The sequence below is a fragment of the Candidatus Pelagibacter communis genome (assembly GCF_001180205.1).
In the GTDB taxonomy this organism is placed as follows: domain Bacteria; phylum Pseudomonadota; class Alphaproteobacteria; order Pelagibacterales; family Pelagibacteraceae; genus Pelagibacter; species Pelagibacter ubique_O.
Map to the genome: position 1 here is coordinate 1 of NZ_CVSU01000095.1, position 45667 is coordinate 45667.

The window sequence follows — 45667 nt, forward strand, 5'->3', positions numbered from 1 at the left end:
AATAAAATCTACAAAAAAATATGGAATAAGAAAAAACAATTTAGAAAATATTATTAAAGATTTAATTAACAAAAATACTCTACAAAAAGGTTCTGATAATTTATTTCGTATAGCGTTAAATAAAAAACTGATATCAGTCTCAATTAGAAAAAGACCAAAACCAAAAAGTAAATTTAATCTTTTATTGTTTAAATATAAACGAGTAGAACCAAATTATAAAAATCTCTATTATAAAAAAATATTATCAAAATTAAGTAAAGTTGACTCAACTAAATTTGATATTGCCCTAGTCGCTAATGATAAAATTTTAGAAACTGGTACTTCAAATTTAGTTTTTGTGAAAAATGGAAAGATTTTTTCACCTAAAAAAAATTGTTATTTTGGAAACACACTTAAATTTATAAGTAAGAAAATTAAAATTAATTTTAAAGATATTTCTATTAAATCAATTGATGATTATGATGAAATAATTCTTATTGGATCTGGTAAAGGAGTAACATCAGTTTCAAAAATAAATGACCTTAAATGGAAGAGAAGAAAGACTGGTTGCTACACTAAGTTAAATAAAATATATAATTCTCTTGTTTAAACATGAAAGATCCAAACAACCCTTGTATATTTTGCATAATCAGAAAAGAAGAGCTGCAGTTTGAAAATCAATTGGCTTACTCATCCATAGATAGCTATCCAGTCTCAGAATTTCATAGTCTTATTGTTCCTAAAAGACATGTAGAGACATACTTTGAGCTAACTAAAGAAGAAATTCAGGCATGTAACGAGTTAATTTTAAAAACTAAAAAAAAAATTTTAAAACAAGACTCTAGTGTTAAAGGTTTTAATATAGGCACAAATGTTGGAAAATCTGCAGGCCAATCAATTATGCATTGCCATATTCATTTAATTCCAAGAAGAGAAGGGGATGTCGAGAATCCTCAGGGTGGTGTTAGGTCAGTGATTCCCAACAAACAACACTACAAACGTAAACTCTGAGTTGTTATTAAAGACAAATTGACCAATACTTTTGGTTGAACTATATAAATTTCTAGAATAGAAAACCTTAAATTAATTCAATTTTATTTTACAAGGGTATTAAAAATGTTTGCAACAAATCCTTTTTCAATTCTAGCTGAAACAGTTCCATCTATAGTTATGCAAGGTTTTGTCGTGTTAATGGTTTTATTAATTGTTGCAGGCACTCTCTTGGACATAATTCATAAAAAAAATGTGAAATACTTTTTTGAAAACGCCAAGAAAGCAAAAAAAAATGCTACAAAAGAACTGTCGACTGGTGAAAGAATTGCAGTTGTTTCAAAAACAATTGCATACGACATCGGAACTACATCAGAATTAGGGGCGGGCAAAAGAAGAGTAGCACATGTTCTTGGTATGTACGGTACTATATTGTTTTGGGTTGGCTCTGTTGTGATGATATTTTGTTATTCATCAGCAAATGCAGAAACTCCGACTATTTGGCCAATGATTTGGCATATTGGAGCTTTGATGACGATTTTGGGCGGATCATGGTTTTGGTTCTTTTTAAGAGTTGATGTTTATTCTGAAGCGCAACCTTGGTACAGAATTATTAAAGCAGATTTATTTGTGTTAGCTCTTATTGCAACTTCCTTAACTGGATTTATTTGGTCATATCTTCAAGGTTTAAATTTAGATGGAAGATGGGATGCAAATTTATTTTTAGTATTATTTGTACTTTCAAACTTACTTTTATTTGGAGGAGTTTATTGGTCTAAGTTTGCACATATGTTTTATAAACCTGGAGCAGCAATACAAAAGAATTTAGCTGAAGCAGATGGATCTAGAGATAATTTACCACCACCTGCAGATGCACCTGAACAATTTGGTTTGGGTATTAAAAGAGAACAACCTAAACATTATTAATTATGATAAAATTTAAAAAGGAGAGAGAATAATATGTCAACATTTGTTTATATGACAAGATGTGATGGCTGTGGTCATTGCGTAGATATTTGTCCATCAGATATAATGCACATTGATGAAAACATTAGACGTGCAAAAAATATAGAACCTAACTTTTGTTGGGAATGTTATTCTTGTGTCAAAGCTTGTCCTAACCACGCTATTGATGTTAGAGGATATGCAGACTTTGCTCCAATGGGACATAGCGTTAGAGTAAGAAGGGAAGAAGAAAAAGGAACAATCTCTTGGAAAATTAAATTCAGAAATGGAACTGAAAAAAACTTTGTATCGCCAATTACAACTAAGCCTTGGGGGAAATTTATTCCAAAATTAGCTGATGGAGACAAACCTAATCAAGGAGAGATAAATTCACAAACATTATATACTGAACCAGAAGGTTTAAATATAGATGGAGAGCTACCAACTGTACCCAAAGAGTCGTTCAAAAAAGGAGTTTACTATTAATGGCTAGTCATAAAACACATTACGAAGATTGCGATATATTAGTTGTAGGTGGAGGTATGGCTGGAACTGGTGCTACCTTTGAAGCAAGACACTGGGGTAGAGATATGAAAATTGTTTGTGTTGAAAAAGCTAACATTGATAGAAGTGGAGCTGTTGCTCAAGGACTTTATGCGATTAACTGCTATATGGGAATGCAGTGGGGTGAAAACCAACCAGAAGATCATGTAAGATATGCAAGAAATGATTTAATGGGAATGGTAAGAGAAGATTTAGGTTATGACATGGCACGTCACGTAGACTCCACAGTTCATATGTTTGACGAATGGGGCCTTCCAATGATGAAGAATGAAGAAACTGGAAGATACCTTAGAGAAGGTAAATGGCAGATAATGATTCATGGTGAAAGTTATAAACCGATTGTTGCTGAAGCAGCAAAAAAATCTGCAGATAAAATTTATAATAGAATAATGATTACTCATCTTTTAATGGACGAAACTCAAGATAACAGAATTGGTGGAGCAGTTGGCTTTAATATGAGAACGGGTGATTTCCATGTGTTTAGAGCAAAAGCTGTAATTGTAGCTGCTGGTGGAGCTTCGCACATCTTTAAACCAAGAGCAGTTGGAGAAGGAATGGGTAGAACTTGGTATGCTCCATGGAGTAATGGATCTGCATATGCATTACCTATTGCAGCAGGTGCAAAGATGACTCAAATGGAAAACAGAATTGTATTATGTAGATTTAAAGATGGTTATGGTCCAGTTGGAGCGTACTTCCTTCATTTAAAAACCTATACTCAAAATGCTAATGGCGAAAACTATGAGAAAAAATGGTATGACCAAACTAAAGAGTTAGTTGGAGAATACATTGATCATCATCCAACACCAACATGTTTGCGAAACCATGCATTTATTCAAGAAGTAGCTGCAGGTGGTGGACCAATCCACATGGTAACTACTGAAGCTTTCCAAGATCCACATTTAGAAACAGTAGGTTGGGAAAATTTCTTAGGAATGACTGTTGGTCAAGCTGTAGTTTGGGCATCTCAAAACATTGATCCAAAATACACAAATCCTGAGTTAACTACATCTGAGCCGTATGTAATGGGATCTCATGCCACTTGTTCTGGCGCATGGGTGAGTGGCCCTGAGGATTTATCACCACCAGAATATTTCTGGGGTTATAACAGAATGCTAACTATTGACGGCTTATTTGGTGCTGGAGATACAGTTGGAGGAAGTGCCCATAAGTTTTCATCTGGATCTTTTACAGAGGGTAGATTAGCTGCAAAAGCTGCTGTTAAATATATTGAAGACAAAAAAGCTGAAGGGGTTAAAGTTTCAGATAAACAGTGTGAAGACTTTAAAACTGCAGTTTATAAACCACTAGAAAACTATACAGTTGCAAGAAATGAGATTACTGGTGGAACAGTTTCACCTAGTTATATATCCCCAATTCAAGGTCTTCAAAGATTACAGAAAATCATGGATGAATACGTAGGTGGTATTACTTCAAATTACATGACTAATGGTAATATGCTGAAAAGAGGACTAGAGTTGTTAGATTGGCTACAAGAGGACTTGGAGCATGTTGGAGCTGAAGATTATCACCAGCTTATGAGAGCTTGGGAGTTAAAACATAGAGCTTTGACTTCTCAGTGTGTAACGGAACATACTTTGTTTAGAGAAGAAACTAGATGGCCAGGCTACTATTATAGAGGCGATCATATGAAGCTTGACGATGAGAACTGGCATTGTCTAACAGTTTCTAGACGTGATCCTAAAACTGGTAAGTTTAGTATGGAAAAAGTTCCTGTGTACCATATAGTGGATGAGAACGAGAAGAAAAAAGCTTCGTAAAAAATAATTTAATTAAATAAAATGGATATTTTATCTAAATCAGATGATGAAATATATGAATTAGCCAAACCTATTTGGGATAATTTGGTTAAATCATCTAATCTTAAAGATTATGGTGGGTTTACTAGAGATTTCTCTACTCAAATGCTGTTTGGTGCTAACGAAGTAGAGCTTGGGAAACAGTGGGCAAATAACAAACTAATCACTAATCTTAAAGAGACTTTCGAACCCTTTGGTTGCCTTAGAAGAGGAGATCACATAACTGTTTTGATCAAACAGACAAATAAAGAGATCCCTGGAGAGTTCCTTGGAAGGTTGGTGTTAGGAGTTGAGGACAATATAATTAAAGTTTTTGGGGCTACTATCTACTAGGCAAAAAAAATTGCTTAATAATAAATAATTGTTTGACAAATTTCCTTGTGGGTGTATTGACGAAATTAATGTTACTTTCTAACGTAAAAATTATCAATAAACTCTCAAATTTAAAAACTACATTTATTAAGGCAGGCATTATAGTAAGCTTAACAGCTTACTGGGGCGTGATTTTAGTTGGAACTTTTATTACTTTTAACTAAGTTGTTTTTTAACAACTTTTAAATTTTTTATGGAAGTATTTTTACCGATAGCTCAAGTTTTTGTTAACCCTATCGAGATACTTTTATTAAGCGCAATTGTTGGAGTGCTTTCAGGGTTATTTGGTGTCGGAGGTGGATTTTTAATGACACCTTTTTTAATTTTTTTGGGAATACCTCCTGCATATGCAGTTGCAAATGAAGCAAATAATATTTTAGCTACATCAGTTTCTGGGTCTACGACGCATTATTTAAAAAATACTTTAGATTACAAAATGGGTTCAATGATTGTGATCGGAGGTGTAATTGGAACTTCTTTAGGAATTTACACTTTTACATATTTTAAGGGTATTGGAAAAATTGATACAGTTATCTCTCTGGCTTATATGTATATATTAGCAATAATCGGAACTTTAATGTTGGTTGAAAGTTTGGGTGAAATAGATAAAGCAAAAAGAAACGTTGTAGTTAAAAAAAAATTACATGTTCATTATTGGATACATGGTCTTCCATTAAGAATGAGATTTCCAAAGTCTAAATTATATGAGAGTATTTTTACTCCAATTATAATTGGTCTATTGGTAGGTTTTATTGCAGCTATTATGGGAATTGGAGGTGCGTTTATTTTAGTGCCAGCAATGATTTATATAATTAAAATGCCAACAAAATTAGTTCCTGGTACATCTTTATTTGTAACAATTTTTGTAAGTGTGGTTGTTACTTTTCTTCACTCATTTAATTATGGATCTATAGATTTATTACTAGTTCTTATGTTGGTTGTAGGATCAATCATAGGAGTACAGGTTGGACAAAAATTAGGAGAAAGAATTGATAGTTCTGGCTTAAGAGCTTTATTAGCAATTTTGTTACTGATAGTAGGTATTGCGATAGCATACGATACATTTTTCGCAGATCAGATTATTAATGGTAATACAAAAGCAACCAGTTCAGATTTAAACTTCTTTTCTCAATTTATAATTGAATTTTCTCAAGAGATGCCTTTCTTTTATGGACTATTCACTATTATGTTTGCGATTATTTTAGGTGTTGGAGCAGCTTTTATAAGACGTTTCGTTTCAAACTTAAGAAAAAAATTATTAATAAAATCTTAAATTAAAAAATTTTTTAAAGTTTCTATATATATTAAACTTATAATTCCAACAGTAACAGCTGCAATCAAGCCAACTACAAATGGTTTATATCCCATTGATTTTAGTTCACTTAAGTTTATTGAAATTCCTACAGCTGCCATTGCCATAGTTAAAAATACAGTTGTTAAAATTTTTAAATATTCAATAAATTGTGACCAAACATAAAAATTATCACCTTCAATTGAAAAGAATTGATCTCCCAAATTTCTCACAATTATCATACCAATGAAACCGATTACAAAATAAGGAAAAATACTTAAAATGGAGTATTTTTTTTCCTTAAATTCACCCCTATTATACAAGAAAGCAAATAATGGAATTAGTATGACTAGAAAAGTATTCCTAATTAATTTTGTTACTGTTGCTACGTCTAAAGTTTCAGGATTATTAAATTGTTGATCATAAATTAATCCTGCAGCAGCGACCTGAGAGGTTTCATGTATTGAAGTTCCCAAAAACAATCCAGCATCCAAAGCATTATTATCGAAATACCATTCTGCAAAATACGGGTAAATTAGCATGGCAATTACCCCAAATAATGTAATATTGGCTATTGCATAAGCAACTTCTGTTTTTTTTGCATTTATAACTGGCGCAGTTGCAACAATTGCAGTAGCACCACAAACACTAGTGCCGATAGCAATTAGATAAGACATTTTTGATGATATAGGGACTTTTTTTATGAGAAGTTTTACTAATATTAATACTCCCAAAATACAAAAAATCACAAGAGGTATCGCGACAGAGCCAAATTTTATAAAATCAGCAAAACTTAATCTAATACCTAAAAAAATTATTCCTAATTTTAAAATATATTGTTGCGTAAAATCCAAACCAATCATCATACCTGGTCTTGGAGTAAAAGCATTTCCCATTAAAATTCCAAGAAGTATTGCAATTAATACGGTTGAAATTGGACTTTTTTCAGTACCAAAAATCTCTATCGCTAAAACGTTATTAATACCCTGAGAAAATAAACAAAATATTAAAGCTAATGCAACACCTGGAAAAATTGATTTTAGATACTGAAACTTATCAACCACAGAATTTTTTTATGCACTTCTGTAGAGTTTAGTCATCACAAATTCTCTATGACCTAAAGCCTCTGCACAAGTCAATCTTCCGTTAGCTACCCTTAAAGTTGTTTTAATTAGTTCATCTCCAGCTTCAGACAAATTCATTTCTCTTGAAAGAATTTTTGAAACATCACAATCAATGTGTTCTCCCATACCTTTTACGGTTAAGGGATTAGCGGTTAATTTAACAACAGGTTCAATTGGATTTCCAACGATATTACCTTGTCCAGTTGGAAATAAATGAATATTAAAACCAGCAGCAGCTTGAAGTGTCACACATTCAGCAGCAGCAGATGATGTGTCCATAAAATATAAACCTTTTCCTTTAGTTGGTTCCTCAGCTGGTTCAAGAACATCAATAAATTTACAATTTCCAATTTTTTGAAAATTACCAAAAGCTTTTTCTTCAATTGTTGTAAGTCCTCCAGCTATATTTCCAGCTGTTGGTTGACTTTCAGAAAGATCATCTGTCGCTTCTTTTAAAATAAAATCATTATAAGAGCTCCAGGTTTTCATAAATTTTTCAGACGCTTCTTTTGTAGCTCCTCTAGTCGCACAAACTTGTTCTGCACCAGTTAATTCAGATGTTTCACCAAAACACAAGTGAACACCTAATGGCTCAAGTTTGTCCATTAAGTTTCCAACAGTTGGGTTTGCAGCCAGTCCTGAAGTAGTATCGGATTCCCCACATTTAACCGAAATCCATAAATCACTTAAAGGACACTCTTCTCTTTGTTTTTCTGAAGCCCACATCACAAATTCTTGTGCTTTTTTTGATGCTTTCATTGTCGTACCAATATCACCTGTACGCTCAATATGAAATCCTTCAACAGGTTTTCCAGTTTTAGCAATTCCATCTACAATTTTTTTTGTCCATTTTGGTTCAATACCAATGACAATTACTGCTGCAACGTTTGGATTACATCCAGTTCCTATCATTGTTCTAAAATGAAGCTCTAAATCTGCACCAAACTGAAGTCTTCCGTAAGAATGAGGAAGAGCGATTGTGCCTTTAATATTATTGGCAACTGCCTCTGCACATGCGTTTGAAATGTCATCAACTGGCAAAATAATTACATGATTTCTTGTTCCAGCTCTGCCGTTTTCTCTTTTATAACCTAAAAAGCTCTTTGGGATTTCCATACTATTACCACTTCTTTGTTTTTACGTTGTGAACATGTACATGCTCACCTTTTTTGATTGATTTAACAACTTTACCTATATCATGACCATACTTTAGAATAGTATCACCCTCTTTAAGGTCAACCATTGCAATTTTATGACCTAAAGGTATTTCATCTGCGGATTGAATATTTGTTGAACTGTCATCTTCCATTATCCAGCAAGCACAGTCCTGTTTAGGAGCGATTTTTTCAATAACAACTACTCCTACGTTGTCTTTTTTATCATGTATGATTATATCTGTTGCCATATCGTGTCGATTTGTTTGTTTGAAATTTGTAAAAACTTATATATTAATCGCACAAATTAACAAACGAATTTTATAAATAGTATAATTACACTTTAGAGAGGTTCTAGTTTTATGACAAAAATGACAACAGAAGAAGCTTTTGTAAAAGTTTTACAAATGCACGGTATTGAACATGCGTTTGGAATTATCGGTTCAGCCTTTATGCCAATTTCAGATATTTTTCCAGATGCAGGTATTACTTTCTGGGATGTCGCTCATGAAACAAATGGTGGTTTAATTGCTGATGGTTACACACGAGCTACTGGCAAAATGTCAATGGTTATTGCTCAGAACGGACCTGGAATTACTGGATTAGTTACACCAATCAAAACAGCTTATTGGAATCATACTCCTCTTTTATTAGTTACACCTCAAGCAGCGAACAAAACAATGGGGCAAGGTGGATTTCAAGAAGTAGAGCAAATGAATTTGTTTAAAGACATGGTTTGTTATCAAGAAGAAGTAAGAGACCCATCAAGAATGGCTGAAGTACTAAATAGAGTTATAGAAAAGGCTATAAGAGGATCAGCTCCAGCACAAATTAATGTTCCAAGAGATTATTGGTGTCAAGTAATTGATATCGATCTTCCTCCAATTGTAAGACTTGAAAGACAAGGAGGAGGAAATGATGCTGTAGCTAAAGCAGCTGACTTACTATCTAAAGCAAAGTTTCCAGTAATTTTATCAGGAGCAGGTGTTGTTATTGGAGGAGCTATAGAAGCTACAAAAAAACTTGCAGAAAAATTAGATTCACCTGTTTGTTCAGGTTATCAACATAATGATAGTTTCCCAGGGAGCCATCCTTTAGCAGTTGGTCCTTTAGGATATAATGGATCAAAAGCTGCAATGGAATTAATTTCAAAAGCTGATGTAGTGCTAGCTTTGGGAACTAGATTAAATCCATTTTCGACTTTGCCTGGTTATGGAATTGATTATTGGCCAAAAAATGCAAACATCATTCAAGTTGATATTAATCCTGACAGAATTGGTCTGACTAAAAAAGTTACTGTAGGAATAAGTGGTGATGCAAAATTAGTTGCTGAACAAATTTTTGAAAAATTATCTTCAAATGCTGGTGACACTGACAGACAAGCTAGAAAAGACTTAATTCATCAAACTAAGTCAGCTTGGTTACAAAAGCTTTCAAGTTTAGATCATGAAGATGATGATGAGGGAACAGTCTGGAACAAAGAAGCAAGAGAAAGAGATGCAGATAGAATGTCACCAAGACAAGCTTGGAGAGCAATTCAAGCAGGAATGCCTGACGATGTAATTATATCAAGTGATATCGGAAACAATTGTGCGATAGGTAATGCTTACCCTACATTCGAAAAGCCAAGAAAATATTTAGCACCAGGTTTATTTGGTCCTTGTGGTTATGGTTTTCCATCAATATTGGGAGCAAAAATTGGTTGTCCGGATACTCCTGTTATTGGATTTGCTGGTGATGGTGCTTTTGGAATAAGCATGAACGAAATGAGCTCATGTGCAAGGGAAGAGTGGCCTGCTATAACAATGGTTATTTTCAGAAATTATCAATGGGGTGCGGAAAAAAGAAATACGACACTTTGGTTTGATAATAACTTTGTTGGTACAGAATTAGATCCAGAATTAAGTTATGCTAAAGTTGCTGACGCATGTGGCTTAAAAGGTGTAACGGTTAGAACAATGGAAGAAACTACAAATGCAATCAAGCAATCTTGTGAGGATCAGAAGAAAGGAATTACAACATTTATTGAGGTAATTCTAAATCAAGAGCTTGGGGAACCATTTAGAAGAGATGCTATGAAAAAACCAGTAAGAGTAGCTGGTATTAAAAAAGAAGATATGAAGAAGCAGCCTTCTTTAAATTCTTAAAATCTTTTAAATCACAACCAATTATCGTAATCTTCTTTCATGGATGTATTGAACGATAATAGCTGTAGCTGGGTTAATGATTTAAGTCCAAGGAATAACATTGTAACACTTACATCTGATATAGATTCTGAATGGTTAATTGTAGGAGCGGGTTACACGGGATTATCTGCAGCAAGAAAATTAGGTCAACTTTACCCAAATCAAAAAATATTATTAGTTGATGCTCAGCTAGCAGGCGAGGGTGCTAGCTCGAGAAACTCAGGATACTTGGTGGATACAACACTTAATGATGGTTTTACCTCTAATAAAGAATTAGATAATTATAAAAAAAAAGCAGACATCTATAAATTGGGAATAGATGTTATTAAAAAATTTATTAAAGAATATCAGGTAGATTGTGATTGGAATGAATGTGGAAAATATTTTGCATCATCAAAACAAGAAGATAGAGAAATATTAGAAAATTTTTCAGGTACCTTATCAAAACTAGGTTTTGAACACAATTTGTTATCAAATAAAGAACTTAAAAAAAGATTAGGTACCAATTTTTACAATATTGCTCTTCATACAAAGGGGGGGATTTTATTACATCCGGGTAAATTGGTTAGAGCTATGATTGACACATTACCTCAAAATGTAAATCTTTATGAAAATTCTTCATTATTAAATTGGAAAAAGAAAAATAGTAAAGTCATTTGTAAATTTAAAAATGGTTCAATTAAAACTAAAAAAATTATTTTTGCTACAAATGGGTTTCTAAAGTCATTAGGAATAAAATCAAATTATAATTTTCCACTTACTTTAACAGCTAGCATGACTAGATCTTTAACTAAAGAAGAGTTTGAATCTATTGGTGAACCAAAAGAGTGGGGGGTATTACCTGTTAGACCAATGGGGGCCACTATCAGGATGACTAAAGATAGAAGAATTTTAATTAGAAATACTGCAGAAGTTTTTAATCCTTATCAAATGTCTAAATCTGAATTAACCAAAAGATCATTGAAACAAAAGATTGGAATTAAAAAAAGATTTCCAGAATTACCGGATGATATTATTCAATTTTCTTGGTCAGGCATTGTTTCAAGAACAAGAAATAGTTCTCAAATTTTTGAAAAAATAGATGAAAATGTATTTGTAGCAGGTTGTTATAATGGCTCTGGTATTGGAGTTGGTACATTATTTGGAGAACAAATAGCAATCAAGGCAAGTAATGAAAACTCGAAAGAGATAGAAACTATTGAAGCAAGAAATAAACCCACTTGGCTTCCTCCTGATCCAATTTTAAGTTTAGGAGTTAGTGCTAGGTTGATTTATGAACGTTTCAGAGCAAAATCTGAGATTTAGTTTATAACTGACATTGGGTCCAGTCGTGTTTGAAACCAGTTAACCCTAAAGTCTAAGTGAGGTCCAGTTGATCTTCCTGTTGATCCTACAGTTCCTATTATGTCTCCTTGATTTATCTGATCACCAACGGAGACTAATACATTTTCTAAATGAGAATATATTGTTGATATCCCATGACCATGATCCATTATAACTGTGCCACCAGTATAGTATAAATCATCTTCAGCCATAGTAACGACACCTGAGCCAGAAGATTTAATCATCGTTCCTTGTTTAGCAGCAATATCTATTCCATAGTGAGGCCATCTTGGTTTACCATTTAAAATTCTTTGGCTACCATAAACACCACTGATTATTCCTTCAACTGGCATGATAAATTTTTCTTTAAAAAATTGTAGGTCTGAATTAATTGCTCTTGCTTCTCCAATTGCATTATTTTCTTTTTTAATTCTTTTATAAACAGACTCAGGTGGAGTGACTTTACTTTCTGCCAAACCATCTATTCTTTGTATATTATATTTTCTCTTTAAAACTTTTTTTATAGTTATTGATTTTTTTCCATTAATAATTTTTGTAAATGTTAGGTTGTATTTTTGATCTCGATCTATACCAAAGACAAAAAAACCATCTTTTGAAACTTTTACCTCTTTTTTTCCAACCAAAATTTGAGCATTAGGGTTAGTTTTACCTAGTATAAAATGACCTTGTAGAAATTTACCTTGGAATTCAATAGCTTTTACTGGTGATATAAAAATTAAAAAAACAAAAAAAAGTCTATTAATTATTGAGCTGTCCATCCACCATCTATAATTATTGATGTTCCAGTTATCATTGAAGATGCTGAGGATGCCAAAAAGCATACTGTTGTAGCAACATCACTTTCAGTAGCTGCTTTACCCATAGGAATATTTCCAAGAGCTAATTTTTTAAATTTTTTGTTTTTAAAAAAGTTTTTAACCATAGGTGTTTCAACAAAAGTAGGTGCTACTGTATTAACTCGGATATTTTTTTTTGCTAATTCTATACCCATTCCCTTAGTTAGTCCTTCTATTCCAAATTTTGTCATATTGTATACGTTTCTACCGCTCATACCAACGTGACCTAGTTGAGAAGACATATTTATAATTGAGCCAGGTCTTTTTTTATTTTTTAGCATCTTTTTTACGACAAGTTGTGCAACGTTAAATGCTGCTTTTAAATTTAAATCTACAAGGTAATTCATACTTTTTTGTTTAATTTTTTCAAAGGGCTCTGGTATATTAGTCCCTGCATTGTTTACTAGCACATCAATAATTTTAATTTTTTCTAATTTTTGTTTTAAATCTTCATAATTCATTACATCGCACGAAACTTTAATAATTTTACCTTTAACTTTTTTGATATCCTTTTCTAATTTATTAAGATCTGAGGATGTTCTGCTTAAAGCTATAACAGTTGCACCTGCTTCAGCTAATGCAATTGAACACGCTCTTCCAAGTCCTTTTCCTGCACCAGTAACTAAAGCATATTTGTTTTTAAGATTTATTTTTTGAAGATACATTAAAAGAATAATATTTTAATATCTGTGTAAATCAACTCAACTGCTACAATTAAAATGGCTAATAATCCAAGCCAAGCTATCCATCTATATTTTTTAATCCATCCAGAAATTAAAGTTGCTGCTGTAGCCATTAAAACAATTGATAAAACTAATCCAAAAACAAGAAGTCCATAATGTTCACCAGCTGCACCTGCTACACCCAGGACATTATCTAAACTCATGGTAAAATCAGCTAATAGAACAGTCCAAATAGCCTTTAAAAAACTAGAGCTATCTACTTTAATGTCTTCTTCGGTCTCCGAGCCTTTTATTACATCCACATAAAGTTTGTAAACAATATAAAGGAGCAGCAATCCTCCTATTAACCTCAAACCTGTAATTTGTAAAAGATATGCGGTAAGCAATGTTAAAATAATTCTTAAAATAACTGCACCACCAATTCCCCAGAAAATAACTTTTTTTCTTTGTTCTGGTGGAAATTTAGATGCAACCATTCCAATTATAATTGCATTGTCTCCAGCTAAAACTAAATCAATAAGAATAATTTGAGTTAATATTGCTATTTGCTCCGGTGTAAAAAATTCTGCAAACATTATTGTTGTAGTATCATGTCTGCACCTTTTTCTGCAATCATTATTGTTGGGGCATTTGTATTACCTGAAGTGATGTTTGGCATTATTGATGCATCTATAACTCTTAAATTATTAATACCCCTAACCTTAAGTTTTTCATCTACTACAGACATTTCATCTTGACCCATTTTACAAGTTCCAACTGGGTGAAAAATAGTTTGAGCATAATTAGAGGCTTCTTTAACTAATTCCTCATCGTCATTTAAATGAATGCCAGGTCTGTATTCTTCTGGAGTGTATTTTTTGAAAGTTTTCGACTCCATTATAATTTTTCTAGTTAATTTAAGTCCTTTAGCTGCAATCATTCTATCGTGATCAGTTGATAGATAATTTTGTTTTATTTTTGCATAAGTTCTTGAGTCTTTATCAACAATGCTAACATGCCCTCTACTTGTTGGTCTGATATTTGAAACAGTAGGAGTGAATGCATGAAAATCGTGATTTTTTGTTGCTCCCAAAGTATCCATACTCATAGGTTGAACATGCCATTGTAAGTCTGGTAGTTCTAAAGATGGATCGCTTTTAGCAAACATACAAAGTTGACTAGCACCCATAGTCATTGGGCCGCTTCTTTTAAAAACGTATTCAAGGCCAATCATTAAATTTCCAAATAAACTATTTATTTTTTTATTTAAGGATTTTAATCCATTAATTTTATAAATTGGTCTAAGCATTAAATGATCATGTAAGTTCTCTCCAACCCCATTTAAATTTTGCACCATATTAATCCCAAGATTTTTTAATTTTTCAGGATTTCCTATACCAGAAACTTGTAAAATTTGAGGAGATCCAATAGCTCCTGATGAAATAATAATTTCTTTATTTGCTTGTACTTTTTTTAATTCGTTTCCTTCCCAATACTCAACTTCCTTGGCAGTTTTATTTTCAAAATTTATTTTTTTAACATGTGAATTAGTTAAAATTTTTAAATTTTGTCTGCTCTTGATTGGGTTTAGATATCCAACAGCTGTACTACATCTAAAGCCATCTTTTTCTGTTACTTGGAAATAACCACAGCCATGGTTATCACCAGTATTAAAATCTTTTGTTTTTGGAATACCAAATTCTTCGGCAGCATTTTGAAATTCATCTAAAAGAGGCAGATGTATTCTTTGATCTGAAACAGATAAAGGACCTCCAACCCCATGAAACTCATCTTTTCCTCTTTCTTGGTTTTCTGCTTTGATGAAATAAGGCAAAACATCGTCCCATCCCCAACCTGTATTACCTAATTGTCTCCAAATATCATAATCTCTATGTTGACCTCTTATGTAAAGTAGACCATTTATAGAAGAACTACCTCCTAAAGTTTTTCCTCTAGGATATCTGATGGAAATGTTGTTCATACTCTCATCAGGCTCCGTTTTGTAGCACCAGTCAGTCTTTGGATTATGCATTGTTTTGAAATAACCAACAGGAATATGTATCCAAGGATAATTATCCTTACCTCCAGCTTCAATTAATAGCACTTTGTTTGAAGGATTTTCAGACAACCTATTAGCAAGCACGCATCCTGCAGATCCAGCTCCAAGAATTATAAAATCAAAATTATCCATAAATTAGAACTCTTATAAATTAAATTTTTTTTATTTGTAATATTTCTGTACACAAAAAAATTAAAATAATCCAATATTAGCACTTGTTTTAGATTTCATTCTTTGACAAGCTTTAATTTTTAAAAATATAGAGAGGGAAAAACGATATGAAAAAAATCATTTCAATGTTATTTGCAGTTGCGATGGTATTTGGATTTATTTCAAATGCTAATGCTGCAAAAACACTAAAATGTCAGACAGTTCTTAACACTAAAGCTGACGAAGTTAAGATGTTAAAGGACTTTACTGATACAGTGACTGAATTAACTGGTGGATCTTTAAAATTCGAAATTTTACCTGCAGGAGCAGTTGTTGGAGTCAAAGAGACGCTTGATGCTGTTGACAAAGGTTTGATTGACTGTGGATTTGCATGGACTCACTATTGGTCAGGTGAACACCCTGCTGCAATGCTATTTGGTTCTCCAGTAGCTGGTGGTGGAATAGGTATAGATAATTTAGCGTTTTTATCTTGGTTCCAATATGGTGGTGGAAAAGCGCTTTATGATCAATTATGGAAAGAGATGAACAGAGACATTAAAGGATTTATGCTTCAACCTGTTGGACCAGAGGCTTTAGGTTGGTTTCCAAAACCAATTAAAGATATGGCTGACTTTAGAAAATATAAGTTCAGAACTCCTCCAGGAATTCCAGGACAAACTTATAAAGACATCGGTATAGCATCTGTTGCAATGGGAGGTGGAGATATTCTACCAGCTTTAGAAGCAGGAACTATTGATGCTGCTGAATGGTGTTGTCCAAAACCAGACTTAACATTTGGTTTCCAAAAAGTTTTAAAGCACTATTACTTACAAGGTTTACACCAAGTGGTGGTAAATGCTGACTTTTATATTACTGGAAAAACATATGATGCTATGACTGCACATGAGAAGAAGTCTCTTGAAGTTGCTGCGGATGCGTCTTTGATAAAATCTTTAAGTTATAGAATTTTATCAAATGGTGAAGCTTTACAAGAACTTACGACAAAACATGGAGTGATTTTAGAAGATACTCCATCTGACTACTTCACCGAGTATATGGCAGCTGCTAAAGCAACTTTGAACAAAAATGCTGAAAAAAATGCATTTTTCAAAGAAGTTTACGACTCTATGAAAGTATTTGCTGATAAAGCAGTTCCTTTCTGGAGTGGTGCTCAAATGTCAAATGCGAAGCTAGGAATGGCTCACGCAGCGACATTAAAGTAATCATTAAATAATTAGAATATTAGAGCGGACTAATAAGTCCGCTCTAATTTTTTTTAATAAAAATTTCTATGGCAGACGAACCAAGTAAATTAGATATTTCAGACGAAATGATTGCCGAAAGGCGAGGTAGTTCAGGAAAAATGCCAGAGGATATGCCAACTTGGATGGCAAAGTCCATAATAAACATAGATAAATTTAGTAAGTGGATTGGTAGTGTGGTTTGCTGGATATTAATGCCACTTATTTTTGCTATGACCTATGAGGTACTAGCAAGAAAATTATTTTTAGCACCAACAATATGGGCTTACGATATAAGCAGATTTTTATATGGAGCTCTTTTTATGCTGGGTGCAGGTTATGCACTTTCAAGAGGAGTTCATATAAGAGCAGATTTCTTATACAGAAATTTTAAAATCAAAAATCAAGGATTAATTGATTTTTGGCTGTATCTCTTGTTTTATTTCCCAGGTCTTATTGTCTTTTTATATATGACTTTTGGATTTGTTTTAGAGTCTATCCAAAGAGGTGAAAGAGGAATGGATACTACATGGATGCCATATATGTGGCCAATCAAAACATGTTTATTAATAGGAATTATATTTTTACTTATCCAAGGATTTTCAGAATTACTTAAAAGCTACTGGGCAGCTAAAAAGGGTGAATGGCCAGGAGAAGATAAATGATAGCAGAATTAATTGATCCAGCTATTTTAGGTTTTATTTTAGTTGGGGTGATGCTTTTTGCAATTTTTGTTGGATTTCCAATTTCTTTCACTTTGATTTTTTTAGGTTTTGTATTTGGTTATTTAGGATTTGGAAAATTAGTTTTTTATTTAATGACGCTCCAATTTTCGATGGTTATGACTGAACAAACTCTCGCAGCCGTTCCACTCTTTGTATTTATGGGAATTATGATGGAACAAGCAGGTTTAATGGAAAGGCTATTTTCAGCTTTCCAAATGATGTTAGCTAGAGTTAAGGGCTCATTATACTACGCAGTATTATTTGTTTCAGTAATTTTTGCGGCTGCAACTGGAATAGTTGGTGCCTCAGTTACTATCTTAGGAATTATGGCTGCAAAATCAATGAACAGATCAAATTACGATGTAAAACTTGCTGCAGGTACAATTACAGCTGGTGGAACTTTGGGAATTTTAATACCACCCAGTATCATGCTTGTGGTTATGGGGCCAATAATGGAAATTCCAGTTATAGATTTATTTGCTGCTGCAATTATTCCAGGAATTCTTCTTGCAAGTTTATATGCAGGCTACACCACAATCAGATGTATGATAAACCCAAAACTTGGGCCTGTGCTACCTGAGGAAATGCGTGCAGCTAGTATGAAAGAAGTTTGGATTGAGTTTTTTTTAGGTTTAGTTCCACCCGCAGCATTAGTTTTTGCAGCATTAGGAAGTATTTTATTTGGTTTTGCTACACCGACAGAGGCCGCTGGGTGTGGTGCAATGGGTGCATTGCTACTTTCATTAGCATATAAAAAATTAACATTATCAAAACTTCAAGAAGCTTTAGTTAAAACTTTAGAAATTACAGCTTTGATTATGGTTTTAGTTGCTGCCTCAAATTTTTTTGGAGCAGTATTTGCCAGATTGGGAACACCAACTTTATTAACAGAATTTTTATTAGGTTTAGAAATGAATAAATATCTGATCTTAGGAATGATTATGGTCATGATATTTTTACTGGGTTGGCCATTAGAATGGGTACCGATAGTTATGATTATTGTTCCAATAATTTTACCACTAGTAGAAGCGTTAGGATTTAATTTAACTTGGTTTGCAATACTAGTAGCTGTTAATCTCCAGACCGCCTGGCTATCTCCACCTGTTGCACTCTCAGCATATTTTTTAAAAGGTGTAGTTCCTGAATGGGATTTAAAAGATATTTATTACGGAATGATGCAATTTATGGTTCTACAAATAATAGGTTTGGTTTTAATTATTATATTTCCTAAAATTGCCTTATGGTTGCCAACTCTCTTATATGGACAGTAGAATTTATTAGTTTAAAATAAATTTAGTGAATCAGCCAAAAGTAAAATATTCTCTTTCAAATTGGGACCTGGTGACAGTTAACCCAAATTACAAAACTTGGAATTGGAAAGATCTTTTTTGTTTTTGGGGCGCTAATGTACAAAGTGTAATTGGTTTCTCATTAATCTCTTCGCTTTACTTAATGTATAGCTTAAATGTAATTGTAGTATTTTTTGGAATAATATTGGGATCTTTTTTTGTTTATTTATTTTCAAATGCAATTGGTAAGCCTTCTCAAAAATTTGGTTTACCTTTTGCAGTATTATTAAGATCTTCGTTAGGATTTAATGGTGCTAAATTATTTGGATTAATCAGAAGTTTGGTTGGGATTTTTTTATTTGGTATCCAAACTTATTTTTTATCTAAAATATTAGTTTACCTGATAAGAATAATAATTTTTTCAATTGATAATTCCTTATTGGAGCAAGAAATTTTTATTATGTTTTATTTTGGTTTAAATATTATTGATTGGTTTGCAATAGGTATAACAATAGTTCTACAGACTTTGTTTTTTACTGTTGGGATGCAGTATAATAAAAAAATAATAAATTTTTCAGCGATGACAGTCTATGCTGGTATGCTTATTTTTTTCTTTGTGGTTTTATTAAGTGATGTAAAAACAACAATCCAAGCTTTTTCAAATATTTTTAGTCTAAATAGTTTTTTAGACATTAATAATTTGGCCCCTTTACTAACAGTTGCTGGAACAATATTTGCTTATTTTTCAATTTTAATAATTAGTTTTGGTGATTTTTCTAGATATGTAAAAAATGAGCAAGAATTAAAAAAAGGAAATTTAAGTTTAATTTTGAATTTAATTATTTTTTCTATTTTATCTGTTTTTATTGTTACAGGTTCTGATGTTTTTCTTAATCAGAAATTTTCAGATATAGATAGAATTTTTACTAATCCTACAGATATAGTTGGGAAGTTTGACAATATACAAATAACAACAGTGGTTTTATTTTTTATTATAATCGCCTCAGCTTCAACAAATTTAATCGCTAATTTCATACCATCTCAATACTCTTTAATAAATTTTGCTCCTTCAAAATTAGGCTTAAAAAGCGCAAGTTATATAATTTTGTTTCTTGGTTTATTGATTGCAATATTTTGGATGGCTATATTGAGCCAAATAGGAATCTTATCATTTGTTGATACTTTTGGAGCTTTCTTTGGTCCTTTATTTGGAGTGATGGCAGCTGATTATTATTTAATTAAAAATCAAGAATTAAGTAATAAAGATTTATATTCTGTAGATAAAGAGAGTGCTTATTATTACTCAGGTGGTTGGCATATAAAAGGTGTTTATTCTTTAATTTTAGGATTTATTTTTTCAGCGTCTACAATTTGGAATACTAATTTAATGTTTTTACAATCTTATGCTTGGATAATAGGTGCATTTGTTGCTTGGATAACATACTACTTGTTAGCAAAAAAATAATTTTAATGCACATATTTGATTTTAAAAATAGAACAGCTGTAGTTACTGGTGGAGCTCAAGGGTTTGGTTTAGATGTTGCAAAAAGATTTTTAGAGTCTGGAGCTAAAGTATTTATATGGGATATCGATGAAAAGCTTCTTAAATCAGCAGTTGATGAAGTAAAACACCCTAACTTATTTTACAGCGTTGTTGATGTATCAAATTATCAAGATGTAGAGAAAAACGTTGCAGACATAATCTCAAAATCAAATATAGATATTCTAATCAATAATGCTGGAATAACAGGTCCTACAGGTCCTTTATGGGAGTATGATGTCGAAATGTGGAATAAAATAGTACAGATAAATTTAATGGGTACTTTTAACTGTTGTCGAGCAATTGTCCCAAATATGATTAAAAACAACTATGGAAGAATTGTTAATGTAGCTTCCGTTGCAGGCAAAGATGGTAATGCAAATGCAAGCGCGTATAGCTCAGGAAAAGCTGGTGCAATTGGGTTAACGAAAGCTTTGGGCAAAGAATTAGCTGATAAAGATATAGCTGTGAACGCTGTCACTCCAGCAGGTGCTAAAACTAGAATTTTAGATCAAATGAGTAAAGAGCACGTACAAAGAATGCTGTCAAAGGTGCCAAGAGGAAGATTTCTTGAAATACATGAGTTTACTTCATTAGTTTGCTGGCTTTCTTCACAAGAAAACACTTTTTCTACAGCTGCGGTATTTGATATCAGTGGTGGTAGATCCACATATTAGTCTCAAAAATTTGAAACTATTTTTAGATCTTTATTTTGATTTTTAATAGAATTTTTACCCATAACAGGCGCTGTGATCATTATTGACCAATAGATAAGAAGTATAAAAACAGAAATTATTTTCATATTATTCATTTAGCAATCAATCTTGTATTTAGAATGTTTAAATTGTGACTGAATATTGAATTTATAAATAATTTATCTATAAGAAGGCCATGTTTAAATTTTTTTATATTTTTATTACATCATTAATTTTTCTTAATTCTGCACTGGCTGAAAATGTGAATATTTTTAAATTTACAGAGCAAGAACTTTCAGAACTCGATGTTCGTAAGGTGAGAGGAGCAGATAACAAAACAGTTTATACTGTTGGATCAAACGAGAATGGCAATTTTTTAAAAGCAGTTGCTGATAACGCTGCTTCTGGTCTTGGAAAAGAGGTTAAAATCAATCTAAATAAAACACCTTTTATAAATATTACCTGGAAAATTGAGAAAGATTTGCAAGGTATTAATGAGAATTCAAAAAAAGGTCATGATTTTGCAGCTAGAGTCTTTGCTGTCAAAAAAACAGGAGCAACACCACTTTCAAATAGAGCAATTAATTACGTTTTTTCAAGCAATAGTGCAGTTGGCCAGAGTTGGCCAAGCCCTTATACAAAAAAATCAATAGATAATGTATTAGCAACTACAAAAGATAATCTGAATGTTTGGGTAACAGTGAAAGCCAATGTTAAAGAAGATTTTAAAAAATTTCATGATTTAGATGTAAATGAATTAGACGGCCTAGCTATAATGGCAGATACTGATAATTCAAAAATGAAATCAATTTCTTATTTTCAGAATATTTATTTTTCAGCAGATTAATTACCATTTTAAATACTTTTTTAATCCAATACTTAAAAATGATAATAAAATAGCTGCGATAACATCAGCAATTGGAATTGCATTTGGAAATCCAAAGTTCCATAAAACTACTCCAATTAACCAAATTATATAAATTTTCATCAAAGATATTATATCTTAGTTTCTATTAAATTTTTATTTATTTGATATTATCAACTTATGCATAAAAACTTTACTCATAATGTTAAAGTGTATTATGAGGACACAGACGCTGGTGGAGTAGTGTACTACGCTAATTATTTAAAATATTTAGAAAGAGCTAGAACTGAAGCGTTATCAACTATTGGATTAAGCAACACAAAAATAAAAAATAATTTTGGTGCTCTTATAATTGTTAAATCGTGCAATATTGAATATAAAAAATCTGCATATTTAGAAGATGATTTGCAAATTAAATCTTTTCTAGACTCTACTTCAAAAACTTCTTTTTTAATGAATCAATCAATATTTAAAGATGAGGAATTGATCGTAGAAGCTAAAATTCATCTAGTATTTATAAATGAAAAATTTAAGCCAGTTAAAATTCCAGAAAAAATCTTATCAGAATTTAAACCCTATACTTCTAGTTCATAGATATTTTTCTAGCTTTTTTAAATAAATCTACAATCATTCTTTCAGATACAAGCTTAGTATTTACATTTCTGGGGCTAGGGTGATAACAGGCAATTAATTTAATATTTCCTGGTAGTAAATAGGATTTTCCATGAATAAATTTTATCTTTTCATTAAAACTATATTTTTTTTTATAAAATTTAACACAATTATCAAATGCCACTTTTCCTAATGCAATAATAGTTTTTAATTTTTTTAAATTATAAATCTCACTGTCAAAGTATTTTGAACAATTATTAAGCTCTTCTATTTTAGGTTTGTCTCCTGGAGGAACACATTTTAAAATATTAGTTATATATGTTGATTTTAATTTAAGACCATCATTTAGATTTTCTGAATTTGGTTGGTTTGAAATTTTAGCTTTAAATAAACATTTAAATAAAAAATCTCCAGATTTATCCCCTGTGAACGCTCTTCCTGTTCGTGTACCCCCATGGGCTGCTGGGGCCAATCCAATTATTAAAATTTTTGCATCAATTGCGCCAAAACCTGTAACTGGTTTTCCCCAGTAAGTCTCATTTATATTTTGTTTTCTTTTTTCTGTTGAAATTTTTTTTATATAATTAACAAGCCTTGGACATTTTTTACATTTAAGAATTGTTTTATTTAAACTATCTATTTTAATATTCATAAATGAAAATTTTAAATTATTTAGTCATAATATTTATATGCATTAATACATCAGTTAAAGCAGATTCAAAAAATAATTTAATTGATGAATTGCAAAAGGGTGGAAAATTAATTTTCATAAGACATGCTTACGCGCCTGGTGGCGGTGATCCAGATAATTTTGATATTAACGATTGTACAACTCAAAGAAATTTAAGTGATAGTGGTAGAGATCAATCACAAAAAATTGGTAATTTTTTTAAGAAAAATAAAATTTCAATTGGAAAAGTTTATTCTAGTGAATGGTGTCGATGCAAAGAAACAGCATTTATCGCCTTTAAAGAATATGAAACTAAAAATTTTTTAAACTCATTTTTTAGCATAAAATTTGCCAATAATAGAAAAAAGCAAATTATTGATTTTGATAAATTTATTAGTACTTGGGATAAAGATCAAAATTTAGTTTTTGTTACACATTATGTAGTTATTTCTGAAATTTTAAATTATGCACCATCATCTGGAGAGATTGTTGTTTCGGATAAAAATTTAAAAGTTATTGATACTTTAGAAATTGAATATTAAAGTAAATTATCATGTCATCTAAAAGAGCAATGAGACAAGCACAAAAACAAGCGTACGCAAAGCATCGTTCAAATATTACAAACAGTAAATTTGAACTTAAAAAAAAACTCTACAAAAAAATAAAGAAGTGAAACAAAATAAAAATTAACTTTGTTGATCAAATTTTTCTATTTTTTTGCAGGTAGACATTTTAGATAAACTTTCAACATCATTTAAAACTGCCTTCATAAATATATCAGGTTTATTTTTTTCAAATAAAATTTGAGTATAAAATTGTGGATAACCATGTTTTAAAGTAAGTATTTTTCCATTTTCCTCATAAATATTTCTAACATATGTATTTGATTTTTTTACACTTAAGTCTGTTAATCTATATTTTTGATATGTTTTTTCATTGTAAACATAATTTCTTGTCATAATTAATTCATTTAGATTTAAAATATATTCATTTTTTAAAAAGCCGTCTTCTTTGTGATCGCACTTACTTAAAATAATAATTTCCGAGTGAGAATTAAAAGATATAAAAAAAAATGATAAATAAAATATTAAAAACTTAATTTCTCTCATTCTTGTCTACAAAAAATAAAGCTATAATAAATATTATAGTCCAAGCAAATACAGACAATGTTTTTAAAGGAGTAGTATCTGCCCCCCAAACATCAAAGAATAAAGCCCCAATAATTATCCCTATAGCATATATAATACTTACAATTTTAACTTTACTCATATTTTATATTATTCTTTAGTTAAGTTTTTCTTGAAAAGAGACATACCATTCTTGATTTTATAAGAGTAAGACTCTTTAAAACTTTCAAGCTGCCAACCAGTAAGCCTTTTTTCAATTTCGATTATATTTTCTTTTTTCCAATCATCAGTTGTTTCTTCAAGCTTCCAAAGTCTTTTTTCTTCATTACTTCTTCCGCAACCATAACAATATCCTGTTGATGGATCAGTTTTGCAAATGCTTATGCAAGGTGAAATAATCATTTTTTATAAATTAGTATAAATTTTATTAGATAAATAGATAATTTTTTAACAATTGTCATTGGACAAATAGTTTCAATAATATATAAAACCTCGTAATTTGTGGGGCGATGGCGGAATTGGTAGACGCGTTGGTCTTAGGAACCAATATGGCAACATGTGAAGGTTCGAGTCCTTTTCGCCCTACCATTAAAATATTATGAAAGTTACTGTAGAAAATAAAAAAGGTTTAAATAAAGATCTTAAAATTTTTATCGATAAAGAGACAATGAACTCTTATATGGATAAAAAATATGAAGAGATAAAAGGTAGTGTAAATCTTAAAGGATTTAGACCTGGAAAAGTTCCAAAAGAAATTTTAAAAAGACAATTTGGTAAAGCAGTTTTTGGAGAAGTTTTAGATAAAGTTTTAAAAGAAACATCTACAAAAGCACTTGAAGAAAAAAAAATTAAACCAGCTGGTCAACCAAAGCTCGATTTAAAAACTTATGGTGAAGATAAAGATCTCGAGTATGTTTTATCAGTCACGGAGTTACCAAAAGTAGAAATTAAATCTTTAGAAAATATTAAATTTGACGAATACAGTGTTAAAATCGACGATAGTGAAACAGATAAAAGAATTAAAGAAATTGCTAAAAACCAACCAAATTTTAAAGAAGTAAGCGCTGATACAAAAGCTAAAAAAGGTGATTTAGTTTCTTTAGATTACAAAGCAACTGTTGACGGTAAGGATTTTAAGGGAAGCGAGGGAAAGAATACTCAGCTAACTTTGGGTAAAGATTTATTCTTAAAAGGTTTCGACGATCAATTGATTGGAGTTAAGAAAGATGATGAAAAGATTGTAGAAGCAACTTTGCCAGAAAATTTCCCTGAAAAAGAATTAGTAAATAAAAAAGCTAAATTTAATTGTAAAATTTTAAGTGTTAAACAATCAGAAGAAGTAAAAATTGATGATAATTTTGCAAAAAATTTAGGAGCAAAAGATCTTAAAGATTTAAAAACATTAATTTCGAAACAAATTAACGATGAATATAAAAATTCTTTAGATCAATTATCTAAAAACCAAATTCTAAAAGAAATAGAAAAACTTAAAGTAGACGAAATTCCAGAAAATTTAGTCGAAGAAGAAGTAAAAATTCTTTCCCAAGGCATGCAAGAAGAAGAAGTAAAGAAGAATAAAAAAAATTTTGAAGAAAAAGCAAAAACAAGAATTAAAACTGGATTAATTTTAAATGAGTTTGGTGAAAAAAATCAAATCAAAGTTTCAGAACAAGAAATTCAGGCTGAAGTTCAAAAACAACTAAGAATGATGCCTGGACAAGAAAAAATGGTTATGGATTTTTACCAAAAAAACCCATCTGCATTAGCGAGTTTAAGAGGAACTGTATATGAAGAAAAAATTTTAAATTTAATTAAAGAAAAAGGTAAAGCAAATAAGAAAGAAATTTCAAAAGAGGAAGCTGAAAAGATTTTAAAAGAAGCTCATAAACACGACCATGATCACGACCATAGCCATGGTGAAGAAAAAAAAGAAACTAAGAAAAAATCACCCACAAAATCTGCTAAAGAAAAAAAACCTACAACTAAAAAGGTAAAATCAAAGCCAGCAGCTAAAAAAGCAAAAAAAGTTAGCAAAAAGTAATCTCAAGTTGTATAAGTAGAACGAATCAACTTATGACAACAAAATTATCAGAACATATGAGCAATCTTGTACCAATGGTCGTTGAACAATCTAGCAAAGGTGAAAGAGCTTACGATATTTATTCAAGATTATTAAAAGAGAGAATTATTTTTTTAACAGGTCAGGTTAATGACAACGTTGCATCACTAGTTACTGCTCAATTATTATTTTTAGAGGCTGAAGATCCAAAAAAAGAAATATATCTATACATCAATAGTCCTGGAGGTTTGGTTACAGCAGGACTAGGCATCTATGATACAATGCAATATGTGAAGCCAGACATTTCTACTTTATGTATTGGCCAAGCAGCTTCCATGGGCTCTTTTTTGCTTGCAGCTGGTACAAAAGGAAAAAGATTTTCATTACCAAATTCAAGAATAATGGTTCATCAACCATCTGCAGGTTTTCAGGGTCAGGCAACTGATATTGAAATTCATGCTAATGAAGTTTTGTCTTTAAAGAAAAGACTTAATGAAATTTATTCAAAGCATACTGGAAAAAGTGTTGAAGAAATAAAATCTGCTCTTGAAAGAGACAATTTTATGACCGCAGATGTCGCACAATCTTTTGGTCTTATTGATGAAGTAGTAGAAAAAAGATCTTAATACACAATATATGGAGTCATCACTAATCGAAACTTGATTAGTGTGAGTCTTCTATAATAAAGTAATTAAATTGATTCGTTATAAAAATTAAAATGACTACAAATAATAAAAATATTCTTTACTGTTCTTTTTGTGGAAAGAGTCAACACGAAGTAAGAAAGTTGATTGCTGGTCCAACAGTCTTCATTTGTGATGAATGCGTTGAGTTATGTATGGACATTATCAAAGAGGAGAGCAAAGATACTTTTGTAAAACATCAAGATGGTCTTCCATCTCCAAAGGAAATTTGTTCAGTGTTAGATGATTATGTAATTGGTCAAGCTCACGCGAAGAAAGTGTTGTCTGTTGCAGTGCACAATCATTACAAAAGATTAAATTATGAAAGTAAAACAAGCAAAAATGTTGAGCTATCAAAATCTAATATACTTTTAGTAGGTCCTACAGGTTGTGGAAAAACATTGCTTGCACAAACTTTGGCTAGAATTTTAGATGTTCCATTTACAATGGCTGATGCTACCACTCTAACAGAGGCAGGTTATGTTGGAGAGGATGTTGAAAATATTATTTTAAAATTGTTACAAGCATCCGACTATAATGTTGAAAAAGCTCAAAGAGGTATAGTTTATATCGATGAGGTTGATAAAATAAGTAGAAAATCAGAAAACCCATCAATCACAAGAGACGTTTCTGGAGAAGGAGTTCAGCAAGCTCTTCTTAAAATAATGGAAGGAACAGTTGCTAGTGTTCCACCCCAAGGTGGTAGAAAACATCCTCAGCAAGAATTTTTACAGGTAGATACCACAAATATTTTATTTATTTGCGGTGGTGCTTTTGCAGGTCTTGATAAAATAATTTCTCAAAGAGATAAAGGAACTTCAATAGGTTTTGGTGCAGATGTGAAAAATACACAAGACAAGAAAACTGGTGAATGGATGAAAGGCTTAGAGCCCGAAGATTTATTAAAATTTGGATTAATTCCAGAGTTTATTGGAAGACTTCCTATGATAGCAACACTTGAAGATTTAGATGAAAAATCTCTAATTAAAATATTACAAGAACCAAAAAATTCTTTAATAAAGCAATATCAAGAGTTGTTTAAATTGGATGGTGCTAAACTAACATTTAAAGAAAATGCTCTAAAAGAAATAGCGCAAAAAGCTATTAGCAAAAAAACGGGTGCAAGAGGCTTGAGATCAATCCTAGAAAATATTTTGTTGAAAACAATGTACGACCTTCCTAGTCAAGATAATATTGAAGAAGTTATTGTGGATGCTGGTGCAGCAAAAGGACAATCGCAACCAATCTTAGTTCATGCAAAAGGTGACAATAAATCCAAGTCAAATAAGACAACAGCGGCTTAATATCCTTAATAAGTAATAAATACCTATTGCATTATAAAATATTATATCCATATTAATCCCATGGACGTCAAAATTTCATTACCCTTATTACCACTAAGAGATATCGTGGTTTTTCCTAGCATGGTAATTCCTTTGTTTGTAGGAAGGGATAAATCTATTTCAGCTCTTAATGAGGTGATGAAAAAAGATAAAAAAATTATTCTTGTTACCCAAAAAAATTCAGAAATTGATGATCCTAAGAAAACCGACGTTTTTATGTACGGTTGTGAAGGTAGCATTTTACAATTATTAAAATTACCAGATGGTACAGTTAAAGTTTTAGTAGAAGGAACTAAAAGAGTTAAAATTTTAGATTTTAAAGATAATGAAAAATTTATAATTTGTGATTATGCTCATTATCAAGATATTTTACCTAAAGATGAGGATTTGTTTCCATTAGCAGCTACAGCTTTAAGAAGATTAGAAAAATTAACCTCAATAAATAAAAAAATTTCTAGTGAAACAATCAATACAATTAAGCAATTAAAAGACCCTTCTCAGATTGCTGACAATATTGCATCTCATATAACTGCTACGATTTCAGAAAAACAACAAATCTTTGAAACTGTTGATGTAAAGAAAAGATTAAATGCCATTATTAAAATAATGGAAAATGAGACGAGCATTATTGGTGTTGAAAAAAGAATAAGAGGTAGAGTTAAAACTCAAATGGAAAAAACTCAAAGAGAGTATTATCTAAATGAGCAATTAAAAGCTATTCAAAAAGAACTTGGTGAAATTGAAGACGGTAAAGATGAAACAACCAGTCTGAATAAAGCAATTACGAAAGCCAAGATGCCAAAAGAGGTAGAGAAGAAGTGTCTACAAGAATTAAAAAAATTAAAAAATATGAGTCCAATGTCAGCAGAGGCTACAGTTGTTAGAAATTATTTAGATTGGATGACTGAACTTCCTTGGCATAAAAAAAGTGAAGTTGACATAGATTTAAAGAAAGCTTTAGAAATACTTGATAAAGATCACTTTGGATTAGAAAAAGTTAAAGAGAGAATTATTGAATTTTTGGCTGTTCAAAAAAGAATGGAGAAAATTAAAGGCCCGATTTTATGTTTAGTTGGACCCCCAGGTGTTGGAAAAACCTCATTAGGAAAATCAATTGCAAAAGCTACAAATAGAGAATTTGTTAGAATGTCAGTTGGTGGAATGAGAGATGAAGCAGAAATACGTGGTCACAGAAGAACTTACATCGGATCTCTCCCAGGTAAAATTATTCAGATGATGAAAAAAGCTGGAACTAAAAACCCTTTAATTTTATTAGACGAAATTGATAAAATTGGAAATGATTATAGAGGCGACCCATCTTCAGCATTATTAGAAGCTTTAGATCCTGAACAGAACACAACTTTCAATGATCATTATTTAGAAGTTGATTATGATTTATCTGATGTAATGTTTGTAACGACCGCTAATACTTTAAATATTCTACCTCCTTTATTAGATAGAATGGAAGTGATTAGATTAGCAGGTTACACTGAGGATGAAAAAATTAGCATCGCAAACAAGTATTTATTACCAAAACAAATTAAAGACAACGGTGTTAAAGAAAAAGAAATGAAGTTGGATGATGACATTATAAAAGAAGTTATTAGAGGTTACACAAAAGAGTCGGGTGTAAGAAATCTTGAAAGGGAAATTTCTAAACTTGCAAGAAAAGTTGTTAAAAAAATAGTAGCTGGTGAAGAAAAAGAGGTTGGAATAAATAATAAAAATTTATCTGATTTTTTAGGTGTTCCTAAATTTAAATTTGGAGAATTAGAGGCTGAGAGTAGAGTAGGTATAGTAACTGGGCTCGCTTGGACTGAGTATGGTGGAGAAATTTTAAAAATTGAGACTGTTACAATGCCAGGAAAAGGGAGAATGCAAATCACCGGTAAATTAGGTGATGTTATGCAAGAATCTGTCAAAGCTGCAAAATCTTTTGTAAGATCCAAATGTTTAGAGTATGGAATTATTCCTCCTATTTTTGAAAAAAAAGATTTTCATATTCATGTTCCTGAGGGAGCAACACCAAAAGATGGTCCATCTGCTGGTATTGGTATGGTAACCTCAATTGTTTCTTCAATAACAAATATTCCTGTCAGAAGAGATGTCGCTATGACTGGCGAAGTTACTTTAACAGGCCAAGTACTTCCTATAGGTGGTTTAAAAGAAAAATTATTAGCTGCACACAGAGCTGGAATAAAAGAAGTTTTAATTCCTAAAGAAAACGAAAAAGATCTAGTAGATATGCCTCAAAAAATTATAGACGATATCAAGATCACTCCAGTCGAATATGCTGATCAGGTTATAAAAATAGCTTTAACAAAAGAACTTAAACCTACAGAGTGGGTTGAGGTAGATATATCTAAAAAAGACGATAAATCTCAAGCTAGTATTCAATAATAATTAATTTACATTATTTAAGTGTTGATGTAATAAGTAGCCTTGTTTTGGGCGGTTAGCTCAGTTGGTAGAGCATCTCGTTTACACCGAGGGGGTCAAAGGTTCGAGTCCTTTACTGCCCACCAAAACTCTAAAGTGGGGGTGTAGCTCAGTTGGTTAGAGCGATCGCCTGTCACGCGATAGGTCGAGGGTTCGAGTCCCTTCACTCCCGCCACTTTTAAGCATTTTTTTGTGCTAATATTAATAAAAATGTGACGTATCAGCCCTTCAACAACAGATAAAAACTGATATATAGATTTCCATGTTATCTGATTTTTTAAAAGATTACTTACCAATAATAATATTTTTAGTATTAGCTCTTGGGTTAAGTTGTGCTTTTGTGGTTGTAAACTTTATTCTATCACCAAAAAAACCTGATCCTGAAAAACTTTCAGCTTATGAGTGTGGTTTTGAACCTTTTGAGGACTCAAGAATGGAATTTGATGTGAGATTTTATTTAGTTGCAATCCTATTTATTATTTTTGATTTAGAGATAGCATTTTTATTTCCGTGGGCAATATCTCTTGGAAATATTGGATTATTAGGTTTTTCATCAATGATGATTTTTTTGTTCATACTTACAATAGGTTTTATTTATGAATGGAAAAAAGGTGCTTTAGACTGGGAATAAAAATTATAAACCACAATGAATAATAAAATAGATCAAGTTCCTGAGGAATTTAAACAACTTGCAGAAGATTTTAGTAAGAATGGTTTTATAACAACTTCTCTTGATAATTTAATTAACTGGTCAAGATCAGGATCACTTCATTGGATGACTTTTGGTTTAGCTTGTTGTGCTGTTGAAATGATGCAAACAGCTATGCCGAGATATGACTTAGAAAGATTTGGAGCAGCTCCAAGAGGTTCGCCAAGACAATCAGATGTTATGATAGTTGCAGGAACTTTAACCAATAAAATGGCACCAGCTTTAAGAAAAGTTTATGACCAGATGCCTGAACCAAGATATGTGATTTCAATGGGTAGTTGCGCAAATGGTGGTGGATATTATCATTATTCATATTCAGTTGTTAGAGGTTGTGATCGAATTGTTCCTGTAGATGTTTATGTACCAGGATGTCCTCCATCGGCAGAGTCATTGTTGTATGGAATACTGCAATTACAAAAAAAAATTAGAAAAAAAGGTTCTTTTATTAGATAGTTATGAAAAGTTTAGAAGATCTAGAAAAAAAAATTAATTCTGAGTTAACTACCAAAATTAACAATACAGAAATTAAACATAATCAAATTTATATTAAAATAGATAAAGAGGATATGATTGATGTTGCTATATTTTTAAAAACAAATCAAGATACTAAATTTAGGCAACTAATAGATATAACAGTTGTTGATTACCCAGAACAAAATCAAAGGTTTGAAGTAGTTTACTTATTTTTAAGTCATGAATTTAATCAAAGATTGATTGTAAAATATTCAATTGCTGAAAATGAAGTAATTCCCTCACTAACTAGTATTTTTCCATCAGCAAATTGGATGGAGAGAGAGGTGTTTGATATGTACGGAGTATCTTTTAAGGATCATCCTGATTTAAGAAGAATACTAACTGATTATGGATTTGAAGGTCACCCGTTAAGAAAAGATTTCCCATTAACGGGTCACACAGAGGTCAGATATAGCGAAGATCAAAAAAAAGTAATTAGTGAACCAGTTAAGCTCGAGCAAAATTATAGAAATTTTGATTATGAAAGTCCTTGGGAGGGAACAATATATATTAAAGAGGAAATTGAGAATAATGACAAAAAAAATTAAAAATCTAAATTTAAATTTTGGGCCTCAACATCCTGCTGCTCATGGTGTTCTTAGATTAATATTAGAACTAGATGGTGAAGTAGTTGAAAAGGCTGATCCTCATATTGGTTTACTTCATAGAGGAACAGAAAAACTTATAGAAAACAAAACTTATATGCAGGCTGTTCCATATTTTGACCGTTTAGATTACGTCGCCCCAATGAATCAAGAACATGCTTTTGCTCTAGCGGTTGAAAAAATACTAAAAATAGATGTCCCAATTAGAGCGCAATACATAAGAGTTATATTTTGTGAAATAGGTAGAATTTTAAGTCATATTTTAAATGTTACAACTCAAGCCCTTGATGTAGGAGCGTTAACACCATCTCTTTGGGGTTTTGAGGAAAGAGAAACTCTTATGACATTCTATGAGAGAGCTTCAGGATCAAGACTTCATGCAAATTATTTTAGAGCAGGAGGTGTTCATCAAGATCTGCCAAAAGGTTTAGAGGAAGATATAGCTAAATTTTGTGAAACTTTTCCAAAAATAATTAATGATTTAGAAAGTCTATTAACTGATAATAGAATCTTCAAACAAAGAAATGTTGATATTGGGGTAGTTACAAAAGAAGACGCCTTAGATAATTCTTTTTCAGGAGTTATGATTAGAGGATCGGGTATTCCATGGGATTTAAGAAAGTCTCAACCTTATGATTGTTATGAAAGTTTAGACTTTAAAATTCCAGTTGGAAAAAATGGAGATTGTTACGACAGATATTTATGCAGAATTGAAGAGATGAAAGAAAGTGTTTCAATAATCAAACAATGTCTTGCAAAAATGGAAAAGGGTCCAATTAAATCATTAGATGGGAAGATTAGCCCACCACCAAAAGCAGAAATTAAACAATCAATGGAAGCTTTAATACACCATTTTAAACTTTTTACAGAAGGTTATAGAGTTCCAAAAGATGAAATTTATACAGCTGTTGAAGCTCCTAAAGGAGAATTTGGTGTTTATTTAATTTCTGATGGATCAAGTAAACCTTACAAATGTAAAATAAGAGCTCCTGGATTTTCACATTTACAATCAATGGATTATTTAATTAAAGGACACATGTTAGCTGATGTTCCTGCGGTATTAGGTTCTTTAGATATTGTTTTTGGTGAGGTAGATAGATGAGTTTAAGAAGACCAGCAAAAGATCAACCAGAAAGTTTTGAATTTAATGCTTCATCATTAGAAGCAGCAAATGTTATTGTTGCAAAATATCCAGAAGGTAAACAACAAAGTGCTGTAATGGCCTTACTTTATATAGCTCAAAAACAAAATAATAATTGGATACCATTAGCTGCAATGAAGTACATCGCTAAATTTTTAGATATGCCTTATATTAAGGTATATGAGGTAGCTACTTTTTATACAATGTATAATTTAGCTCCTGTAGGCAAATACTTTATTCAAATATGTACAACAACACCCTGCATGATAAGAGGCGCTAGTAAATTAGTTGAGGCATGCAAGGAAAAAATTTCCAAAAATGAATGTGAATTATCTAACGATAAAATCTGCTCATGGATGGAAGTTGAATGTTTAGGGGCATGCGTCAATGCTCCAATGATGCAAATTAATGATGATTATTATGAAGATTTAGATAAACAAAAAACTTTAGATATCTTAGATAAAATTTTAAATGGAGAAACTCCAAAACCTGGTTCGTATAGAGGAAGAGTAAACAATGAACCAGAAAATAACAGGAAAACCTTAATGGATTTAAAAAATGCTTAAAGATCAAGATAGAATTTTTCAAAATTTATATAATGACAAAGGCTCAGATGTATCTTCATCACAAGAAAGAGGCGATTGGGTAAATACAAAAGAAATTACTGACAAAGGAAGAGACTGGATAATAAATGAAATTAAAGAGTCTCAATTAAGAGGTCGAGGTGGGGCAGGATTTCCTACAGGTTTAAAATGGTCATTTGCTCCAAAAGAAGTTGGATCTAGACCACATTACTTAGTTATTAACGGTGATGAGTCTGAACCAGGAACATGCAAAGATAGAGATATTCTGAGATTTGAGCCTCATAAGTTAATAGAAGGTTGTTTAATAGCATCTTATGCAGTGCAAGCACATGTTTGTTATATCTATATAAGAGGAGAATATTTTATTGATGGTCAAAAACTTCAGGCTGCAATAGATGAAGCTTATGAGAAAAAACTCTTAGGTAAAAATGCAGCAGGTACTGGTTGGGATTTAGATATTTATATTCATTATGGTGCTGGTGCATATATTTGCGGAGAGGAAACAGCTTTATTAGAAAGTATCGAGGGTAAAAAAGGACAACCAAGATTAAAACCACCATTCCCCGCTTTAATTGGTCTTTATGGATGTCCAACAATTATTAATAACGTAGAAACTATAGCTGTAGTCCCAACAATTCTTAGAAGAGGTGGAAAATGGTTTGCTTCCCTTGGAAGGGAAAAAAATACAGGGACAAAAATATTTTGTATATCTGGAAATGTTAATACACCGTGCAATGTTGAGGAAGAAATGAATATCCCTTTAAAAGAATTAATTGAAGTTCATGCAGGTGGAGTTATTGGAGGTTGGGAAAATCTTCAAGCAGTAATTCCTGGTGGTTCATCAATGCCACTAATTCCAAAAGATAAATGTGAAACATTAACTATGGATTTTGACTCACTTATGGCTGAGAAAAGTGGTTTAGGAACCGCAGGTATAGTGGTCATTAATAAAGATCAGGACATAATTAAATGCATGGCAAGAATCGCAAGATTTTATAAACATGAGAGTTGTGGTCAATGTACACCTTGTAGAGAAGGTTCTGGTTGGATGTGGAGAATGCTTGAGAGAATGGCGAAAGGAGATGCAACCAAGGATGAGGTGGATATGTTAGGTGATGTTACAAATCAAATTGCAGGACATACTATTTGTGCTTTTGGTGAAGGTTCTTCATGGCCTGTTCAAGGATTACTTAGACATTTTAAAAAAGAAATTGAGAAAAGAAATAATTTGGATCCTATTGTTCAAAAGAAAAACAATATCCCATATTTAGTTGATCAACATTTATTAGATAAAAAAAATGCTTAAATTAAAAGTAAACGAAATCGAAGTTGAAGTTGAAGAGGGTTTAACTGTTCTTCAAGCTTGCGAAAAAGCTGGAGTAGAAATTCCAAGATTTTGTTACCATGAAAAATTATCTATAGCAGGTAATTGTAGAATGTGTTTAGTTGAAATGGAAAAATCTCCTAAACCAATTGCCTCATGTGCTATGCCAGCTGCAGAGGGTATGAATATTAAAACAAATACTGCTTTAGTAGAAAAAGCTCGTAAGGGAGTTATGGAATTTTTATTAGCTAACCATCCCTTAGATTGTCCGGTGTGTGATCAAGGTGGTGAATGTGATCTTCAAGATCAATCAATGTACTACGGAGTAGACAAATCAAGATTTAAAGAAAACAAAAGAGCAGTTCCTGAAAAAAATATGGGACCATTGATTAAAACTCAAATGACAAGATGTATTCACTGTACGAGATGTGTAAGATTTGCAACTGAAGTTGCTGGAGTTCCAGAGCTTGGTGCTATTGGAAGAGGTGAAGATATGCAAATTACAACTTATCTAGAGCAATCAATGCAATCTGAATTGTCTGCTAACGTTGTAGATTTATGTCCAGTAGGAGCCCTAACATCAAAACCTTATGTATTTGAAGCTAGACCATGGGAACTAAAGAAAACAGAAACAATTGATGTAATGGATGCAATAGGATCAAATGTAAGAGTAGACACATATGATTGGGAAGTCAAAAGAGTACTTCCAATTATAAATGAAGATATTAATGAGGAATGGATCTCAGACAAAACAAGATATGCCTGCGATGGTCTTTTAAATCAAAGATTAGATACTCCATTTATCAAATACAACGGCAAGTTTGAAAAGGCCTCATGGGATGAAGTGTATAAAATAATTAAATCTAAATTTGAAAACACATCAAAAGAAAAAATATGTGGTTTTGTTGGCGATTTAAACAATATGGAGACTGGTTATATTTTTAAAGAATTTTTTGATCGAACAATTGATACTAAAAATTACGAGTCAAGATCTGATAACAGATTTATAAATACCTCAAAAAGAGAAAACTATTTATTCAATTCTTCAATAAATGGTATTGAAGAAGCAGATTTAATCTTTATGGCAGGTGCAAATCCAAGATATGAAGCAACTATTTTGAATGCTAGAATTAGAAAAGTTTTCTTAAACAAAAATACAAAAATAATTTCACTTAATGATGTTGGTGATTTAACTTATCCATATCAAAGTTTAGATGGTCAAACACAAACTTTAAATAATATTCTTGAGGGAAATCATGACATATCTAAAGAAATTATTAATTCAAAAAAACCAATAATCATTATTGGTGAGTCTCTGTTAAGATTAGAGTCTTCTGAATTTTTATTCAATAAAACAAAAGAATTTTTATCAAAAAATAATAAAATTTCTGATGAATGGAATTCTTTAAATATTTTAACAACTGATGCAGCAACAGTAGGAAATATTGATCTTGGAATAATTAATAATGAAAATAATTTAATAAGCGATTTAAAAGAACATAAATTCGATATTGTTTATCTTGTAGGTCAAGACAATTTAGTATTTGATAAAAAAGATGAATTCATAATTTATCAAGGAAGCCATGGTGACAAAGGTGCTGAGATCGCTGATATTATTCTACCAGGCGCTGCTTATACTGAACAAGACGGATACTTTACTAATTTAGAAGGAAAAATTCAAAAAGCCTTCAAAGCATCATATCCACCAGGTGATGCAAAAGAAGATTGGCAAATAATTAATGAACTAGCCGAATTTATGAATAATAGAAAATTATTTAATGACAAAGATGAATTAGAAAGCAGCATGTTTAATTATTTAAATTTACAAAAGGAAAAACAATTAAATGACATTAATAATTCTACTAACGAGTTTCAAAATGAAACTTTAACAATCAAAGTAAAAGATTATTATTTTTCAAATGTTATTGCTAGATCTTCAAAAACGATGGTTGAATGTAATAATTCTAAACTAAATTTTAAATTAACAGGTACCGAAGGTTAACATGGAATACTTGAGCATAGTTTTTCAAGAAGTTTACAAGATTTTATTCTTAATAGTTCCTGTTCTTGTTTCCGTAGCAATGATTGTTTGGCTAGATAGAAGAGTTTGGGCTTTTGTTCAAAAAAGACAAGGACCTAACGTTGTTGGTCCGTTTGGTTTATTACAATCTTTAGCAGATGCTTTAAAATATATATTTAAAGAAATCATTATTCCATCTAGCTCAAATAAAGTAATTTTTATACTGGCTCCAATAGTTACTATGACTTTAGCTTTAATTGCTTGGGCTGTAATTCCATTTAGCGCAACTCAGGTTTTAGCTGATATTAATGTTGGAATTCTTTACTTATTTGCTGTCTCCTCACTAGGGGTCTATGGAATAATAATGGGAGGATGGGCATCAAACTCCAAATATCCCTTTTTAGGAGCAATTCGTTCTGCTGCTCAAATGGTATCTTATGAAGTTTCTATTGGTGTAATAATTATCAATGTTTTACTTTGTGTAGGCTCGTTAAACTTAAATGACATCGTTATTGCTCAGCAAAATATGTGGTTTGTTATTCCATTATTTCCAATGTTTGTAATATTCTTTATTTCTGCTTTAGCTGAAACGAACAGACCTCCTTTTGACTTACCAGAGGCAGAAGCAGAGTTAGTTGCTGGTTATCAAACTGAATATTCTGGAATGATGTATGCAATGTTTTGGTTGGGTGAGTATGCAAATATTTTATTAATGTGTGCAATGGGAGCAATATTATTTTTAGGTGGCTGGATGTCTCCAATTGATGTTTATCCATTTACATTAGTTCCGGGTGCAATATGGTTAATATTAAAAATTCTTCTTTTATTCATTCTTTTTGCTTTAGTTAAGGCAATAGTGCCTAGATATAGATATGACCAATTAATGAGACTTGGGTGGAAAGTTTTTCTTCCTCTTTCTTTAACTTGGGTGGTATTAACGGCTAGCTATTTATTTTATTTTAACCTTTTACCAGTGAATTAATTATGAATATTTCAAGATTTTTTAAAACAATATTAATGACAGATTTCATTGGTGGTTTGTTCATTGCTATTAAAGAATTATTTAAACCAAAAAAAACAATTAATTACCCTTTTGAAAAAGGTAAAATAAGCCCTCGTTTTAGAGGTGAGCATGCTTTGAGAAGATATCCAAACGGAGAAGAAAGATGTATTGCTTGCAAATTATGTGAAGCGGTTTGTCCTGCTCAAGCAATAACTATCGAGTCAGCAGCAAGAGAAGACGGAAGTAGAAAAACAACTCGTTACGATATTGATATGATGAAATGCATTTATTGCGGTTTGTGTGAAGAATCTTGCCCAGTAGACGCGATAGTTCAAGGTCCAAATTTTGAATTTTCAACAGAAACAAGAGAAGAACTTTATTACACAAAAGAAAAATTATTAGATAATGGTGATAGATGGGAGAATATTTTAGAGGCTAATATTAAAGCTGACTATATCCATAGATAAAAATGATTGCACACGCTATTTTTTTTTATACATTTTCTATAATTGCAGTTGTTTCAGCAATAATGGTTACTGCTTCGAAAAACACTGTTCACTCAGTATTTTTTTTAATTCTTGATTTCATAAGTATATCTTGTCTTTTCATAATGATTGGTGCTGAATTTTTAGGAATGATAATGCTAATCGTTTATGTTGGAGCTGTAGCAGTTTTATTCTTGTTTGTTGTTATGATGTTAAATGTAGCCCAACAAAAAAATCAATGGTTTTCAGGTCAAGCAACCTCAAAACATATCCCAGTTGGTCTAATTATAAGTACATTAATTTTCTTTGAAATTATAATTGTAATAGGTGGTTGGAAATACAAACCAGAAATTTTTGATATTAATAATTCACTTGCTAATACAAGTGTAAGTAATACTCATTCATTGGGACAGATTTTATATACTGATTATATCCATGTGTTCCAAATAAGTGGAATGATACTTTTAGTTGCCATGGTAGGTGCCATAGTATTAACTTTTAGACAAAGATCAGGTGTTAAAAAACAAAGTTATATTAAGCAAATATCTAGAGAAAGAGCAGAAGGTGTTGAGGTTCTAGAGGTTCAAAGTAATAAAGGAGTTAAAATAGATGACTGAGATAGGTTTAGGACATTATTTAACTCTAGGTGCTGTGATTTTCTCAATTGGAATCATTGGTATTTTTTTAAACAGAAAGAACATCATTGTTATATTAATGAGTATTGAATTGATATTACTTGCAGTAAATATCAATTTAGTTGCTTTTTCTATTTATTTAGGAGATTTGGCAGGACAAGTCTTTACTTTATTTATTCTTACCGTTGCAGCAGCAGAAGCAGCAATAGGATTAGCAATCATTGTCGTATATTTCAGAAACTCTGGAACAATACGAGTTGAAGAAATAGATAAGTTAAAAGGATAAACATGGAGCTATCGATTATATTTCTTCCACTTATTGCTTCAATTATATCTGGTTTTTTTGGCAGATATATCGGTGATAGAAACTCGGAAATAGTAACAAGTGCTCTAGTTTCAATTTCTGCACTATTATCAATTCATGTTCTTTATCAAGTAATTGTAAATCAATATGAAGAAAATATTGTCATAGCTACATGGATAAGCTCGGGGTCACTTGAGGTAAATTGGTCAATGTTAATTGATCCTTTGTCAGCAGTAATGTTAGTTGTTGTAACTTCCGTATCTGCTTTAGTGCATATTTATTCAATTGGTTACATGTCTCATGATCCTCATAAGCCAAGATTTATGGCTTATTTATCATTATTCACTTTTGCAATGTTGATGCTTGTTACATCAGATAATTTTATTCAATTATTTTTTGGCTGGGAAGGTGTTGGTCTTTGTTCTTATTTTTTAATTGGTTTTTGGTTTAAAAAAGAAAGCGCAAATGCTGCAGCAATAAAAGCATTTGTTGTAAACAGAGTAGGTGACTTTGGTTTTGCTTTAGGAATTTTTTTAATTTTTTATTTATTTGGAACTGTTAATTACTCAGAAGTTTTTCAACAAATTCCAACAGTTGTAGATAAGAATTTATCCTTTTTAGGTTTTGAAGTTAAAGCAATAGATCTAATTTGTTTACTTTTATTTATTGGAGCAATGGGTAAATCTGCGCAGATATTACTACATACTTGGTTACCTGATGCTATGGAAGGTCCAACACCTGTTTCTGCATTAATTCATGCAGCAACGATGGTAACAGCTGGTGTTTTCTTAGTTGTAAGATGTTCTCCAATCTATGAATATTCACCATTGACACTAAATCTTATAACTATCGTTGGGATGACTACTGCATTCTTTGCAGCAACTGTCGCTCTAGTTCAAACAGATATAAAAAAAATTATTGCTTACTCTACATGTAGCCAACTTGGTTATATGTTTTTTGCAGCTGGAGTAGGTGCATACAATGTTGCTATGTTTCACTTATTTACTCATGCATTTTTTAAAGCTTTATTATTTTTAGGATCTGGTTCAGTAATCCACGCATTTAAAGATGAGCAAAATATAAACAACATGGGAGGTGTATGGAAAAAGTTACCATATACGTATGCTTTAATGATAATAGGAACGCTTGCTTTGACAGGTTTTCCGTTTTTATCAGGATTTTATTCTAAAGACGCAATTATAGAATTTGCGTATTTAAAAGGAAATACGACTGGTTATTATGCAGCTGGGATTGGAATAATTACAGCATTTTTGACATCTATTTATTCATGGAGATTGATATTTAAAACTTTCCATGGAGAGTATAATAACAAAGAGATCAAAATAGAGGAAACACATGAGTCCCCATTGGTTATGCTCGTTCCATTGTTTATTCTCTCAATAGGAGCTGTTTTTGCTGGTTTTCTATTTAAAGGATTGTTTATTGGTCATGGTGAGAATTTATTCTGGGCAGAGTCTATTAAGTTTTTAGAGCCTTTGAGCACTGAGCACCCACCTTTATGGTTTTTACTTTTAACACCTTGTTTAGTTTTAGTATCTATTCCAATTGCTTATTACTTGTTTGTAAAAAACAAAGAGCTTCCTAATTCAATAGTTTCTATGAACAAACCTTTGTATAATTTTTTAGTTAACAAATGGTACTTCGATGAGCTGTATGATGTTTTGTTTATTAAATCTTCAAAAAAACTAGGCTTATTTTTATGGAAGTTTTGTGATGGAACTATAATCGATGGTTTTGGTCCTGATGGAATTTCCTCTTTTATAAAAAAATGTTCAATTAAAGCAACTAAATTTCAAAGTGGTTTTATCTATCAATATGCATTTGTAATGTTGTTAGGTTTCTCTGCTTTACTAACTTTTTTAATAATTAAATAATGAATTTTCCTATTCTTTCTTCTTTAATATTATTGCCAATAGTTGGTGCTTTATTCTTATTTTTTACTAAAGATAAAGAAGGAAATAATTTAACTGCTAAATATGTTGCTTTATTTACAACTGTAGTAAATTTTTTAATTTCGATTTATCTATGGATTTCTTTTGACCAATCAACATCTATTTTTCAATTTGTAGAAGATAGAGTATGGATTGAAGGATTTATTAATTATAAAGTTGGAGTAGATGGTATTTCAATTTTATTTATTATTTTAACTACATTTATAACTCCCATTTGCATTATATCTGTAAATAATTCAGTTAAAAATAGATTAAGAGATTTTTTAATTGCAATTCTAATCATGGAAAGTTTCATGATAGGTGTTTTCTGTGCACTTGATTTAGTTGTATTCTATTTATTTTTTGAAGCTGGATTAATCCCAATGTTTTTAATTATTGGTATTTGGGGAGGCGCAAGAAGAGTTTATTCAGCATTCAAATTCTTTTTATATACACTATTGGGATCCGTTTTAATGTTGGTTGCAATAATTTCAATTTATTGGATTACAGGAACAACTGACGTAGTTCAACTATATGAAATTGGTATTGATGTTAAATATCAAAATCTATTGTGGTTAGCATTTTTTAGTTCTTTTGCTGTTAAAACACCTATGTGGCCAGTTCATACATGGTTGCCTGATGCTCACGTTGAGGCTCCTACCGCTGGGTCTGTTTTGTTAGCTGCCATATTGTTAAAGATGGCTGGATATGGTTTTATAAGGTTTTCTTTAGGTCTATTCCCGATTGCATCTGAAGTATTTACACCATTAATTTACACTCTGAGTGTTATAGCAATCATATTTACATCACTTATAGCTTTAATGCAGGAAGATATGAAAAAGTTAATTGCTTATTCATCAGTTGCGCATATGGGTTTTGTAACTTTGGGCATATTCACTTTGCAACAACAAGGAATTGAAGGAAGTATAATTCAAATGATTAGTCACGGATTAGTTTCGGCAGCATTATTTTTAACTGTTGGTGTAGTTTATGACAGAATGCATTCTAGATTGATAAGTACTTATGGCGGACTAGTTTCTGTAATTCCAAAATATTCAATACTATTCATGTTATTTGCTTTGGCATCCCTGGGTTTACCTGGAACTAGTGGTTTTATTGGTGAGTTTTTAATATTAATGGGAGCTTTTAAAGATAATTTTTTAGTGGCTGTTATAGCAAGTATTGGGGTGATTTTAGGAGCAGCATACATTTTGTGGCTCTATAAAAGAGTAGTATTTGGAAAATTAATAAATGAAGATCTTAAAAAAATTGTAGATTTAAACAGATCTGAATACTTTATTTTAAGTTGTTTAGCTGCACCAATCTTGTTTTTTGGTTTTTATCCTGATCCATTAATAAAAACTATTGAAGTATCTGTTACTGATTTTATTAATATGCATAACACAAATATAGCTAGTAAATAATATGGATGATTTAAATTTAATATTACCAGAAATATTTATTTCACTTTCAATAATGTTTTTACTTGTTTTGGGTGTGTTTAAAAAAGATAGTTCTAAAATCACATTTAATTTGTCTTTATTTGCAATTTTAATTACAGCGATAATAGCAATTAATGAAACTTTCTCTGTCAGCAGGGAAACTTTATTTAATGAAAGTGTTGTGATTGATAGTTTGTCTTCACTAATGAAAATTATAACATTGATTGGAGGTTTTTTAGTTTTAGTTATTTCTTCAAGTTATTTAAAAACATTTAAAATATACAATATCGAATACCCTATTCTTATTTTGAGCTCTATTCTGGGTATGATGGTGATGATCAGTTCAAATGATTTAATTGTTTTTTATATGGGTTTAGAATTGCAATCATTAGCTCTTTATGTTTTAGCCACATATAATAGAGATCAACTAAAATCATCCGAAGCTGGTTTAAAATATTTTGTTTTAAGTGCATTATCCTCAGGATTATTGTTGTATGGATGCTCATTGGTATATGGTTTTTCCGGTTCAACTAATTTTGATATAATATCAAATCAACTAAATTCTAATGAATATGTTTTAACATTTGGAATTGTGTTTATCTTAGTTGGTTTAGCTTTTAAAATTTCTGCAGTTCCCTTTCATATGTGGGCACCTGATGTTTATGAGGGATCTCCAACAACTGTAACATTATTTTTTACAATGGTACCTAAAATAGCTGCCTTGACTGTATTTATAAGGTTTTTATATGTTCCCTTTTTAAATTTAATTGATCAGTGGCAAATGATAATTGTTTTCTTATCAATTGCTTCAATGATTTTTGGAGCAGTTGCAGCAATAGGACAAACTAATATTAAAAGACTAATTGCCTACAGTTCTATTAGCCATATTGGTTACACATTAGCAGGACTAGCCACAGCTTCGAATGAAGGAATTCAAAGTTCAATAATCTATATTTCAGTATATGTTGTAATGAATTTAGCTCTTTTCTGTTGTCTATTAATGTTAAGAAGAAAGGATCAATATTATGAGGATATTAGCGATCTTTCGGGATTATCGAAAAATCATCCGATATTATCTTTATGTTTACTTGTAATACTGTTTTCTTTAGCAGGTATTCCACCCCTTGCTGGTTTCTTTGCAAAATTTTATGTTTTTATAGCAGTGTTAGAACAATCAATGTATTTCTTAGCTATAGTAGGTTTATTATCTACTGTGGTTGCAGCATTCTATTACTTAAGAATTATAAAAATCATATACTTTGACAAAGAAAAAGACAAATATGATGCTGACCATAGTTTATGGTTAAAATTTTCACTTACAGTATCAACAATATTAATCCTTTTATACTTCATATTTCCAAGTCAGTTAATAGAAGTTGTTTCAAGAATTAATATTATTTGATGAAATTAAAAAAATTTAAATTTAAAAAAGTTAAAAGCACAAATAATACTGCAATAAGAATTATTAAAGAAACCAAATACAACTTAGGTATGGTTGTTGCTGAAAATCAAGTAAATGGTAGAGGACAGTATGGAAGAAAATGGATATCATCAAAAGGAAATTTATTTATCTCTTTTTTCAATGAACTAGATAAAACAAAACTATCGATTAATGCTATAACAAAAATCAATTGTCTTTTAGTTAAAAAATCACTCTCTTCATTTACGAGTAAAAAAATTTTATTTAAAAAGCCAAATGACTTACTTATAGATAAAAAAAAAATTAGTGGCATTTTACAAGAAGTTGTATTTGTAAGAGATAAAAAATTTTTAATTACCGGTATAGGTATAAATATTAAAAAAAATCCAATAATAAGAAATTATCCTGCTACAAACTTGCAAGAGGTAACTAAAAGAAAAATTAGCAAATTAAGTGTAGAAAATAAACTAAAACAACTCTTTGAAAAAAATTTATCTAAACTGTATAAAAATAAATAATGTATATTCTAGGCGATATTGGTAATACGGAAACAAAATTATGGATTGTTTCTAAAAATAATAAAATTTCAAAAAAAATAACTTTTTTATCAAAATCTGTAAACAACAGGCAGCTTAATATTTTATTTAGAAGAAATAAAATTCAATTAAATAAAATTGAAAAAATATTATTTTGTAGTGTTGTTCCAAAAACATTTTCTAAAATTAATAAATTTTTATCGAAAAAAGTTAAACTAAAATGCTATGAG

General features: G+C 31.1%; 50 protein-coding genes and 3 tRNA genes. 40 read left to right on the forward strand and 13 right to left on the reverse strand.

Going from position 1 to position 45667, the window contains the following annotated elements; translation table 11 throughout:
- From AMO08_RS04245 to AMO08_RS04275, 7 genes are all read left to right on the forward strand, one after another.
- Nucleotides 1–589, forward strand: a 589-nt coding sequence (locus AMO08_RS04245; protein ID WP_075485517.1) for an aminotransferase class IV, incomplete at its 5' end; no start/stop codon positions are given.
- 2 nt (nt 590–591) lie between these two features.
- Entirely contained in the window at nt 592–990 is a 399-nt protein-coding gene (locus AMO08_RS04250) for an HIT family protein (RefSeq protein ID WP_075485519.1), read from the forward strand.
- A 105-nt stretch (nt 991–1095) separates the two neighbouring features.
- The gene (locus tag AMO08_RS04255) at nt 1096–1896 is read left to right on the forward strand and encodes an adenylyl-sulfate reductase (RefSeq protein WP_075485521.1); all 801 of its coding nucleotides are present in this window, start codon (nt 1096–1098) and stop codon (nt 1894–1896) included.
- 33 nt (nt 1897–1929) lie between these two features.
- The gene (gene aprB, locus AMO08_RS04260) at nt 1930–2400 is read left to right on the forward strand and encodes an adenylyl-sulfate reductase subunit beta (RefSeq protein WP_075485523.1); all 471 of its coding nucleotides are present in this window, start codon (nt 1930–1932) and stop codon (nt 2398–2400) included.
- Nucleotides 2400–4259 (forward strand): adenylyl-sulfate reductase subunit alpha, encoded by a 1860-nt coding sequence (aprA, locus tag AMO08_RS04265; protein WP_075485525.1) that lies wholly within the window; start codon nt 2400–2402, stop codon nt 4257–4259. The genes aprB and aprA overlap by 1 nt, the downstream gene beginning before the upstream one ends.
- Nucleotides 4260–4280: 21 nt before the next feature.
- Nucleotides 4281–4631: a hypothetical protein gene (locus tag AMO08_RS04270; RefSeq protein WP_075485527.1), complete on the forward strand. Its 351-nt coding sequence runs from the start codon at nt 4281–4283 to the stop codon at nt 4629–4631.
- A 232-nt stretch (nt 4632–4863) separates the two neighbouring features.
- A complete protein-coding gene (locus AMO08_RS04275; protein ID WP_075485529.1) occupies nt 4864–5943 on the forward strand; it encodes a sulfite exporter TauE/SafE family protein in 1080 nt (359 codons plus the stop codon).
- Here AMO08_RS04275 and AMO08_RS04280 read toward each other — a convergent pair.
- The 3 genes from AMO08_RS04280 to AMO08_RS04290 are packed head-to-tail and all read right to left on the reverse strand — an operon-like array spanning nt 5940 to nt 8490.
- Nucleotides 5940–7025, reverse strand: a complete 1086-nt coding sequence (locus AMO08_RS04280; RefSeq protein ID WP_075485531.1) for a YeiH family protein — start codon at nt 7023–7025, stop codon at nt 5940–5942. The genes AMO08_RS04275 and AMO08_RS04280 overlap by 4 nt on opposite strands.
- Nucleotides 7026–7034: 9 nt before the next feature.
- Nucleotides 7035–8201, reverse strand: a complete 1167-nt coding sequence (locus AMO08_RS04285) for a UxaA family hydrolase (protein ID WP_075485535.1) — start codon at nt 8199–8201, stop codon at nt 7035–7037.
- A gap of 4 nt (nt 8202–8205) precedes the next feature.
- On the reverse strand, nt 8206–8490 hold the full coding sequence (locus AMO08_RS04290) for a UxaA family hydrolase (RefSeq protein WP_075485537.1): 285 nt from the start codon (nt 8488–8490) through the stop codon (nt 8206–8208).
- A 111-nt stretch (nt 8491–8601) separates the two neighbouring features.
- Between AMO08_RS04290 and xsc the strand changes: the two genes are divergently transcribed.
- Nucleotides 8602–10386 carry a sulfoacetaldehyde acetyltransferase gene (gene xsc / locus AMO08_RS04295; RefSeq protein WP_075485539.1) on the forward strand — a complete coding sequence of 595 codons (1785 nt, stop codon included), beginning with the start codon at nt 8602–8604 and terminating at the stop codon, nt 10384–10386.
- Between the two features lie 39 nt (nt 10387–10425).
- Entirely contained in the window at nt 10426–11730 is a 1305-nt protein-coding gene (locus tag AMO08_RS04300; protein WP_075485541.1) for an NAD(P)/FAD-dependent oxidoreductase, read from the forward strand.
- Here the strand turns inward: AMO08_RS04300 and AMO08_RS04305 are convergent.
- The 4 genes from AMO08_RS04305 to AMO08_RS04320 are packed head-to-tail and all read right to left on the reverse strand — an operon-like array spanning nt 11727 to nt 15458.
- Nucleotides 11727–12527, reverse strand: a complete 801-nt coding sequence (locus AMO08_RS04305) for a M23 family metallopeptidase (protein WP_075485543.1) — start codon at nt 12525–12527, stop codon at nt 11727–11729. The two genes, AMO08_RS04300 and AMO08_RS04305, sit on opposite strands and share 4 nt — an antisense overlap.
- On the reverse strand, nt 12512–13270 hold the full coding sequence (locus tag AMO08_RS04310; protein WP_075485545.1) for an SDR family NAD(P)-dependent oxidoreductase: 759 nt from the start codon (nt 13268–13270) through the stop codon (nt 12512–12514). The genes AMO08_RS04305 and AMO08_RS04310 overlap by 16 nt, the downstream gene beginning before the upstream one ends.
- The gene (locus tag AMO08_RS04315; protein ID WP_075485547.1) at nt 13270–13863 is read right to left on the reverse strand and encodes a TerC family protein; all 594 of its coding nucleotides are present in this window, start codon (nt 13861–13863) and stop codon (nt 13270–13272) included. Before AMO08_RS04315 ends, AMO08_RS04310 begins: the two co-directional genes overlap by 1 nt.
- Nucleotides 13863–15458, reverse strand: a complete 1596-nt coding sequence (locus AMO08_RS04320) for a GMC family oxidoreductase (RefSeq protein ID WP_075485549.1) — start codon at nt 15456–15458, stop codon at nt 13863–13865. Before AMO08_RS04320 ends, AMO08_RS04315 begins: the two co-directional genes overlap by 1 nt.
- Nucleotides 15459–15604: 146 nt before the next feature.
- On the opposite strand from AMO08_RS04320, the gene AMO08_RS04325 reads away from it, so the two are divergent.
- From AMO08_RS04325 to AMO08_RS04345, 5 genes are all read left to right on the forward strand, one after another.
- The gene (locus AMO08_RS04325) at nt 15605–16699 is read left to right on the forward strand and encodes a TRAP transporter substrate-binding protein (protein WP_075485551.1); all 1095 of its coding nucleotides are present in this window, start codon (nt 15605–15607) and stop codon (nt 16697–16699) included.
- A gap of 68 nt (nt 16700–16767) precedes the next feature.
- A complete protein-coding gene (locus AMO08_RS04330; RefSeq protein WP_082255026.1) occupies nt 16768–17382 on the forward strand; it encodes a TRAP transporter small permease subunit in 615 nt (204 codons plus the stop codon).
- Complete coding sequence (locus AMO08_RS04335) at nt 17379–18713, forward strand: TRAP transporter large permease (RefSeq protein WP_082255027.1); 1335 nt, start codon at nt 17379–17381, stop codon at nt 18711–18713. The genes AMO08_RS04330 and AMO08_RS04335 overlap by 4 nt, the downstream gene beginning before the upstream one ends.
- Nucleotides 18714–18738: 25 nt before the next feature.
- Nucleotides 18739–20196 (forward strand): cytosine permease, encoded by a 1458-nt coding sequence (locus AMO08_RS04340; protein WP_075485555.1) that lies wholly within the window; start codon nt 18739–18741, stop codon nt 20194–20196.
- 5 nt (nt 20197–20201) lie between these two features.
- A complete protein-coding gene (locus AMO08_RS04345) occupies nt 20202–20948 on the forward strand; it encodes an SDR family NAD(P)-dependent oxidoreductase (protein WP_075485556.1) in 747 nt (248 codons plus the stop codon).
- 2 nt (nt 20949–20950) lie between these two features.
- Here AMO08_RS04345 and AMO08_RS05915 read toward each other — a convergent pair whose 3' ends face one another.
- A complete protein-coding gene (locus tag AMO08_RS05915; RefSeq protein ID WP_256997656.1) occupies nt 20951–21082 on the reverse strand; it encodes a hypothetical protein in 132 nt (43 codons plus the stop codon).
- Nucleotides 21083–21162: 80 nt separating this feature from the next.
- Between AMO08_RS05915 and AMO08_RS04350 the strand changes: the two genes are divergently transcribed.
- A complete protein-coding gene (locus tag AMO08_RS04350; protein ID WP_075485558.1) occupies nt 21163–21813 on the forward strand; it encodes a DUF3047 domain-containing protein in 651 nt (216 codons plus the stop codon).
- On the opposite strand, the gene AMO08_RS05795 is transcribed toward AMO08_RS04350, so the two are convergent.
- Complete coding sequence (locus AMO08_RS05795; RefSeq protein ID WP_179850747.1) at nt 21814–21954, reverse strand: hypothetical protein; 141 nt, start codon at nt 21952–21954, stop codon at nt 21814–21816. It abuts the gene before it with no gap.
- A 57-nt stretch (nt 21955–22011) separates the two neighbouring features.
- On the opposite strand from AMO08_RS05795, the gene AMO08_RS04355 reads away from it, so the two are divergent.
- Nucleotides 22012–22425 (forward strand): YbgC/FadM family acyl-CoA thioesterase, encoded by a 414-nt coding sequence (locus AMO08_RS04355; protein WP_075485560.1) that lies wholly within the window; start codon nt 22012–22014, stop codon nt 22423–22425.
- On the opposite strand, the gene AMO08_RS04360 is transcribed toward AMO08_RS04355, so the two are convergent.
- Nucleotides 22415–23095, reverse strand: a complete 681-nt coding sequence (locus AMO08_RS04360; RefSeq protein WP_075485562.1) for a uracil-DNA glycosylase — start codon at nt 23093–23095, stop codon at nt 22415–22417. The genes AMO08_RS04355 and AMO08_RS04360 overlap by 11 nt on opposite strands.
- A gap of 2 nt (nt 23096–23097) precedes the next feature.
- On the opposite strand from AMO08_RS04360, the gene AMO08_RS04365 reads away from it, so the two are divergent.
- Nucleotides 23098–23655: a histidine phosphatase family protein gene (locus tag AMO08_RS04365; RefSeq protein ID WP_075485563.1), complete on the forward strand. Its 558-nt coding sequence runs from the start codon at nt 23098–23100 to the stop codon at nt 23653–23655.
- A gap of 144 nt (nt 23656–23799) precedes the next feature.
- Here the strand turns inward: AMO08_RS04365 and AMO08_RS04370 are convergent, their stop codons facing one another.
- The 3 genes from AMO08_RS04370 to AMO08_RS04375 are packed head-to-tail and all read right to left on the reverse strand — an operon-like array spanning nt 23800 to nt 24642.
- Entirely contained in the window at nt 23800–24222 is a 423-nt protein-coding gene (locus AMO08_RS04370) for a hypothetical protein (protein WP_075485565.1), read from the reverse strand.
- Entirely contained in the window at nt 24209–24382 is a 174-nt protein-coding gene (locus tag AMO08_RS05800) for a hypothetical protein (RefSeq protein WP_179850748.1), read from the reverse strand. Before AMO08_RS05800 ends, AMO08_RS04370 begins: the two co-directional genes overlap by 14 nt.
- Before the next feature lie 8 nt (nt 24383–24390).
- Complete coding sequence (locus AMO08_RS04375) at nt 24391–24642, reverse strand: DUF1289 domain-containing protein (RefSeq protein ID WP_075485567.1); 252 nt, start codon at nt 24640–24642, stop codon at nt 24391–24393.
- Between the two features lie 101 nt (nt 24643–24743).
- Here AMO08_RS04375 and AMO08_RS04380 point away from each other — a divergent pair.
- The 23 genes from AMO08_RS04380 to AMO08_RS04490 form a co-directional block, all read left to right on the forward strand.
- Nucleotides 24744–24828: transfer RNA gene (locus AMO08_RS04380), tRNA-Leu, on the forward strand.
- A gap of 10 nt (nt 24829–24838) precedes the next feature.
- Nucleotides 24839–26281: a trigger factor gene (gene tig, locus AMO08_RS04385; protein ID WP_075485569.1), complete on the forward strand. Its 1443-nt coding sequence runs from the start codon at nt 24839–24841 to the stop codon at nt 26279–26281.
- Nucleotides 26282–26313: 32 nt separating this feature from the next.
- The gene (clpP, locus tag AMO08_RS04390; protein ID WP_075485571.1) at nt 26314–26925 is read left to right on the forward strand and encodes an ATP-dependent Clp endopeptidase proteolytic subunit ClpP; all 612 of its coding nucleotides are present in this window, start codon (nt 26314–26316) and stop codon (nt 26923–26925) included.
- A 92-nt stretch (nt 26926–27017) separates the two neighbouring features.
- Nucleotides 27018–28286, forward strand: coding sequence for an ATP-dependent Clp protease ATP-binding subunit ClpX (clpX, locus tag AMO08_RS04395; protein WP_075485573.1), 1269 nt, complete (start codon nt 27018–27020; stop codon nt 28284–28286).
- Nucleotides 28287–28346: 60 nt separating this feature from the next.
- Entirely contained in the window at nt 28347–30725 is a 2379-nt protein-coding gene (gene lon, locus AMO08_RS04400) for an endopeptidase La (RefSeq protein WP_075485575.1), read from the forward strand.
- Nucleotides 30726–30774: 49 nt separating this feature from the next.
- Nucleotides 30775–30850, forward strand: a tRNA-Val gene (locus tag AMO08_RS04405).
- A 12-nt stretch (nt 30851–30862) separates the two neighbouring features.
- Nucleotides 30863–30939 (forward strand) — tRNA-Asp (locus tag AMO08_RS04410).
- An 87-nt stretch (nt 30940–31026) separates the two neighbouring features.
- Nucleotides 31027–31395 (forward strand): NADH-quinone oxidoreductase subunit A, encoded by a 369-nt coding sequence (locus tag AMO08_RS04415; protein ID WP_023853928.1) that lies wholly within the window; start codon nt 31027–31029, stop codon nt 31393–31395.
- A 15-nt stretch (nt 31396–31410) separates the two neighbouring features.
- On the forward strand, nt 31411–31926 hold the full coding sequence (locus AMO08_RS04420) for a NuoB/complex I 20 kDa subunit family protein (RefSeq protein ID WP_075485578.1): 516 nt from the start codon (nt 31411–31413) through the stop codon (nt 31924–31926).
- 2 nt (nt 31927–31928) lie between these two features.
- Nucleotides 31929–32534, forward strand: coding sequence for an NADH-quinone oxidoreductase subunit C (locus AMO08_RS04425; protein ID WP_075485580.1), 606 nt, complete (start codon nt 31929–31931; stop codon nt 32532–32534).
- Nucleotides 32518–33693 carry an NADH-quinone oxidoreductase subunit D gene (locus tag AMO08_RS04430; RefSeq protein WP_075485582.1) on the forward strand — a complete coding sequence of 392 codons (1176 nt, stop codon included), beginning with the start codon at nt 32518–32520 and terminating at the stop codon, nt 33691–33693. The genes AMO08_RS04425 and AMO08_RS04430 overlap by 17 nt, the downstream gene beginning before the upstream one ends.
- Nucleotides 33690–34298 carry an NADH-quinone oxidoreductase subunit NuoE gene (nuoE, locus tag AMO08_RS04435; protein WP_075485584.1) on the forward strand — a complete coding sequence of 203 codons (609 nt, stop codon included), beginning with the start codon at nt 33690–33692 and terminating at the stop codon, nt 34296–34298. Before AMO08_RS04430 ends, nuoE begins: the two co-directional genes overlap by 4 nt.
- Complete coding sequence (nuoF, locus tag AMO08_RS04440; protein WP_075485588.1) at nt 34291–35622, forward strand: NADH-quinone oxidoreductase subunit NuoF; 1332 nt, start codon at nt 34291–34293, stop codon at nt 35620–35622. The genes nuoE and nuoF overlap by 8 nt, the downstream gene beginning before the upstream one ends.
- On the forward strand, nt 35615–37642 hold the full coding sequence (gene nuoG, locus AMO08_RS04445) for an NADH-quinone oxidoreductase subunit NuoG (protein ID WP_075485590.1): 2028 nt from the start codon (nt 35615–35617) through the stop codon (nt 37640–37642). Before nuoF ends, nuoG begins: the two co-directional genes overlap by 8 nt.
- 1 nt (nt 37643) lies before the next feature.
- Nucleotides 37644–38642 (forward strand): NADH-quinone oxidoreductase subunit NuoH, encoded by a 999-nt coding sequence (gene nuoH / locus AMO08_RS04450; protein ID WP_075485592.1) that lies wholly within the window; start codon nt 37644–37646, stop codon nt 38640–38642.
- A 2-nt stretch (nt 38643–38644) separates the two neighbouring features.
- Entirely contained in the window at nt 38645–39130 is a 486-nt protein-coding gene (gene nuoI / locus AMO08_RS04455; RefSeq protein WP_075485594.1) for an NADH-quinone oxidoreductase subunit NuoI, read from the forward strand.
- Between the two features lie 2 nt (nt 39131–39132).
- On the forward strand, nt 39133–39765 hold the full coding sequence (locus tag AMO08_RS04460) for an NADH-quinone oxidoreductase subunit J (RefSeq protein ID WP_075485596.1): 633 nt from the start codon (nt 39133–39135) through the stop codon (nt 39763–39765).
- Nucleotides 39758–40069 (forward strand): NADH-quinone oxidoreductase subunit NuoK, encoded by a 312-nt coding sequence (gene nuoK / locus AMO08_RS04465; protein WP_075485602.1) that lies wholly within the window; start codon nt 39758–39760, stop codon nt 40067–40069. Before AMO08_RS04460 ends, nuoK begins: the two co-directional genes overlap by 8 nt.
- Nucleotides 40070–40071: 2 nt before the next feature.
- Entirely contained in the window at nt 40072–41982 is a 1911-nt protein-coding gene (nuoL, locus tag AMO08_RS04470; RefSeq protein WP_075485604.1) for an NADH-quinone oxidoreductase subunit L, read from the forward strand.
- Nucleotides 41982–43463 carry an NADH-quinone oxidoreductase subunit M gene (locus AMO08_RS04475; protein WP_075485606.1) on the forward strand — a complete coding sequence of 494 codons (1482 nt, stop codon included), beginning with the start codon at nt 41982–41984 and terminating at the stop codon, nt 43461–43463. The genes nuoL and AMO08_RS04475 overlap by 1 nt, the downstream gene beginning before the upstream one ends.
- A 1-nt stretch (nt 43464) precedes the next feature.
- Entirely contained in the window at nt 43465–44883 is a 1419-nt protein-coding gene (nuoN, locus tag AMO08_RS04480; RefSeq protein WP_075485608.1) for an NADH-quinone oxidoreductase subunit NuoN, read from the forward strand.
- The gene (locus AMO08_RS04485) at nt 44883–45419 is read left to right on the forward strand and encodes a biotin--[acetyl-CoA-carboxylase] ligase (RefSeq protein ID WP_075485610.1); all 537 of its coding nucleotides are present in this window, start codon (nt 44883–44885) and stop codon (nt 45417–45419) included. The genes nuoN and AMO08_RS04485 overlap by 1 nt, the downstream gene beginning before the upstream one ends.
- Nucleotides 45419–45667, forward strand: a 249-nt coding sequence (locus tag AMO08_RS04490) for a type III pantothenate kinase (protein ID WP_143323812.1), incomplete at its 3' end; no start/stop codon positions are given. The genes AMO08_RS04485 and AMO08_RS04490, both read left to right, overlap by 1 nt.

Bases quoted from the DNA above. Each gene is read 5' to 3' on its own strand.
- AMO08_RS04250 (WP_075485519.1), top strand. From the start codon at position 592: ATGAAAGATCCAAACAACCCTTGTATATTTTGCATAATCAGAAAAGAA.
- AMO08_RS04255 (WP_075485521.1), top strand. From the start codon at position 1,096: ATGTTTGCAACAAATCCTTTTTCAATTCTAGCTGAAACAGTTCCATCT.
- aprB (WP_075485523.1), top strand. From the start codon at position 1,930: ATGTCAACATTTGTTTATATGACAAGATGTGATGGCTGTGGTCATTGC.
- aprA (WP_075485525.1), top strand. From the start codon at position 2,400: ATGGCTAGTCATAAAACACATTACGAAGATTGCGATATATTAGTTGTA.
- AMO08_RS04270 (WP_075485527.1), top strand. From the start codon at position 4,281: ATGGATATTTTATCTAAATCAGATGATGAAATATATGAATTAGCCAAA.
- AMO08_RS04275 (WP_075485529.1), top strand. From the start codon at position 4,864: ATGGAAGTATTTTTACCGATAGCTCAAGTTTTTGTTAACCCTATCGAG.
- AMO08_RS04285 (WP_075485535.1), bottom strand. From the start codon at position 8,201: ATGGAAATCCCAAAGAGCTTTTTAGGTTATAAAAGAGAAAACGGCAGA.
- AMO08_RS04290 (WP_075485537.1), bottom strand. From the start codon at position 8,490: ATGGCAACAGATATAATCATACATGATAAAAAAGACAACGTAGGAGTA.
- xsc (WP_075485539.1), top strand. From the start codon at position 8,602: ATGACAAAAATGACAACAGAAGAAGCTTTTGTAAAAGTTTTACAAATG.
- AMO08_RS04300 (WP_075485541.1), top strand. From the start codon at position 10,426: ATGGATGTATTGAACGATAATAGCTGTAGCTGGGTTAATGATTTAAGT.
- AMO08_RS04305 (WP_075485543.1), bottom strand. From the start codon at position 12,527: ATGGACAGCTCAATAATTAATAGACTTTTTTTTGTTTTTTTAATTTTT.
- AMO08_RS04310 (WP_075485545.1), bottom strand. From the start codon at position 13,270: ATGTATCTTCAAAAAATAAATCTTAAAAACAAATATGCTTTAGTTACT.
- AMO08_RS04315 (WP_075485547.1), bottom strand. From the start codon at position 13,863: ATGTTTGCAGAATTTTTTACACCGGAGCAAATAGCAATATTAACTCAA.
- AMO08_RS04320 (WP_075485549.1), bottom strand. From the start codon at position 15,458: ATGGATAATTTTGATTTTATAATTCTTGGAGCTGGATCTGCAGGATGC.
- AMO08_RS04325 (WP_075485551.1), top strand. From the start codon at position 15,605: ATGAAAAAAATCATTTCAATGTTATTTGCAGTTGCGATGGTATTTGGA.
- AMO08_RS04330 (WP_082255026.1), top strand. From the start codon at position 16,768: ATGGCAGACGAACCAAGTAAATTAGATATTTCAGACGAAATGATTGCC.
- AMO08_RS04335 (WP_082255027.1), top strand. From the start codon at position 17,379: ATGATAGCAGAATTAATTGATCCAGCTATTTTAGGTTTTATTTTAGTT.
- AMO08_RS04345 (WP_075485556.1), top strand. From the start codon at position 20,202: ATGCACATATTTGATTTTAAAAATAGAACAGCTGTAGTTACTGGTGGA.
- AMO08_RS05915 (WP_256997656.1), bottom strand. From the start codon at position 21,082: ATGAATAATATGAAAATAATTTCTGTTTTTATACTTCTTATCTATTGG.
- AMO08_RS04350 (WP_075485558.1), top strand. From the start codon at position 21,163: ATGTTTAAATTTTTTTATATTTTTATTACATCATTAATTTTTCTTAAT.
- AMO08_RS05795 (WP_179850747.1), bottom strand. From the start codon at position 21,954: ATGAAAATTTATATAATTTGGTTAATTGGAGTAGTTTTATGGAACTTT.
- AMO08_RS04355 (WP_075485560.1), top strand. From the start codon at position 22,012: ATGCATAAAAACTTTACTCATAATGTTAAAGTGTATTATGAGGACACA.
- AMO08_RS04360 (WP_075485562.1), bottom strand. From the start codon at position 23,095: ATGAATATTAAAATAGATAGTTTAAATAAAACAATTCTTAAATGTAAA.
- AMO08_RS04365 (WP_075485563.1), top strand. From the start codon at position 23,098: ATGAAAATTTTAAATTATTTAGTCATAATATTTATATGCATTAATACA.
- AMO08_RS04370 (WP_075485565.1), bottom strand. From the start codon at position 24,222: ATGAGAGAAATTAAGTTTTTAATATTTTATTTATCATTTTTTTTTATA.
- AMO08_RS05800 (WP_179850748.1), bottom strand. From the start codon at position 24,382: ATGAGTAAAGTTAAAATTGTAAGTATTATATATGCTATAGGGATAATT.
- AMO08_RS04375 (WP_075485567.1), bottom strand. From the start codon at position 24,642: ATGATTATTTCACCTTGCATAAGCATTTGCAAAACTGATCCATCAACA.
- tig (WP_075485569.1), top strand. From the start codon at position 24,839: ATGAAAGTTACTGTAGAAAATAAAAAAGGTTTAAATAAAGATCTTAAA.
- clpP (WP_075485571.1), top strand. From the start codon at position 26,314: ATGACAACAAAATTATCAGAACATATGAGCAATCTTGTACCAATGGTC.
- clpX (WP_075485573.1), top strand. From the start codon at position 27,018: ATGACTACAAATAATAAAAATATTCTTTACTGTTCTTTTTGTGGAAAG.
- lon (WP_075485575.1), top strand. From the start codon at position 28,347: ATGGACGTCAAAATTTCATTACCCTTATTACCACTAAGAGATATCGTG.
- AMO08_RS04415 (WP_023853928.1), top strand. From the start codon at position 31,027: ATGTTATCTGATTTTTTAAAAGATTACTTACCAATAATAATATTTTTA.
- AMO08_RS04420 (WP_075485578.1), top strand. From the start codon at position 31,411: ATGAATAATAAAATAGATCAAGTTCCTGAGGAATTTAAACAACTTGCA.
- AMO08_RS04425 (WP_075485580.1), top strand. From the start codon at position 31,929: ATGAAAAGTTTAGAAGATCTAGAAAAAAAAATTAATTCTGAGTTAACT.
- AMO08_RS04430 (WP_075485582.1), top strand. From the start codon at position 32,518: ATGACAAAAAAAATTAAAAATCTAAATTTAAATTTTGGGCCTCAACAT.
- nuoE (WP_075485584.1), top strand. From the start codon at position 33,690: ATGAGTTTAAGAAGACCAGCAAAAGATCAACCAGAAAGTTTTGAATTT.
- nuoF (WP_075485588.1), top strand. From the start codon at position 34,291: ATGCTTAAAGATCAAGATAGAATTTTTCAAAATTTATATAATGACAAA.
- nuoG (WP_075485590.1), top strand. From the start codon at position 35,615: ATGCTTAAATTAAAAGTAAACGAAATCGAAGTTGAAGTTGAAGAGGGT.
- nuoH (WP_075485592.1), top strand. From the start codon at position 37,644: ATGGAATACTTGAGCATAGTTTTTCAAGAAGTTTACAAGATTTTATTC.
- nuoI (WP_075485594.1), top strand. From the start codon at position 38,645: ATGAATATTTCAAGATTTTTTAAAACAATATTAATGACAGATTTCATT.
- AMO08_RS04460 (WP_075485596.1), top strand. From the start codon at position 39,133: ATGATTGCACACGCTATTTTTTTTTATACATTTTCTATAATTGCAGTT.
- nuoK (WP_075485602.1), top strand. From the start codon at position 39,758: ATGACTGAGATAGGTTTAGGACATTATTTAACTCTAGGTGCTGTGATT.
- nuoL (WP_075485604.1), top strand. From the start codon at position 40,072: ATGGAGCTATCGATTATATTTCTTCCACTTATTGCTTCAATTATATCT.
- AMO08_RS04475 (WP_075485606.1), top strand. From the start codon at position 41,982: ATGAATTTTCCTATTCTTTCTTCTTTAATATTATTGCCAATAGTTGGT.
- nuoN (WP_075485608.1), top strand. From the start codon at position 43,465: ATGGATGATTTAAATTTAATATTACCAGAAATATTTATTTCACTTTCA.
- AMO08_RS04485 (WP_075485610.1), top strand. From the start codon at position 44,883: ATGAAATTAAAAAAATTTAAATTTAAAAAAGTTAAAAGCACAAATAAT.